Annotated in this window: 49 protein-coding genes and 3 tRNA genes (2 of these 52 cut by a window edge); 42 read left to right on the top strand and 10 right to left on the bottom strand. The window is 64.6% G+C overall.

The features are described 5' to 3' along the window. Window positions 1-553, top strand: the 3' portion of a protein-coding gene (ispD, locus tag HPF_RS10270; RefSeq protein WP_066154396.1) for a 2-C-methyl-D-erythritol 4-phosphate cytidylyltransferase. 161 nt of this gene lie to the left of the window's left edge; only the last 553 of its 714 coding nucleotides appear in the window; its start codon lies off the left edge, out of view; it ends in the stop codon at window positions 551-553. Then, window positions 550-1,062: a 2-C-methyl-D-erythritol 2,4-cyclodiphosphate synthase gene (gene ispF / locus HPF_RS10275; RefSeq protein WP_066154393.1), complete on the top strand. Its 513-nt coding sequence runs from the start codon at window positions 550-552 to the stop codon at window positions 1,060-1,062. The genes ispD and ispF overlap by 4 nt, the downstream gene beginning before the upstream one ends. Window positions 1,063-1,074: 12 nt before the next feature. Here ispF and HPF_RS10280 read toward each other — a convergent pair whose 3' ends face one another. Together HPF_RS10280 and ompR are read right to left on the bottom strand one after the other, a co-directional pair. Beyond that, a complete protein-coding gene (locus HPF_RS10280) occupies window positions 1,075-2,484 on the bottom strand; it encodes an ATP-binding protein (RefSeq protein WP_066154390.1) in 1,410 nt (469 codons plus the stop codon). Continuing rightward, on the bottom strand, window positions 2,484-3,215 hold the full coding sequence (gene ompR, locus HPF_RS10285; protein WP_066154387.1) for an osmolarity response regulator transcription factor OmpR: 732 nt from the start codon (window positions 3,213-3,215) through the stop codon (window positions 2,484-2,486). Before ompR ends, HPF_RS10280 begins: the two co-directional genes overlap by 1 nt. Window positions 3,216-3,383: 168 nt before the next feature. Here ompR and HPF_RS10290 point away from each other — a divergent pair, with 168 nt between their 5' ends. Together HPF_RS10290 and HPF_RS10295 are read left to right on the top strand one after the other, a co-directional pair. Then, entirely contained in the window at window positions 3,384-3,677 is a 294-nt protein-coding gene (locus HPF_RS10290) for a hypothetical protein (protein WP_127806285.1), read from the top strand. Between the two features lie 6 nt (window positions 3,678-3,683). After that, on the top strand, window positions 3,684-4,424 hold the full coding sequence (locus HPF_RS10295; protein WP_133156543.1) for an SIMPL domain-containing protein: 741 nt from the start codon (window positions 3,684-3,686) through the stop codon (window positions 4,422-4,424). 3 nt (window positions 4,425-4,427) lie between these two features. Here HPF_RS10295 and HPF_RS10300 read toward each other — a convergent pair whose 3' ends face one another. Continuing rightward, window positions 4,428-5,198 carry a 3-hydroxybutyrate dehydrogenase gene (locus HPF_RS10300; RefSeq protein ID WP_133156544.1) on the bottom strand — a complete coding sequence of 257 codons (771 nt, stop codon included), beginning with the start codon at window positions 5,196-5,198 and terminating at the stop codon, window positions 4,428-4,430. Between the two features lie 66 nt (window positions 5,199-5,264). On the opposite strand from HPF_RS10300, the gene HPF_RS10305 reads away from it, so the two are divergent. The 5 genes from HPF_RS10305 to rimO all read left to right on the top strand — a co-directional run bounded on the left by HPF_RS10305 (window position 5,265) and on the right by rimO (window position 10,788). Beyond that, window positions 5,265-6,197, top strand: a complete 933-nt coding sequence (locus HPF_RS10305) for an alpha/beta fold hydrolase (RefSeq protein ID WP_079366138.1) — start codon at window positions 5,265-5,267, stop codon at window positions 6,195-6,197. A gap of 13 nt (window positions 6,198-6,210) precedes the next feature. Further along, window positions 6,211-8,496: a RelA/SpoT family protein gene (locus tag HPF_RS10310; RefSeq protein WP_079366139.1), complete on the top strand. Its 2,286-nt coding sequence runs from the start codon at window positions 6,211-6,213 to the stop codon at window positions 8,494-8,496. A 61-nt stretch (window positions 8,497-8,557) separates the two neighbouring features. Continuing rightward, window positions 8,558-8,634 (top strand) — tRNA-Val (locus tag HPF_RS10315). Window positions 8,635-8,829: 195 nt separating this feature from the next. Continuing rightward, a complete protein-coding gene (gene phaR / locus HPF_RS10320; protein WP_241559573.1) occupies window positions 8,830-9,372 on the top strand; it encodes a polyhydroxyalkanoate synthesis repressor PhaR in 543 nt (180 codons plus the stop codon). Between the two features lie 30 nt (window positions 9,373-9,402). After that, on the top strand, window positions 9,403-10,788 hold the full coding sequence (gene rimO, locus HPF_RS10325; RefSeq protein WP_133156545.1) for a 30S ribosomal protein S12 methylthiotransferase RimO: 1,386 nt from the start codon (window positions 9,403-9,405) through the stop codon (window positions 10,786-10,788). A gap of 51 nt (window positions 10,789-10,839) precedes the next feature. Here the strand turns inward: rimO and HPF_RS10330 are convergent. Both HPF_RS10330 and HPF_RS10335 read right to left on the bottom strand, forming a co-directional pair. Further along, a tRNA-Leu gene (locus HPF_RS10330) sits at window positions 10,840-10,924 on the bottom strand. A gap of 115 nt (window positions 10,925-11,039) precedes the next feature. Beyond that, window positions 11,040-11,124 (bottom strand) — tRNA-Leu (locus HPF_RS10335). Between the two features lie 49 nt (window positions 11,125-11,173). On the opposite strand from HPF_RS10335, the gene rnr reads away from it, so the two are divergent. Together rnr and HPF_RS10345 are read left to right on the top strand one after the other, a co-directional pair. Next, window positions 11,174-13,450 carry a ribonuclease R gene (gene rnr / locus HPF_RS10340; RefSeq protein WP_127806287.1) on the top strand — a complete coding sequence of 759 codons (2,277 nt, stop codon included), beginning with the start codon at window positions 11,174-11,176 and terminating at the stop codon, window positions 13,448-13,450. After that, entirely contained in the window at window positions 13,450-14,004 is a 555-nt protein-coding gene (locus HPF_RS10345) for a YggT family protein (protein ID WP_243721722.1), read from the top strand. The genes rnr and HPF_RS10345 overlap by 1 nt, the downstream gene beginning before the upstream one ends. A gap of 9 nt (window positions 14,005-14,013) precedes the next feature. Here the strand turns inward: HPF_RS10345 and HPF_RS10350 are convergent, their stop codons facing one another. Beyond that, window positions 14,014-15,486: an NAD(P)H-hydrate dehydratase gene (locus tag HPF_RS10350; RefSeq protein ID WP_243721723.1), complete on the bottom strand. Its 1,473-nt coding sequence runs from the start codon at window positions 15,484-15,486 to the stop codon at window positions 14,014-14,016. 176 nt (window positions 15,487-15,662) lie between these two features. Then, complete coding sequence (locus HPF_RS10355) at window positions 15,663-16,883, bottom strand: FAD-dependent oxidoreductase (protein WP_165961680.1); 1,221 nt, start codon at window positions 16,881-16,883, stop codon at window positions 15,663-15,665. Between the two features lie 295 nt (window positions 16,884-17,178). Between HPF_RS10355 and rpsB the strand changes: the two genes are divergently transcribed. The 24 genes from rpsB (at window position 17,179) to HPF_RS10475 (ending at window position 41,790) form a co-directional block, all read left to right on the top strand. After that, a complete protein-coding gene (gene rpsB / locus HPF_RS10360; RefSeq protein ID WP_066154354.1) occupies window positions 17,179-17,934 on the top strand; it encodes a 30S ribosomal protein S2 in 756 nt (251 codons plus the stop codon). Window positions 17,935-18,044: 110 nt separating this feature from the next. Beyond that, window positions 18,045-18,938: a translation elongation factor Ts gene (gene tsf, locus HPF_RS10365; protein ID WP_066154352.1), complete on the top strand. Its 894-nt coding sequence runs from the start codon at window positions 18,045-18,047 to the stop codon at window positions 18,936-18,938. Window positions 18,939-19,105: 167 nt separating this feature from the next. Beyond that, complete coding sequence (pyrH, locus tag HPF_RS10370) at window positions 19,106-19,816, top strand: UMP kinase (RefSeq protein ID WP_066154348.1); 711 nt, start codon at window positions 19,106-19,108, stop codon at window positions 19,814-19,816. Between the two features lie 42 nt (window positions 19,817-19,858). Further along, a complete protein-coding gene (gene frr / locus HPF_RS10375; protein WP_066154345.1) occupies window positions 19,859-20,419 on the top strand; it encodes a ribosome recycling factor in 561 nt (186 codons plus the stop codon). A gap of 46 nt (window positions 20,420-20,465) precedes the next feature. Next, window positions 20,466-21,233 (top strand): polyprenyl diphosphate synthase, encoded by a 768-nt coding sequence (gene uppS, locus HPF_RS10380; RefSeq protein WP_133156548.1) that lies wholly within the window; start codon window positions 20,466-20,468, stop codon window positions 21,231-21,233. After that, window positions 21,226-22,068, top strand: coding sequence for a phosphatidate cytidylyltransferase (locus tag HPF_RS10385; protein WP_133156549.1), 843 nt, complete (start codon window positions 21,226-21,228; stop codon window positions 22,066-22,068). The genes uppS and HPF_RS10385 overlap by 8 nt, the downstream gene beginning before the upstream one ends. Then, window positions 22,065-23,252: a 1-deoxy-D-xylulose-5-phosphate reductoisomerase gene (gene ispC, locus HPF_RS10390; protein WP_133156550.1), complete on the top strand. Its 1,188-nt coding sequence runs from the start codon at window positions 22,065-22,067 to the stop codon at window positions 23,250-23,252. Before HPF_RS10385 ends, ispC begins: the two co-directional genes overlap by 4 nt. 68 nt (window positions 23,253-23,320) lie before the next feature. After that, window positions 23,321-24,685: an RIP metalloprotease RseP gene (gene rseP, locus HPF_RS10395; RefSeq protein WP_133156551.1), complete on the top strand. Its 1,365-nt coding sequence runs from the start codon at window positions 23,321-23,323 to the stop codon at window positions 24,683-24,685. A gap of 14 nt (window positions 24,686-24,699) precedes the next feature. Next, a complete protein-coding gene (gene bamA, locus HPF_RS10400; protein ID WP_066154328.1) occupies window positions 24,700-27,000 on the top strand; it encodes an outer membrane protein assembly factor BamA in 2,301 nt (766 codons plus the stop codon). Further along, on the top strand, window positions 27,000-27,518 hold the full coding sequence (locus HPF_RS10405) for an OmpH/Skp family outer membrane protein (RefSeq protein WP_133156552.1): 519 nt from the start codon (window positions 27,000-27,002) through the stop codon (window positions 27,516-27,518). Before bamA ends, HPF_RS10405 begins: the two co-directional genes overlap by 1 nt. 8 nt (window positions 27,519-27,526) lie before the next feature. After that, a complete protein-coding gene (lpxD, locus tag HPF_RS10410; protein WP_133156553.1) occupies window positions 27,527-28,570 on the top strand; it encodes a UDP-3-O-(3-hydroxymyristoyl)glucosamine N-acyltransferase in 1,044 nt (347 codons plus the stop codon). An 11-nt stretch (window positions 28,571-28,581) separates the two neighbouring features. Beyond that, window positions 28,582-29,019, top strand: coding sequence for a 3-hydroxyacyl-ACP dehydratase FabZ (gene fabZ / locus HPF_RS10415; protein WP_066154315.1), 438 nt, complete (start codon window positions 28,582-28,584; stop codon window positions 29,017-29,019). A 19-nt stretch (window positions 29,020-29,038) separates the two neighbouring features. Beyond that, window positions 29,039-29,827 (top strand): acyl-ACP--UDP-N-acetylglucosamine O-acyltransferase, encoded by a 789-nt coding sequence (gene lpxA, locus HPF_RS10420; protein WP_066154312.1) that lies wholly within the window; start codon window positions 29,039-29,041, stop codon window positions 29,825-29,827. 16 nt (window positions 29,828-29,843) lie between these two features. Next, window positions 29,844-30,983 (top strand): lipid-A-disaccharide synthase, encoded by a 1,140-nt coding sequence (gene lpxB, locus HPF_RS10425; protein WP_207959358.1) that lies wholly within the window; start codon window positions 29,844-29,846, stop codon window positions 30,981-30,983. Next, on the top strand, window positions 30,955-31,584 hold the full coding sequence (rnhB, locus tag HPF_RS10430; protein WP_066154309.1) for a ribonuclease HII: 630 nt from the start codon (window positions 30,955-30,957) through the stop codon (window positions 31,582-31,584). The genes lpxB and rnhB overlap by 29 nt, the downstream gene beginning before the upstream one ends. Continuing rightward, the gene (locus tag HPF_RS10435) at window positions 31,581-32,360 is read left to right on the top strand and encodes a TrmH family RNA methyltransferase (protein WP_127806296.1); all 780 of its coding nucleotides are present in this window, start codon (window positions 31,581-31,583) and stop codon (window positions 32,358-32,360) included. The genes rnhB and HPF_RS10435 overlap by 4 nt, the downstream gene beginning before the upstream one ends. A gap of 178 nt (window positions 32,361-32,538) precedes the next feature. Then, window positions 32,539-33,693 carry a glutamine-hydrolyzing carbamoyl-phosphate synthase small subunit gene (gene carA / locus HPF_RS10440; protein WP_241559575.1) on the top strand — a complete coding sequence of 385 codons (1,155 nt, stop codon included), beginning with the start codon at window positions 32,539-32,541 and terminating at the stop codon, window positions 33,691-33,693. A gap of 23 nt (window positions 33,694-33,716) precedes the next feature. Beyond that, window positions 33,717-34,079: a hypothetical protein gene (locus HPF_RS10445; RefSeq protein WP_127806298.1), complete on the top strand. Its 363-nt coding sequence runs from the start codon at window positions 33,717-33,719 to the stop codon at window positions 34,077-34,079. Between the two features lie 34 nt (window positions 34,080-34,113). Continuing rightward, entirely contained in the window at window positions 34,114-37,398 is a 3,285-nt protein-coding gene (gene carB / locus HPF_RS10450; protein ID WP_133156554.1) for a carbamoyl-phosphate synthase large subunit, read from the top strand. Window positions 37,399-37,448: 50 nt separating this feature from the next. Further along, window positions 37,449-38,423, top strand: a complete 975-nt coding sequence (locus HPF_RS10455) for an AraC-like ligand-binding domain-containing protein (RefSeq protein ID WP_243721724.1) — start codon at window positions 37,449-37,451, stop codon at window positions 38,421-38,423. A gap of 131 nt (window positions 38,424-38,554) precedes the next feature. Next, a complete protein-coding gene (locus tag HPF_RS10460; protein ID WP_133156556.1) occupies window positions 38,555-39,283 on the top strand; it encodes an alpha/beta fold hydrolase in 729 nt (242 codons plus the stop codon). A 116-nt stretch (window positions 39,284-39,399) separates the two neighbouring features. Then, window positions 39,400-39,873 (top strand): transcription elongation factor GreA, encoded by a 474-nt coding sequence (gene greA / locus HPF_RS10465; protein WP_127806302.1) that lies wholly within the window; start codon window positions 39,400-39,402, stop codon window positions 39,871-39,873. A 10-nt stretch (window positions 39,874-39,883) separates the two neighbouring features. Beyond that, on the top strand, window positions 39,884-40,357 hold the full coding sequence (locus HPF_RS10470; protein ID WP_133156557.1) for a DUF4149 domain-containing protein: 474 nt from the start codon (window positions 39,884-39,886) through the stop codon (window positions 40,355-40,357). Beyond that, window positions 40,354-41,790, top strand: a complete 1,437-nt coding sequence (locus HPF_RS10475) for a hypothetical protein (RefSeq protein ID WP_133156558.1) — start codon at window positions 40,354-40,356, stop codon at window positions 41,788-41,790. The genes HPF_RS10470 and HPF_RS10475 overlap by 4 nt, the downstream gene beginning before the upstream one ends. A 13-nt stretch (window positions 41,791-41,803) precedes the next feature. On the opposite strand, the gene folD is transcribed toward HPF_RS10475, so the two are convergent. The 3 genes from folD to HPF_RS10490 all read right to left on the bottom strand — a co-directional run bounded on the left by folD (window position 41,804) and on the right by HPF_RS10490 (window position 45,912). Further along, window positions 41,804-42,655, bottom strand: coding sequence for a bifunctional methylenetetrahydrofolate dehydrogenase/methenyltetrahydrofolate cyclohydrolase FolD (folD, locus tag HPF_RS10480; RefSeq protein WP_133156559.1), 852 nt, complete (start codon window positions 42,653-42,655; stop codon window positions 41,804-41,806). Between the two features lie 75 nt (window positions 42,656-42,730). Beyond that, entirely contained in the window at window positions 42,731-43,357 is a 627-nt protein-coding gene (locus tag HPF_RS10485) for a response regulator transcription factor (protein WP_066154279.1), read from the bottom strand. Next, entirely contained in the window at window positions 43,354-45,912 is a 2,559-nt protein-coding gene (locus HPF_RS10490; RefSeq protein ID WP_066154276.1) for a PAS domain S-box protein, read from the bottom strand. Before HPF_RS10490 ends, HPF_RS10485 begins: the two co-directional genes overlap by 4 nt. 203 nt (window positions 45,913-46,115) lie before the next feature. Between HPF_RS10490 and aceE the strand changes: the two genes are divergently transcribed. The 7 genes from aceE to HPF_RS10525 form a co-directional block, all read left to right on the top strand. Beyond that, window positions 46,116-48,818, top strand: coding sequence for a pyruvate dehydrogenase (acetyl-transferring), homodimeric type (aceE, locus tag HPF_RS10495; RefSeq protein WP_066154273.1), 2,703 nt, complete (start codon window positions 46,116-46,118; stop codon window positions 48,816-48,818). An 18-nt stretch (window positions 48,819-48,836) separates the two neighbouring features. Continuing rightward, window positions 48,837-50,492, top strand: coding sequence for a dihydrolipoyllysine-residue acetyltransferase (gene aceF, locus HPF_RS10500; RefSeq protein WP_133156560.1), 1,656 nt, complete (start codon window positions 48,837-48,839; stop codon window positions 50,490-50,492). A 12-nt stretch (window positions 50,493-50,504) separates the two neighbouring features. After that, entirely contained in the window at window positions 50,505-52,328 is a 1,824-nt protein-coding gene (lpdA, locus tag HPF_RS10505; protein ID WP_133156561.1) for a dihydrolipoyl dehydrogenase, read from the top strand. Between the two features lie 317 nt (window positions 52,329-52,645). Beyond that, window positions 52,646-54,091, top strand: a complete 1,446-nt coding sequence (locus HPF_RS10510) for an oligosaccharide flippase family protein (protein WP_133156562.1) — start codon at window positions 52,646-52,648, stop codon at window positions 54,089-54,091. A gap of 15 nt (window positions 54,092-54,106) precedes the next feature. Continuing rightward, window positions 54,107-55,270: a rhamnan synthesis F family protein gene (locus HPF_RS10515; protein WP_133156563.1), complete on the top strand. Its 1,164-nt coding sequence runs from the start codon at window positions 54,107-54,109 to the stop codon at window positions 55,268-55,270. After that, the gene (locus HPF_RS10520; RefSeq protein WP_133156564.1) at window positions 55,267-56,943 is read left to right on the top strand and encodes a glycoside hydrolase family 140 protein; all 1,677 of its coding nucleotides are present in this window, start codon (window positions 55,267-55,269) and stop codon (window positions 56,941-56,943) included. The genes HPF_RS10515 and HPF_RS10520 overlap by 4 nt, the downstream gene beginning before the upstream one ends. A 138-nt stretch (window positions 56,944-57,081) precedes the next feature. After that, window positions 57,082-57,671: the 5' end (the start) of a PAS domain S-box protein gene (locus tag HPF_RS10525; RefSeq protein ID WP_165961681.1), read on the top strand. It continues 1,579 nt past the right edge of the window; only the first 590 of its 2,169 coding nucleotides appear in the window; it begins with the start codon at window positions 57,082-57,084; its stop codon lies off the right edge, out of view.

Raw genomic sequence — 57,671 nt, forward strand, 5'->3', positions numbered from 1 at the left:
CCGCATCGAGCAGACGGTGTTGGTGGTGGCGCCGGACGACCGCTTCCTGAGCGTCGATCAGCCCGATCTGCGGCTCGCGCGCTGTGGCGGCGCGACCCGTGCGCACAGCGTGTACAACGGACTGGATGCCTTGAGCGCCAGAGGCGCGGCCGACGACGACTGGGTGCTGGTGCACGACGCGGCGCGATGCCTGATCACACCGCAGCAGATCGAGGCGCTGATCAGCGCCTGCGAGGGCGACCCGGTGGGCGGGCTGCTCGCACTCAAGCTGCCCGACACGTTGAAGACCGAACGCGAGGGACGCGTGGCCACCACCGTGGACCGCTCGGACAAATGGCTGGCGCAGACCCCGCAGATGTTCAGGCTCGGCATGCTCCGAAGCGCGCTCGCCGCCCAGGCCGACAGTGGCTTCGCCGGTGTGACCGACGAGGCCAGCGCCATGGAGATGGCCGGACACCGGCCGCTGCTGGTGCCGGGCAGTGCGCAGAATTTCAAGGTCACCTACCCCGAAGACTTCGCCCTCGCCGAAGCCATTCTTTCAAGCCGAACATGAGCGCAGCCACCATCCCCCCGTCCATTCCATTTCGCATCGGTGAAGGCTGGGACGTGCACGCCCTGGTGCCCGGACGGCCGCTGATCATCGGCGGCGTGACCATCCCCCACACGGCCGGCCTGCTGGGCCATTCGGACGCCGACGTGCTGCTGCACGCCATCACCGACGCCCTGCTGGGCGCGGCGGCGCTGGGCGACATCGGGCGTCACTTCCCCGACACAGACCCGCGTTTCAAGGGTTCCGATTCCATCGTGCTGCTGACCGAAGTCGCTCGGCGCGTGCGCGAGGCGGGTTTCGAGATCGGCAACATCGACAGCACGGTGGTGGCCCAGGCGCCCAAACTCGGCCCGCACATTCCGGCCATGTGCGCGCGCATAGCCCAGGCGCTGGGCCTGCCCGTGGAGTCGGTCAATGTGAAGGCCAAGACCGCCGAGAAGCTGGGCCCGGTCGGGCAGGGCCTGTCGATCGAGGCCCGGGCGGTTGCCTTGCTGGTGCGCCGGCCGGGCTGAGCCCGGTTTGTATCAGGCGGTTTTGCCGACCGGCAGCTTGATGTGGGCGGCCAGCCCGCCGGAGCTGCTGTTGGCCAGCGCGAAGCGACCGCCCATGCGGGCAATGGCGCGCTCGACGATGGCCAGGCCCAGGCCTGTGCCGGTGGCGGCGCTGCGAGAGGCGTCGCCACGGAAGAATGGCTGTGTGAGCTGGCTCAGCATCTCGGGATTGACACCTGGGCCGTGGTCGCGCAGCTTGACCAGCACCCATTGGTCCTTGGTCTTGGCGCCAATGTCGATCTCGGCCACACCGGTCGTCTGGTTGCGGCCATAGCGCACGGCGTTCTGCAGCAGGTTGGAGAACACGCGGTTGAGTTCAACCGCATCGCCCATGACCCAGGTGTCGTCAGGAATGCTGGTCTTCACCGCCACGTCGGGCTGGTTGCCCAGCGCAAACACGGCGGCCTCGATGACCTCGTTGAGACTTACGCGCTGAGGCTCCATGTGGTCCGGCCGTGCGTAGTCGAGGAACTTGTCGATGATGGCATTGACCTGTTCGATGTCGGCCGACATGTGCTCTCGCGCTTCCGCGTCGGCCACACTCATCTCGGTCTCCAGACGCAGCCGCGCCAGCGGCGTGCGCAGGTCGTGCGAGATGCCGGCCAGCATCAGGGCGCGGTCCTGTTCGATCTTGGACAGCCGCTGCGCCATCTGGTTGAACCCGATGTTCACCTGCCGGATTTCACTCGTGGCCACGGCCTCGTTGAGTCGGCTGGAGTTGAAGTCGCCGTCTCGCACACGGCTCGCGGCAAACGACAGCTTCTGCAGCGGCCGGTTGATCAGGCGTGCAATGAGCGCAGCACCCATCAGCGAAAGCACGGCGGCGGTGGCGAGCCAGATCAGCCAGGTCTTGCCGGTCACCAGTTCCACCCGAGACGGGTCGGCCTGCAGCCAGTACGGGTCACCGTCGATGGAAAAACCGATCCAGAGACCCGGCGTGCCGTTGACCTCGCGAGCGACCACGGTGTCAGGGCCCAGCCTGGCGCTGAGCTGGGCGCTGACCGTCCTGCTGAGTGAGTCCGCGTCGTAGAGCCGGAACTTGTCACCCGGCTCACGAGGGGCGATCCTCACCTTCTCCTCGTCGGCCATGGTCTTGACCAGCGACACACGGGCAATCGAGTCGGAGTGCACGAGTGCCGCACGGCTGAGGTTCACCAGGGAAGCCAGCTGTTGCGCACTTTGCAGCGTGCGCGGCTCGTATTCCAGCGCCCGGAATGTCTGGAGCCATGCCACGATGCAGCCCACCAGCAGCAGCGACAGCAAGAAAAAGGTGCGCCAGAACAGGCTCACCTCGCGCGCGGGTTTGCTCTCCAGCGGAGCGGACGCCGTCTCCAGCGCCGCCGGCTCGGTTTCGAAGGTGGGGACCCGCGATTCGTCGATCATCAGGCGTTGCCGTCCGGCACGAACACATAGCCCACGCCCCACACCGTCTGCAGGTAGCGGGGCGACGCAGCGTCCTCCTCAATCAGCTTGCGCAGGCGGGACACCTGCACGTCCAGGCTGCGGTCGAACGGTTCGAACTCCCGGCCGCGGGCCAGTTGCGCGAGCTTCTCTCGGGACAGCGGCTGGCGCGGATGGCGCACCAGGGCCTTGAGCATGGCGAACTCGCCCGTGGTCAGCGGCAGGTCGGCGCCGTCCTTGCGCAGGGTGCGCAGGCTCAGGTCGAACTCGAACGGGCCAAAATTGACCACCTCCGCATCCTGCGAGGGGGCACCAGGCACCTCGGCCGGAGGGCGGCGGCGCAGCACCGCATGGACGCGGGCAAGCAACTCGCGCGGGTTGAACGGCTTGCCCAGGTAATCGTCGGCGCCCACCTCCAGGCCGACGATGCGGTCCACGTCCTCGCTTTTGGCGGTCAGCATGATGATCGGTGTGCGGTCACCGTTGGCGCGCAGGCGCCGGCAGATCGACAGGCCGTCCTCACCCGGCATCATCAGGTCCAGCACGATCAGGTCCACCGCCTCGCGCTGCAATACTCGGTTCAGTGCCTTGCCGTCCTCGGCCAGCATGACCTCGAAACCTTCCTGCATCAGGTAACGGCGCAGCAGGTCGCGGATGCGGACGTCGTCATCGACCACCAGGATCTTGTTCGGGCGGGTGGTGTTTTGTGGCATGGAAGCAACTCCCGGTAAATGTAACAAAGGCGATTGTGGCAGCGCCAAGTGCTTGTCAGGGCTTGTTTTTTGGTTTTTTGACAGGCTGTTACATCTGTTGCCCGACCCCCGCACACCGTTACCAGAGGCCCGCTCAGAATGCCTTCATCGTTCAGTTCAGCCAGAACCATGATCAACCATAAATACTCTGTGTCCGCGATGCTGCTGGGGGCGCCATTGCTCTCTGCCGCGTTGGAGTTGCGGGAGCAGCCTGCCCAGCCCCTGGCCTCTGAGCCTGTGGCGGTGTCGCCCGCCGAGATCCAGGAAGGACGCCCGGTGACCACACGGTTGCGCGATTCCCTGCGACAGCCGCTCAGCGATGGCTATGCCGCCAGCAAACCATTTCGGCTGTCTCCTGAAGAGCGGCAGCGCATGCGCGAACAGCTTCGCGGTCTGCCAGAGCAGTCCGCTCAATCAAAATAGCCGGCTATGAACAAATATCTGCGGGTGGCATCGTCGTGTCACCAGGCGGGCGTGCTCGCCTTGGTTTTTTCAGGGTTTCTGGGTGCTGGCGCTGCTTTTGCCCAACCTTTGCCTGCAGCCGCTCCGGTCAATGTGGTGGTGGTGTCTGCCAGCGCACAGCTTGAAGTGCCTCAGGACTGGGTCACGATGACCCTGAGCACCTCGCGCGATGGCAGTGATGCTGCTGCAGTGCAGAGCCAGTTGCGACAAGCGGTTGATGCCGCTCTGGCGGTTGCCAAGCCACAGGCCTCTGCTCAGCAACTGGAGGTGAGAACTGGATCGTTTGGTGTGTATCCGCGCCATGGCAGCAACGGACGTATCGTGGGCTGGCAGGGATCGGCGGAGCTGGTGCTGGAGGGGCGGGACTTTGTCCGCATCAGCACCACCGCGGGGAAGATCACTTCCATGGGCGTCGGCAACGTGGCCTTCTCGCTGTCCCGCGAAGCGCAACAAAAGCTCGAGTCCGAGGTTCAGGCATCGGCCATTGAGCGTTTCAAGGCCAAGGCAGTCGAGGTGGCCAAGGCCTTCGGCTTCGAGGGTTACACCCTGCGGGAGGTGTCGGTCAGCCCCGCCGACCAGGGCGAGCGACCGATGTACCGGATGCGAGCCGCGTCGGTGGCCCAGGCGCCTGCCGACGCCTCCATTCCTGTCGAGGCGGGCAAGAGCCTGGTCACGGTCTCGGTGTCGGGCTCGGTCCAGCTGCGCTGAGGTTCATTGCGCCACCCAGCCACCGTCCATGTTCCAGGCCACGCCACGCACGTTGGCGCCGGCTGGTGAGCAGAAAAACACCGCCAGTTCGCCCAACTCCTCGGGGGTGGTGAACTGCATCGATGGCTCCTTCTCGCCCAGCAACTGCTTCTTGGCGTCCTCGTCGGAAAGGCCCAGTGCCGCCGCCTTGGCATCCACCTGTTTCTGTACCAGTGGTGTCAGCACCCAGCCAGGACAGATTGCGTTGCAGGTCACGCCGGTGGTCGCGTTTTCAAGGGCGGTCACTTTGGTCAGGCCGACCACCCCATGCTTGGCCGCAACGTAGGCCGACTTCTCCGCAGACGCGACCAGACCGTGGACCGAGGCCACATTGATGATGCGTCCCCAGTTCGCTGCGCGCATGGCGGGCAGCGCCAGGCGGGTGGCGTGGAACGCACTGGAGAGATTGATGGCGATCACCGCATCCCAGCGCTCGACCGGGAAGTCCTCCACGCGCGCCACATGCTGGATGCCGGCGTTGTTCACCAGGATGTCGACCTGGCCAAAGCGGCTGGCCGCGAACTTCATCATGTCTTCAATCTCGGCCGGCTTGCTCATGTCCGCGCCGTGGTAGGCCACCTGCACACCCAGGGCTGCGATCTCTGCCTGCGGGCCTTCAGAGTCACCGAAACCATTGAGAACAATGTTCGCACCCTGTCGAGCCAGCGCCTTGGCGATGCCCAGTCCAATGCCGCTGGTCGAGCCGGTGACAAGGGCGGTTTTGTTGGCAAGCATGAGGGATCTCCAGTTCCATTACGATCGGTTGAACAACATGCAAACCATTATCACGGAGTCCGAGGAATGAGCGGTTCCAGCCAGATGCCAGAGCTGCGGTTCGTCGATGTTCCCGGGCCTGTCGCCAACAGCGGCCAGCAGCGCCGGCTGGCGTACTGGGACTGGATGCCGCAACAAGGTGCCGATGCCCACCGCGTCGTGGTGTGTGTGCATGGGCTGTCCCGCCAGGGTCGTGACTTCGATGTGCTGGCGTCCGCCCTGACCGCGCAGGCGCGCGTCATCGCCGTGGACGTTGCCGGTCGCGGATTCAGCGACTGGCTTGCCGACCCGATGACCTATCAGGTGGGAACCTACGCAGCGGATGTGGGCAGCCTCATTGCCAGGCTGCGTTCCGAAAACCCCATGCTTCAGATCGACTGGATCGGCACCAGCATGGGGGGGCTGATCGGCATGGCCCTGGCGGCCCAGCCTGCCATGGGCTTCCGCAGGCTGGTGCTCAACGATGTCGGTCCGGTGCTCCAATGGGAAGCCTTGCGGCGCATCGGAACCTATCTGGGACTCAACCCCTCCTTTGCCAGCGAGCAGGAGGCTGCGGACTATCTGTGGTCGATCTCCACCGGATTTGGACCTCACTGCCAGCAGCAGTGGATGGCACTGTCCCGTCCCATGCTGCGCGAGCGGGAGGGGCGCTGGTGGCTGCACTACGACCCTGCGCTGGCCGTTCCGATCCGGGCGCTGACAGACATGGATGAATCTGTCGGTCGCCAAGTGGTGGCCGACGGGGAGGCTGCCCTGTGGGCGCTGTATGACGCCATTTCGGCCCCCACCCTGCTGCTGCGGGGCGCCGATTCCGACCTCCTGACGCGCGAGACGGCGAAGGCCATGTCTGAAAGAGGACCCCGCGCGCGTTGCGTCGAGTTTCAGGGTGTTGGACATGCGCCGACCCTGGTGGTGCCAGACCAGGTGGCGGCGGTGGTCGGCTTCCTGGAACAGGCCTGAGCGAACCTTTTCCATGCAGTATTCGACTTCTGTCCCTCCACCGCCGACGTCGGCCATCGTGGCCGCCACCTCGGACAGCTTCTTGCCACGGCAGGCACAGGCTTTGGCACGTGCACGTGCCTTTGCAGAGCCCTTGCTGGCCAGCGAACAACTGGACACTGGCGAGAACATCCTCTCGCACGCCGACGCGGTCGCCACGGTGCTGCGCGACATCGGTGGGTCGGAGGCGATGCAGGCTGCGGCCTATCTGGTGTACGCCTGTCAGTACCTCAACAGGCCACAGGAGGTGATTGCCAAAGCGTTCGGCGAGAACTTCGCGGCACTCGCTCTTGAGACGACCAAGCTGGTGCAACTGCAGCGGCAGGCGCGCATCAAGTCGGCCGAGGTGCAGAACCGGAAGACAGGAGAGCGTCTGGCCGCGCAAGAGGCGGCCCTGCCAGTGGCGTCACCGGGCAAGGTGCCCGTGTCCGAACTGGCGGCCAGCCAGACCGAGAACGTCCGCAAGATGCTGCTGGCGTTTTCCCGTGACCTGCGGGTGGTGATGCTGCGGCTGGCATCGCGCCTGCAGACGCTGCGCTATTTCGCGGCATGCAAGGGCGACCCTGGTCTGGCCTTGGCCAGCGAGTCGCTTCATGTGTTCGCTCCACTGGCCAACCGGCTGGGCATCTGGCAGATCAAGTGGGAGATGGAAGATCTGGCCTTCCGTTTTCTTGAGCCACAGACGTACAAAGATGTCGCCCGTCTGTTGGATGAAAAGCGGGCAGAGCGCGAGGTTCACATCGAGCAGGTGCGGTTGCAGCTTGAGACGGACCTGCAAGGGCAGGGCATCCAGGCGTCGGTCCAGGGACGGCCCAAGCACATCTACAGCATCGTCAAGAAGATGCGTGGCAAGTCGCTGGACTTTGACCAGGTGTTCGACATCCGGGCGCTGCGGGTCGTGGTGCCTTCAACCGATGACTGCTACGCGGTGTTGGCGCTTGTGCACTCGCAGTTCACGCCTGTTGCGGAAGAGTTCGACGACTACATCGCCAAGCCCAAGGCCAATGGTTACCAGTCCTTGCACACGGTGGTGCGCGACGCGCAGGGCAGGGCATTCGAGATCCAGATCCGGTCCCAGGCCATGCACGACCACGCGGAACACGGGGTGGCCGCTCACTGGGCCTACAAGGAGGCGGGCACCAAAGGCTATGCGGGCGTGTCGGCCAGTTCCGAGTACGACGCCAAGATTGCGGTGCTTCGACAACTGCTGGCCTGGGAGCGTGACCTCAGCGGGGCGTCACCGGGCCTGTTCGACGACCGCATCTATGTCCTGACGCCGGATGCCGCCATCGTGGAGCTGTCGCAGGGCGCCACGCCCGTTGACTTCGCCTATTCGGTGCACACGAACCTGGGGCATCGCTGCAGAGGGGCCCGGGTGGACGGCGTCATGGTTCCGCTGAACACGGCGCTGCAGAATGGCCAGACCGTCGAGATCATCGCCGCCAAGGAAGGCGGCCCTTCGCGCGACTGGCTCAACCCTGAGCTGGGCTACCTGGTTGGCCACCGTGCCAAGAGCAAGGTCCGGGCATGGTTCAATCAACTGGCGATGGAAGAGACCGTTGCCCGGGGGCGTGAGGCGGTGGAGCGTCTCCTGCAGCGAGAGGGGCGCACGGCGCTGAGGTTCGAGGATCTGGCCAGCTCGGCGGGTCTTCCCTCGGCACAGGCGCTGTTCGAACAGGTGGGTAAGGACGAACTGTCGCTTCGCACGCTGGAAGTGCTTCTGCGGCAGGGAGATCAGCCTGTTGTTGAGGACATTCCCCCGTGGTTGAAAAAGCCGCGTCCCGTGCGCTCGGCCCCCAGCGGGGGCGTGCTGGTGGTCGGTGTCGACTCGCTGATGACGCAGTTGGCCAAATGCTGCAAGCCGGCGCCGCCCGACGATATCCGGGGGTTCGTGACCCGTGGCAAGGGGGTGAGCATCCATCGCAGCGATTGCAGCGACTTTGCCCATCTGCAGCGCACCAGTCCTGATCGGGTGATCGACGTGCAATGGGGTGGCGCTGTCTCTGGCGGGCGGGAAGGGGCTTCCGCCGTGTACCCGGTGGACGTTGCCGTGGAGGCGATTGACCGGCAGGGGTTGCTGAGGGACATTTCCGATGTGTTTGCACGCGAGAAGATGAACGTCATCGGGGTGCAGACGCAATCGGTCAAGGGCATTGCGTGGATGACCTTCACCATCGAGGTCACCGATGCGAGGCAGGTGTCCCGTGCGATGTCGGTGGTCGGGGACGTGGCAGGTGTGCGCATGGTCCGGCGCAAATGATTTGCGGGTTTGGACAAAACGTAGAATTCGCTGCTATACTGCGAGGCTTCGGACAGTTTGCAGGCGCGTAGCTCAGCTGGTTAGAGCACCACCTTGACATGGTGGGGGTCGTTGGTTCGAGTCCAATCGCGCCTACCAAACATCTCCGAAACGACAAGGGCCCGACATTGCGTCAGGCCCTTTTTCTTTGTGCGGCAGCCTGGCGCCATGGCATCATCTGCGATGCGCACAGGGAAAACCCATTTGGCAGCCTTGGGGAGACTTCCTAGAATCCGGCGCAACAGCAGCCTCCACAACGCGGGGGGCTCTCCGTCTTCACGTGAAGGTCCTGTAGTGCAAAAAAGCAAGGCCGATGCCCAAGGCTCCTCCCCGGATGCCGTGCGGGTCATCAAGAAATATCCCAACCGGCGCCTTTACGACACCGATACGTCGTCGTACATCACACTGGCCGAGGTCAAATCTCTTGTGATGGACAACGAGCGTTTCGTGGTGCGGGACGCCAAGACCAACGAGGACCTGACCCGCAGCATCCTGCTGCAGATCATTCTGGAAGAGGAGACGGCAGGCGCGCCGATCTTCACCGAGCAGGTGCTGGCCAACATCATCCGTTTTTACGGTCACGCGATGCAGGACTTCATGGGGGCTTATCTGGAAAAGAACGTCCAGATATTCATGGATTTGCAGGCCAAGATGGCAGAACAGTCCAAGGGGCTGAATCCAGAGGTCTGGAAGCAGTTTATGAATGTCCAGTCTCCCATGATGCAGGGCATGATGGGAACGTATCTGGAGCAGTCTCGCAGCGCGTTCACGCAGATGCAGGAGCAGATGCAGAAGAACAGCGAGCAGATGCTGGCCGCTTTTGGCCTCAAGCGCTGACCCGGTCGGCCGGTCTGAGACAATCTGGGGATGAGTGAATCCCCTGTTTCCACCAGCGCCACGGCGCCCAAAGTAGGGTTTGTGAGTCTGGGTTGCCCCAAGGCCCTCACGGACTCCGAACTGATCCTCACGCAACTGAGCGCCGAGGGTTACCAGACATCCAAGACCTTTGCAGGTGCCGACATCGTCATCGTCAACACCTGTGGCTTCATTGATGACGCTGTCAAGGAGAGCCTGGACACCATCGGGGAGGCTTTGGCCGAGAACGGCAAGGTGATCGTCACCGGCTGCCTTGGCGCGCGCGAGGGCGATGGCGGTGGCAACCTGGTGCAGCAGATGCACCCGAGCGTGCTGGCGGTGACCGGCCCTCACGCCACCCATGAGGTGATGGAGGCAGTGCACAGGCACCTTCCCAAGCCGCACGATCCTTTTGTTGACTTGGTGCCACCCCAGGGCATCAAGCTCACTCCGCGCCATTACGCCTACCTGAAGATCAGCGAGGGCTGCAACCACCGCTGCACCTTCTGCATCATTCCGTCGATGCGAGGTGATCTGGTCAGTCGTCCTGTGGGTGATGTGCTGACAGAAGCGCGCAAGTTGTTTGAGGCCGGAGTCAAGGAGTTGTTGGTGGTCAGCCAGGACACATCGGCCTATGGTGTCGATGTGCAATACCGGACTGGTTTCTGGGATGGCAAGCCAGTGAAAACCAAGATGCTCGATCTGGTTCGCACGCTTGGTGAGTTGGCAAGAGGATTTGGCGCATGGGTGCGTCTGCACTACGTGTACCCATATCCCCACGTGGACGACGTGATTCCGCTGATGGCCGAGGGTCTGATCCTGCCGTATCTGGATGTGCCACTGCAGCACAGCCATCCCGATGTGCTCAAGCGGATGAAGCGCCCCGCCAGTGGGGAAAGAAATCTGGAACGCATTGCCCGCTGGCGCGAGATCTGCCCTGAGATCGTGGTGCGCAGCACCTTCATCGTAGGATTTCCCGGAGAGACGGAGGCTGAGTTTCAGAATCTGCTCGATTTCTTGGCCGAAGCGCGCATTGATCGTGCGGGTTGCTTTGCGTACTCGCCGGTGGAGGGGGCCGCAGCCAACGCACTGACTGATCCTGTCGCGGATGCGGTGCGGGAAGAGCGCCGCGCGCGCTTCATGGAGGTCGCGGAGGCGGTGTCCGCTGACAAACTGCGCTCCCGCGTGGGCTCGACCATGCAGGTGCTGGTGGATTCGGCGCCCGGCCTGGGTAAGAAGGGGGGTGTTGGCCGCAGTTACGCGGATGCGCCGGAGATCGATGGCGTGGTGCGACTGCTGCCACCAGAGAAGATCAGCAAGACGCTCAAGGTGGGGGAGTTCACTCGCGCGCGCATCGTTGCAGCGGACGGTCACGACCTCGTGGCTCAGCCGATTTGATGCAGCAAACAGAAAGGGCTTGCAAACGAATTGTATGCAAGCCCTTGTGTTTGGTGCCCAAGAGAGGACTCGAACCTCCACGCCTCTCAGCGCTAGTACCTGAAACTAGTGCGTCTACCAATTCCGCCACCTGGGCATCTCAAGATGCTCGCATTATAGCCTGCGGCTCAGCGCGTTTTGGCTGCGCTGTTTGCGGTCCAGATAAAAAAAGAAAAGGGCTTGCAAACTCTTCGTTTGCAAGCCCTTATGATTGGTGCCCAAGAGAGGACTCGAACCTCCACGCCTCTCGGCGCTAGTACCTGAAACTAGTGCGTCTACCAATTCCGCCACCTGGGCATCTCAGGAAGACGACTAGTATAGCAGTAAAAAAACAGAACTCATAATCTTGAACGAAAAAAACAATCTTCTGGCCGAATTCGAAGGTGTCGTCTCCGGTCATCGCGACGGACACGGCTTTGTGATCCGTGATGACGGACAGCCAGACATCTATCTTCCTTCCAACGAAATGAGAGCGGTGCTGCACAAGGACCGGGTGAAGGCCCGCATCGTGCGGCTGGATCGCAAGGGCAGGCCCGAAGGGCGGGTGACCGAGATCATTGAGCGCCCTGCTGCCCCCATCATCGGTCGACTGCTGCAAGAGAGTGGCGTGTGGCTCGTCGCCCCTGAGGACAAGCGCTATGGCCAGGACGTCCTGATTCCCAAGGGGGCCACTGGATCGGCCAAGACCGGCCAGGTGGTGGTGGTCGAACTGACCGAACCTCCGGCTCTGTATGGGCAGCCTGTCGGCCGTGTCAAGGAGGTGCTTGGCGAGATCGATGACCCCGGGATGGAGATCGAGATTGCGGTGCGTAAGTACGGTGTGCCGCACGAGTTTTCGGACTCGGCACTTGCAGAGGCCCGGGCACTGCCCGACAAAGTCCGGCCGGCGGACCTGAAGCATCGGGTCGATCTGCGCGACGTGGCCCTGGTGACCATCGACGGCGAAGATGCGCGGGACTTTGACGACGCGGTGTACTGCGAGCCAGCCAAGGTGGGGCGGGGCAAGGGTTGGCGTCTGCTGGTGGCCATTGCCGATGTGAGTCACTATGTGAAGACCGGCGCGCCGATCGACGTGGACGCTTACGACCGGGCCACTTCGGTTTATTTCCCTCGTCGCGTGATCCCGATGCTGCCAGAGAAGCTTTCCAACGGACTGTGCTCTCTGAACCCGGATGTGGATCGCCTGTGCATGGTCTGTGACATGCTGGTCAATGCCAAGGGTGAGGTGCATGCCTACCAGTTCTATCCGGCAGTGATGCACAGCCATGCGCGCTTCACCTACACCGAGGTGGCTGCGATCCTGCAGAACACGCGGGGTCCTGAGGCTCAGAACCGCAAGGCACTGGTTCCGCACCTGCTGAATTTGCACGACGTGTACCGGGCGCTGGTCGCGGCCCGCAACAAGCGGGGGGCGGTCGACTTCGAGACGGTGGAAACGCAGATCGTGTGCGATGAATCCGGCCGCATCGAGAAGATCGTGCCGCGCACCCGCAACGACGCCCACAAGCTGATTGAAGAAGCCATGCTGGCGGCCAACGTGTGCTCTGCCGATTTCATTGGTCAGAGCAAACACGCAGGCCTGTTCCGTGTGCACGAAGGGCCGACGCCGGAGAAGCAGGAGACCTTGCGCAACTACCTCAAAGCCATGGGTGTTCCGCAGTCCATCAGCGACAACCCCCACCCGTCCGAGTTCCAGCAGATCGCCGAGGCGACCAAGGATCGGCCGGAGGCCCAGCAGATCCACAGCATGCTGCTGCGCTCCATGTCGCAGGCGATCTATACGCCGATGAATCAGGGGCATTTTGGTCTCGCGTTCGATGCCTACACCCACTTCACCAGTCCGATCCGGCGCTACCCCGATCTGCTGGTTCACAGGGTCATCAAGGCCATCCTGACCAAGCAGAAGTACCAGTTGCCCGCCTTGCCAACGCCTGGGGAAGCGCACGCCAAACTGAGCAAGCGCCTGGCCAGCCGGGCCCGCCCGCCCGTGGCTGGAGAGGCGGTGAAGAAGCCTTCGGCCGATCTGCTGGCTTGGCAGGCGGCCGGCTTGCACTGCAGTGCCAACGAGCGACGTGCCGATGAAGCCAGTCGTGATGTGGAGGCGTGGCTCAAGTGCAAGTACATGCGCGAGCACCTGGGCGAGGAGTTCAGTGGCGTCGTGACCTCAGTCACCAGCTTCGGACTGTTCGTGACGCTCGATGCGATGTATGTGGAAGGGCTGGTGCACATCACCGAGCTGGGCGGAGAGTACTTCCGGTTCGACGAGGCGCGGCAGGAGCTCCGCGGGGAGCGAACAGGCATCCGGTACGCGTTGGGATCCAGGGTGCAGGTTCAGGTGAGCCGGGTCGACTTGGACGGGCGTCGCATTGACTTCCGGCTTGTGTCGGGCAACGACGATGCCATGCTGCGGGCCATGCGCGACAAGACTGGCGGAGAGGGGGCGCCGGATCAAGGCGGGGGACGGCGTCTGCGTGAGCGTGAGGAGCGGGCGCAGGGCAAGGCAACTCCCCGGGAATCCACGGGGCCCGGCAAGGGCGCAACCGCCAAAGGAGGCGGGCGCAACAAGGAGGCCAGAGGTTCTGCGCGCGGTGGGGCGGGCAAGACGCGGAAGGGGCGTCGCTGATGGCCGCCGCGCTTTTTTTCGTTTTGGAGACGGTGTTTTTTCTGCTCATAGGAGCGGCGCTCCTGCGAGCCTGGATGAATCACCTTCGCATCAACATGTCGGCTCAGCCCGGCCGGTTCGCCATGGCGCTCACACACTGGCTGGTGGGACCAGTGCGCAAAATCCTGCCGCGCTCCATGTCCCAGAGCCCGATCGACTGGGGCAGCCTGCTGGCTGCGGTGCTGCTGGCCATTGGCTATGGCGGTTTGCGCCTGATGCTCGGTGCGGCACTGGCGCCGTCGTCCGTTGGTGTGGTCGCGCCCTTGGTGGCCATTCCGGGTTTGGCTTTTTATCTACTGATCCGGGTGTTGCTTCAGGGGCTTATCTTCCTGTTGCTGGTGTTTGCGGTGCTCTCGTGGGTGCAGTCAGGTGCACCGGTGATGGGCACGCTGGACCGGCTTTGCTCGCCCCTGCTGCGCCCCATCCGAAGGGTGGTGCCACAGATCGGCGGTGTGGATTTGTCCGTGCTTGTGCTCATCGTCCTGCTGCAGATCGGGCTGATTTTGCTGGGGTGACGCGCCGGCTCAGCAGCGCGCTCCACGAATGCACTCCACTAGGCGGTTGGCCGTGAGGGTCTGTTCATGGTGCACCACCCATTGGTCTGCCAATCTGCCATGACCTGACACGGCCTCAAGGACCGCCTCATAGGAGGGCGCTGATCGACTAGTGGAGTTCGCCAGTGAGGCTCCGATCCATCCGGCCAGGACGTCTCCTGTGCCCGCAGTGGCCAGCGCCGGATTGCCGCTGGCGTTGATCCGGGGTGTTTCGCCAGGCGCGTGAATCACCGTTCCAGATCCCTTGAGCACAGCGATCACGTTCAACTGCTCGCTGAGCAGACGCGCTGCGCCGAGGCGGTCCTTCATTACTGAAGGCGTGCTGGTCGACAGCAGGCGCGCTGCTTCAAGCGGGTGAGGGGTGACGACGGTGACCCAGTTTCGCGCGCTGCGCTCCACCACCAGGCGGCGGAGCGCGTCATCGCCAGCAACGGCGTTCAGCGCGTCTGCATCCAGGACCAGGGATGGGCAAGTCGACAGGATGCTGGGGAGATACTTGGCAATTGCCTGGCCGCCGCCGCAGCCGCACACCACAGTGGCTTGCCGTAACAAGGTCTCATCGGCGAGCAGCGTGTCTGTTTGCCTGAACATGAGCTCAGGACATTGGGGATCCCAGGAGGGCTGTTGTGCATCGGGAGAAAGAAGCCCGACATAGACCCGACCGGCGCCTGCGTGAAGTGCGGCCCGTGCGGCGAGGATGGCTGCCCCGGTCATGCCGGCACCGGAGGGCGCGAGACCCTGACCGCCGACCACGAGCACATCTCCTTGGCTTCCCTTGTGGGCCGCATGCGCCCGGCGCGTACGTGCATCGGTTGCGCCTTGAAGAATGGCGGCATATGCCGGGCAGTTGGTGGCTGTGGCTCCCAGTGTGTCCAGCCACACGGATCCCGCCTGATCTCGACCTGCGGCAGTGAACAGTCCTGGTTTGAGTGTCAGCAGAGACAGTGTGTGCCGGGGGCCGTTCGGTATCGGTGCAGCAGGCCCCAGGTACTCTCCGGTGTCGGCCAGGAGGCCGCTGGGCACATCTACGCACAGCACTGTGGCGCTGGTTCGGTGCAGGCGGCGCAGATACTCGGCCATTTCACCAGCAGGGGGGCGAGTTGTTCCGATGCCCAGCAGGGCATCAATGGCCACGTCAAAATCATGCGGCGGCGAGGACGCTAACGTCACTCCACTTTCCAGGGCCAGGGTCAGGGCGTGCGCGGCATCTGGAGGCAACCGGCCGGGGTCACCGGTGAGCGTGGTGACGATCTCCGGCCGGCCCTGGCGGCTTTGGGCGTGCAGAGACAAGTGGCGAGCGGCCACCAGCCCATCGCCCCCGTTGTTGCCCGGACCGCAGGCGATCCAGATGCGGCGGGCGTGGGGGGCAAGGGCCATGGTCAGGTCGGCCACACTTCGTCCTGCACGGGCCATCAGCTCATGCGCTGGCAGGGACGCCGTCATCGCGCGCTCCAGCGCGCGCGTGGCTGCGCTGTCGTGCAGTGGTTCGCTGCAGAGGGGCCCGATGCGCCGCACTCGAGTCATCGTTGTTCGTTGATGAAGCGGAGCGTTTGCATGGAATGCCTCCTGGGTGCGTTGATCGTGTGCTTGACCCATGGTGGGGCGGCAGGACCAGTCCGTCAAGCGGCCGCGGGCAGGCTTCTTTGCGCCTGGAAGGGGGTGATGTCGATCTCGGGTGGCCGGCCAGACAACTGATTCGCTAGCACTTTGGCGCAGCCGCAGGCCAAAAGCCAGCCGTGCATGCCATGCCCCGCATTTATCCAGACGTCTGGCACGCCGGAGGGGCCAAGCATAGGCAGTGCGTCAGGCGTTGTTGTCACTGTGCCGCTCCACTCTTGTACAGCGCCCGAGACTCCCGTCCTAAGCGCTCCCGGAAACCAGTCGCTTAGAGACTCGTACAGCGGTTTGAATGCGGCCCCGGCCCGGGGCAGTCGCGAAGCTCGGAGGGCAGGGCCGACTGCACGAACCCATTGTCCAGTGCGGGCGATCGTGATGCCCTGCTGGAGGTCGTGAATGGTCGCCGATGGCGCATCCAGGGGTTCGCGGATGAGCCCCGAGACCGCATGGGCAACCCGGGTTTCCATCGAAAGGTCCAGTCCGTATGGTTTCAAGAGCCCGCGTGTTGCTTCGCCTGCGCACAAGACGACGCCATCGAACAGTTCAATGGAGGCATCCTGCTGGTTGCTCAGCACACGGATGCCGCGCTGGCCGGGCATGTGCTGAATGCCCAGAACCTCGGTTGCGAACCGAAAGCGGCAGCCGGCGTGCTGGGCATGGGCCTTGAGTTGCAGCACGAACTGACGGCAGTTCGCAGACCACGTCTCAGGAACGACAAGCGAGCCTGCGAGCGTGGTGTCGGGGTTCAGCGCCGCCTCAAGATTTCTGGCATGTTCTGCGTCGGTCAGAAGGGACTTGCAGCCATAGTCCGCAAGGATGCTTTGCAGTCGGGCTGCAACCGGGTGCCCTGACGGGTCCCTCCATACGGTCATCAGGCCTTGCTGCTCACCGAAGGATGGCATCAGATGTTCGGACAGCTGTGAGAGCCGTTCGAGCGAGTGGCAGGCCATGGCCAGAAGGGCTGGTCCCGGATTTGGGTTGACGGGTGACCGGTGGCCCAGCAGCTTCGACCACCAAGATTGTTGGCGCTCGTTCGCCCGTTCCCATTCCAGGGCAGCACACGCGGCCATCCATTCTGGTGCGAGCAAGCCCCCAGGGGAAAAGCTGGCTTCTTCTGCCGCTGTCTGGCGTCGCTCGAATACGGTGACCGAGTGCTCATCCTGGGCCAGTTCATAGGCGGTGGTGACGCCGACCACGCCTGCACCAAGCACGGCGAGCTTCAATCGCAGCTCCCGCTGATGTGGCGGGCAGAAGGAGGGCAGAAGCGATCGGCACAATGCATGGATGGTCGGGGGCGAGGAGTACGGTATGGCGGTACGGCCAAGAATCGCCGTGCGCCAGGAGCGGTGCTGCTATAATTGACAGGCTTTGCTGCTGGTAGTCCATTGCTGGAGTACTGGTGTCAGGCAAATCCCAAACCAGCCTAACCAGGTGTTGCATCGCGGAATAAAGGCCTTTATGAAGGTCGAACACGAAGCAATCGGGGCTGGATTTTAGACCCAACCTCTGGAATACATCATGTCGATCTCCATGCGCGAAATGCTGGAAGCCGGTGTCCACTTTGGCCACCAAACCCGCTTCTGGAACCCCAAGATGGCCCCGTTCATTTTCGGCCATCGCAACAAGATTCACATCGTCAACCTCGAAAAGACGTTGCCGATGTTCGAAGAGGCTGCCAAGTTCGTGAAGCAGCTCTCCGCCAACCGCGGCACCATCCTCATGGTGGGCACCAAGCGCACCTCGCGTGACATCGTGGCCCAGGAAGCCCGTCGTGCTGGCGTTCCCTTTGTCGATCAGCGCTGGCTGGGTGGCATGCTGACCAACTTCAAGACGGTCAAGACCTCGATCAAGCGTCTGAAGGACATGCAGGCTCAAAAAGAAGCCGGCCTCGACAGCATGAGCAAGAAGGAGCAGCTCATGTTCGCTCGTGAAATGGAAAAGCTGGAGAAGGACATCGGCGGTATCCAGGACATGACCGCGCTGCCCGATGCCATCTTCATCATCGACGTGGGCTTCCACAAGATCGCCGTGTCCGAGGCTCAGAAGCTGGGCATTCCGCTGGTCGGCGTGGTGGACACCAACCACTCGCCCGTGGGTATTGACTATGTGATCCCCGGCAACGACGACTCGGCCCGTGCTGTGGCTCTGTACGCCCGTGGCATCGCTGATGCCATCCTCGAAGGTCGTGCCAACGCGGTGAACGATGTTGTCAAGGCCGTCGCTGCCGAAGGCGGCGACGAGTTCGTGGAAGTCAAGGAAGACGCGGCTGCCTGAGCCTCGCAGCCTGTGCGAAAGAGGGGCTCCAGTAGCCCCTTTTTCACAAGCAAAACCGATTAATGAACAGTGTGAGTCCGCGCTGCGGACCCGGACAACGGAGAACTGAAATGGCAATTACCGCAAGCATGGTCGCTGAACTGCGTGCCAAGACCGACGCACCCATGATGGAGTGCAAGAAGGCGCTGACTGAGGCCGATGGCGATATGGCCAAGGCTGAAGAGCTGTTGCGTGTCAAGCTGGGTACCAAGGCCGGCAAGGCCGCCAGTCGTGTGACCGCCGAAGGCGTGGTCGCTGCTGCCATCAGCGGCAATACGGGCGCCCTGATCGAAGTCAACTGTGAAACCGACTTCGTGACCAAGAACGACAGCTTCCTGGCGCTGGCCAGTGCTGCGGCCAAGCTGGTGGCCGATCACAACCCGGCTGACATCGAAGCCCTGGGTGCCTTGGCCTACGAGCAGGACGGCTTTGGCCCCACGCTGGAAGAAGTGCGCAAGGGCCTGATCGGCAAGATCGGCGAGAACATGTCTTTCCGCCGTTTCAAGCGCTGGGCCAACGGTGGTCAGCTGGCCTCCTACCTGCATGGCACCCGCATTGGCGTTGTGGTCGAGTTCGACGGTGATGCAACGGCTGCCAAGGACGTCGCCATGCATGTGGCAGCCATGAAGCCTGTGTCTTTGACTTCGGCTGATGTTCCTGCAGAACTGATCGAGCGCGAGCGTTCTGTGGCAGCGGCCAAGGCCGCCGAGTCGGGCAAGCCGGCCGACATCGCCGCCAAGATGGTGGAAGGTTCGGTTCAGAAGTACCTGAAGGAAGTTTCGCTCTTCGACCAGGTCTTCGTGAAGGCGGCCGATGGCAAGCAGACCGTTGGTGCGTACCTCAAGACTGCGAACACTGCGGTCAAGAGCTTCACCCTGTATGTGGTGGGTGAAGGCATCGAGAAGAAGGTCGACGATTTCGCCGCCGAGGTTGCAGCCCAGGTTGCAGCGGCCAAAGGTGCCTGAACCCGTCGCCGTATCTAGCTGATCATGACAACGGGCCGCAAGGCCCGTTGTCATATTCGGTCGCTGAATTTTCCGGTGTCTGGCGACGCTGGGCCTCGAATCACACGCGGCTCCTCGCTACACTTGCCGGTTGCACATACAACAAGAGTCGTCACACAGGAATTCTCATGCCGTCCTACCAGCGCATTCTTCTGAAACTCTCCGGTGAAGCCCTGATGGGCGACGATGCCTTCGGCATCAACCGCGCGACCATTGTCCGCATGGTCGAGGAGATTGCCGAAGTGACCCGTCTGGGCGTCCAGGTGGCCATCGTGATCGGGGGCGGCAACATTTTCCGCGGGGTGGCTGGTGGCTCCGTCGGCATGGATCGCGCCACGGCCGATTACATGGGCATGCTTGCCACCGTGATGAACTCGCTGGCGCTGGCCGACACCATGGACAAGGCCGGATTGGTGGCCCGCGTGATGTCGGCGATCGCCATTGAGCAGGTGGTGGAGCCGTACGTGCGTCCCAAAGCCCTGCAGTATCTCGAAGAGGGCAAGGTGGTGGTTTTTGCCGCGGGCACAGGCAACCCGTTTTTCACAACCGACACGGCCGCCGCGCTGCGTGGCGCAGAGATCGGAGCCGAGATCGTGCTCAAGGCCACCAAGGTTGATGGTGTGTACACCGCCGACCCCAACAAGGACCCCAAGGCCACCCGCTACACAGCGTTGACGTTTGACGAGGCCATGGCCAAAAACCTTCAGGTGATGGATGCGACGGCCTTTGCCCTTTGCCGAGACCAGAAGTTGCCCGTCAAGGTGTTTTCGATTTTCAAGCCCGGGGCGCTGCGCAATGTGGTGCTGGGCGGGGACGAGGGAACACTCGTCCACGTCTGACCGACGCTTGGTACAGAGAACCTGTCTTCCATAGGAGCATTCATGAGCATCGCCGAGATCCGTCAGAACGCCGAACACAAGATGAACCAGTCGCTGGAGGCGCTGAAAACCAGCCTTTCCAAGGTGCGCACTGGCCGCCCCAACCCGCAGATCCTGGATACCGTGCATGTCGAGTACTACGGTTCCATGTTGCCGTTGTCACAGGTGGCCAACCTGTCCCTGCTGGATGCCCGAACCATCGGGGTCGCTCCCTGGGAGAAGGGCATGGGCGCCAAGATCGAGAAGGCCATCCGGGAGTCGGATCTGGGCTTGAACCCGGCCAGTCAGGGGGACCTGATCCGTGTGCCGATGCCTCCCATGACGGAAGAGCGCCGCAAGGAACTGACCAAGGTCGTCAAAGGCGAAGGCGAGGCCGCGAAAGTGGCTGTCCGCAACCTGCGTCGCGATGCCAACGAGCACGTCAAGAAATTGCTGAAGGACAAGCTGGTGTCGGAAGACGACGAGCGCCGTGCCCAGGACGACATCCAGAAGCTGACCGACCGGATGATCGGGGAGATCGACCGGATTGTCGCCTCCAAGGAACAGGACATCCTGGCGGTCTGATTCGCACCCGCCTTCGTTCCCATTCCAACACCAGGTTCGCTTGCCGATGTCTTCCAATCCCCTGACCGGCGCGCCGAATGCCGTTGGCGTGCCGCGGCATGTGGCCATCGTCATGGATGGCAACGGCCGCTGGGCGAAGAAGCGCCTTTTGCCCAGGGTGGCGGGGCACAAGCAAGGGGTGGATGCGCTTCGCCGGACTGTCAGGGCTTGCCTTGAGCGCCACGTCCAAGTGCTCACGGTGTTCGCGTTCTCGTCCGAGAACTGGAACCGCCCTCCAGAAGAGGTTTCAGGGCTGATGGATCTTCTGGTGTTGGCCCTTTCACGGGAAGTGCCCAAGCTCGACAAGAGTGGAGTGAGACTGCACTTCCCAGGCGACTCCTCCGGACTGTCTCCGCGCCTGCTGCAAGGCCTTCGCAAGGCCGAGCAGACGACCGCACACAACGATCGCATGGTACTCAATGTGTGTTTCAACTATGGCGGTCGTTGGGACATCGTGAACGCCGCGAAGCAGCTGTTGGCCCAGGGCAGAGACATCACGGAAGCTGGGTTGTGTCAAACAACGGCGCTGGCCCACGTGGGCGATCCCGACCTGCTGATCCGTACGGGCGGCGAGATGCGCATCAGCAACTTTCTGCTCTGGCAGTGCGCGTATTCCGAGCTGTTTTTCACACCCTGTCTGTGGCCGGATTTCGACGCCGCCGAACTGGATCGGGCTTTCCAAGACTACGCAGGGCGCGAGCGCCGTTTCGGATTGACCTCCGAACAGGTGCGCCCGTCCAGCCCGGTGGCAGCGGCCAGCGGCTCGCATGCTTAAGCAACGCATCATCACCGCGCTGGTGCTCCTGGCTGTGGTGCTGCCAGCCATGTTTCATGCCTCTGTTGTTCCGTTTGCTGCGTTGGCGGTGGTGATGGTTTCCGCTGCTGGCTGGGAGTGGGCTCGCATGAATGGCCAGTCAGGGGGGGCGGCGTTGCTGATCGGCGCAGGATTTGGCGGACTGCTGCTGCTCTTCTGGTTGTGGGGTGGGCTGGACCGCTCGTGGGCAGCCGTCTGGTGGGTCGCTGCTGGGGGATGGCTGTTGCTGTCGGTCTTGATGCTCAGGCGCGGAGTGGCTGGTTGGCAGCAGTGGCCGATGATTTGGCGATTGTCGGGTGGTCTATTGGTTCTCGCATGTGCCTGGCTGGCGCTCGTGCAGGCCCGGCAAACAGGCTTGGTGTTTCTGCTTTCGGTCTTGACCCTTGTGTGGGCTGCGGACATTGCCGCTTATGCCGGCGGAAGGACGTTTGGTCGCCGCAAGCTCGCGCCGACCCTGAGTCCGGGCAAGAGCTGGGAAGGAGTGTTCAGCGGGCTTCTCGGGGTGTTCCTGCTGGCGCTGTTCTGGCTGTGGTTCGATCAGCGCTATCCGTCGGATGGGCCCAGTCTTTTCAGTCGTCTGTGGCAGGCAGGGCCGGGCTGGGTGGTCCCGGCACTCCTTCTACTGACTGCTGCCAGTGTGGTGGGAGACCTTCTGGAGTCACTTGTCAAGCGCAGTGCGGGCATGAAGGATTCGAGCCAGTTGCTGCCCGGGCATGGTGGGGTGCTTGACCGGGTGGACGCCTTGTTGCCCGTGTTGCCTGTCGCCATGCTGTTTGCCCATCTGCTGGAGAGATGATCGTGCCCGTGCAGAACATCACCATCCTCGGATCGACCGGATCAATCGGTACCAACACCCTGGACGTCATCGCCCGCCACCCTGAACGGTTCCGGGTGTTTGCCCTCACGGCAGCGACCCAGGTCGGGTCCATGCTCGAGCAATGCAAGGTGCACCGTCCCGAATACGCTGTGATGGCCAGCCCGGAGCATGCCCGGCTGCTGGCGGACAGGGTGAAAGCAGAAGGTCTGAAGGTTCAGGTGTTGTCGGGCCCCCGTGCCCTCTGCGAGGTCAGTGCCGACCCGCAGGTTCACGCCGTGATGGCGGCCATCGTCGGTGCGGCCGGCCTGGAGCCAAGTGTCGCTGCGGCGCGGGCTGGCAAGAAGCTTCTGCTGGCCAACAAGGAATCGTTGGTCGTGGGCGGTGAGTGGTTCATGCAGGCCGTGGCGGAGGGGGGCGGCCGGTTGCTGCCTATCGATAGTGAGCACTCGGCGGTTTTTCAGTCCTTGCCTGAAGACCCTTCGACATGGCCCAGGCGCGTGGAGAAGATCCTGCTGACCGCATCGGGCGGCCCTTTCCGACAGCGCGATCCATCCACCATGCATTCGGTCACGCCGGAAGAAGCCTGTGCCCACCCGAACTGGGTGATGGGGCGCAAGATATCGGTGGACTCCGCGACGATGATGAACAAGGCGCTGGAGGTCATCGAGGCCAGGTACCTGTTTGGTGTAAGCCCGTCTCAGATCGAGGTGGTGATCCATCCCCAGAGCGTGGTGCATTCGATGGTCCAGTTCCATGACCGTTCGGTGGTGGCCCAACTGGGGACACCCGACATGCGGGTTCCGATTGCCTACGGCCTGTCATGGCCCGAGCGCATGGAGTCTGGTGCAAATGCGCTGGATTTTTCGGCGTTGACTGCCCTGACTTTTGAGAAGCCCGACGACCTTCGGTTTCCCGGTCTGCGCCTGGCCTGGGAGGCCCTGGGCGGACCTCCTGGAACCACCGCTGTGCTCAATGCCGCGAACGAGGTGGCGGTGGCGGCCTTTCTGGATCGGCGGCTGCGCTTCGATCACATTCATATGGTCAATCGTGCAACTTTGGAGGCCTTGTCGCCCTCCAAGGCCGAGGGTCTGGAAGCGCTGCTGGCGCTGGACGAGCAAGCGCGAGCGATGGCCTCGGCTTGCGTGGATCGCTGCCGCGGTTGAGCCACGCCCTGCGTGGTCCTTCAGGCCAGGGTTGTGGTGCGCTGCCGATTTGATACTTCGAGGGACCTATGACCACATTGATTGCCTTTGTCGTGGCCCTGGGCCTGCTGATCGCCGTACATGAGTACGGCCACTACCGGGTGGCCGTGGCCTGCGGGGTCAAGGTGCTTCGTTTTGCCGTCGGATTTGGAAAGCCGCTGCTGCGTTGGCAACGGGCTGGCAGTCCGACCGAGTTTGTGTTGTGTGCCCTGCCGCTGGGCGGATATGTGCGGATGCTGGACGAGCGCGAAGCACCGGTGGATCCAGCGGAACGCCATCTGGCGTTCAACACACAGCCGCTGCGTTCGCGGGCGGCCATCGTCGCGGCCGGGCCGGCAGCGAATCTGCTGCTCGCCGTGGTGTTGTATGCAGTGGTGAACTGGAGCGGTGTGGAGGAGCCCAAGCCGGTGCTTGCTTCACCCGTTGCAGGTTCAGTGGCGGAAAAGGCGGGACTCATCGGCGGGGAGTGGGTGCAAAGCGCTTACGTGAACGGTGACGAAGCGTCGCCCGTGAGGTCGTTCGAGGACCTCCGTTGGCGCCTGACGCAGGCGGCTTTGTCTGGTCAGGACATGCAGTTGCTGGTATCCCGTGAGGAGGGCGGCGCTGCGCGCGAGCTGACGCTGCCGCTCAGCCAGATCGACGTCAAGGAGGCCGACGCTACGCTGTTCAGGCGCATTGGTATCCTGTCCCCATGGACCGATCCTGTGATGGGGGACGTCATGCCTGGCGGTGCTGCGGAGGCCGCCGGTTTGCAGGCGGGAGACCGTGTGTTGCGCGTCGACGGCAAGGCTGTGTCCGACGGCGGTGCACTGCGACAGAGGATCCGCGATAGCGTCAATGCTGAGGGGCAGACAGTACGCCAGGTGTGGGACGTATCCCGTGACGGCAGCACGCTAAGCCTTACCGTGGAACCAAAGCCCGAGAAATCGGGTGAGGCCTGGATCGGTCGCATCGGCGCGTACGTCGGCTCTGCGCCAGCGATGACGACGGTGCGCCACGGCGTGCTGGAGGGGCTTTGGCTGGGTGTTCAGCGTACCTGGGAGGTGTCCTGGTTGACGCTGAAAATGATGGGCAAGATGCTGATCGGAGAGGCTTCCCTCAAGAACATCAGCGGTCCGCTGACCATCGCAGACTACGCAGGCAAATCGGCGAGCATGGGATTCACGTCCTACATCGTGTTTCTGGCGCTGATCAGCGTCAGCCTCGGGGTCCTGAACCTGCTGCCGTTGCCGGTCCTCGATGGGGGGCACCTGATGTATTATCTTTGGGAGGGTGTGACCGGCCGCGGGGTGTCCGACGTCTGGCTGGAACGGCTGCAGCGAGGGGGAGTGGCTGTGTTGCTGGCCCTCATGTGCGTTGCCCTCTTCAACGATATCACCCGTCTCGTGGGCTGAACGATCTCTCTCACATGAAACCATTTGCCTCCAGCCTGCGCGGGCTCAAACTGTCCGCCATTGCCACTTCCTTGTTGATGGCCTTGCCCGCCTGGGCCGTGGACCCATTCACACTCAAGGACATCCGGGTCGAGGGCCTGCAGCGCGTCGAGCCGGGCACCGTGTTTGCGTCCTTGCCTTTCCGTATTGGTGACCAGTACACCGACGACAAAGGGTCTTCCGCCATTCGGGCTCTGTTTGGCCTGGGGCTTTTCTCCGATGTGCGGCTGCAAATCAACGGGGACGTTCTCGTTGTGATCGTGGAAGAGCGTCCGTCGGTGGCCGATGTGAGCTTTACTGGCATCAAGGAGTTTGATGCCGAGGTGCTCAAGAAGGCGCTTAGAGAGGTTGGGCTCGCTGAAGGCAGGCCGTTTGACAAGGCGCTGGCCGACCGCGCCGAGCAGGAGCTCAAGCGTCAGTACATCAACCGCAGCATGTACGCCGCTCAAGTGGTGACCACCGTGACCCCGGGTGAGCGCAACCGGGTCAACCTCAACTTCAATGTGGTGGAAGGTGAGGTGGCGAAGATCAAGGACATCCGCATCGTCGGCAACCAGGCGTTCTCCGAGTCGACCTTGCGCGACCTGTTCGATCTGGACACGGGTGGCTGGATGAGCTGGTACACCAAGGCTGATCGCTACTCACGGGCCAAGCTCAACGCCGATCTGGAAACCCTGCGCTCATACTATCTCGCGCGTGGATACCTTGAGTTCAAGGTCGAGTCCACCCAGGTAGCCATCTCTCCTGACAAGCAGGACATGTCGGTCACCATCAACATCAGCGAAGGCAATCGCTTCGTGGTGTCTTCTGTCGCGCTCGAGGGCGAGTACCTCGGCAAAGAGCAGGAGTTCAAGTCGCTTGTGAGCATTCGCGCGGGTGAAGCCTACAACGCTGAAGATGTGGCGCGCACCGTCAAGGCATTCACGGACTACTTCGGGGCATTCGGGTACGCGTTCGCGCAAGTGGAGGCGGCCCCCCTGATTGATCGTGTCAACAACCGTGTGGCGTTCGCGCTGAGGGCCCAGCCGTCGCGCCGGGTGTACGTTCGCCGGATCAATGTGGAAGGCAACAATCGGACCCGTGACGAAATCATCCGCCGCGAGTTCCGCCAATTTGAGTCGGCCTGGTATGACAGCGATCGCATCCGGCTATCGCGCGACCGCATTGACCGGCTGGGGTTCTTCACGGAGGTCGGGATCGACACCGAGCCAGTGCCGGGCACCAATGACCAGGTGGATCTCACGGTGACGGTGGCCGAAAAGCCCACGGGCAACCTGTCGATTGGTGCTGGTTATTCGCAGGCCGACAAGCTGTCGCTGATTGCCAGCATCAAACAGGAAAACGTCTTCGGCTCCGGCAACTATCTGGGGCTGGATCTCAACACCAGTTCCTACAACCGCCAGTTTGTCCTGAGTACCACCAACCCCTACTTTACCCAGGATGGTGTTTCCCGGACCTTTGACCTGTACTACAAAACCACCCGCCCCTACGACGCGCAGGGCGGGGACTACGAAATCGCCACGCCTGGGGTCGGAGTGCGGTTTGGCGTGCCTTTCACCGAGACCGACACCGTTTTCTTCGGGGTCGGGGCGGAGCGGGTCAAGGTGAAGGAGGGGGACCAGCTTCCCGAGGCCTATCGAGACCAGGGGGGAACCTATCTGCCTGCGACCATTGGCTGGGCGCGTGACAACAGAGACAGCGCTCTCGTCCCGACGGAGGGTCGACTGCAGCGGCTCAACTCCGAATTTGGCCTCGGGGGAGACCGGCGGTATGCCAAGCTCACCTATCAGTTCCAGCAGTATCTGCCCATCACCCGCCAATACACCTTTGCATTCAACACCGAACTCGGTGTCGGCAAGGGGCTGGGAGGCAAGACGTTCCCGGTGTTGCGCAACTTTTACGGCGGTGGCCTCGGGTCGGTTCGCGGCTTCGAGCAGGGAACCCTTGGCCCAACCTCGGCAGTCATCGGATCGACGACCGGCGAAACCGTCAACATCGGCGGGGCCCGCAATATCGTCTTCAATGCAGAGTTCATCGCACCCTTCCCGGGGGCAGGCAACGACCGCACATTGCGCTGGTTTGCGTTTGTTGACGCAGGCAACGTCTATGGTGAATCGGAAAGTGTCGACTTCAGCAAGATGCGCTCTTCGGTGGGCGTAGGCCTGAGCTGGATCTCACCGGTCGGCCCCTTGCGCTTTGCGCTCGCCAACCCGGTGCGCAAGTTCTCCGGCGATAGAATCCAGAAATTCCAGTTTCAGATCGGAACATCCTTTTGATGAAGACCTTGCAGCGTCGCTTTGCCCGTCACCTGGCCGTTTTTCTCGCAGCCACCTGCGTGACCTTGACCGCGGCGGCCCAGGACTTTCGCGTGGGTTTTGTTAGTACTGAGCGTATCTTCCGCGAGTCCAACATGGCGAAGGTGTCACAGACCAAGCTGGAGCAGGAATTCTCCGTCCGCGAGAAGGATCTGCAGACGCTGGCGGCGCAGCTCAAGGCTGCGTCCGAGAAGCTTGAACGCGACGCCCCCACACTGCCCGAAGCACAGCGAGTGACCCGCCAGCGGCAACTGGTGGACCAGGACCGGGACTTCCAGCGCAAGCAGCGGGAGTTTCAGGAGGATGTCACCATGCGGAAGAATGAGGTGTATCAGCAAATCCTCGACAAAGCCAACCGCGTGATCAAGCAGGTGGCCGAAACTGAAAAGTACGACCTGATCCTTCAGGAGGCGGTCTATATCAATCCCAAGCACGACATCACCGACAAGGTGCTCAGTGGCTTGAACAACACCAAGTAAGGCCCGTCATGTCCCGGTCGCTCGGCGACATCGTCGGCGCCCTGGGTGGAGAGCTCGTCGGGAACGCCAGTCTGCAGATTCACCGTCTGGCGCCGCTCGCAACGGCCCGGGCGGACGAGCTTTCATTCGTTGCCCAGGCGCGCTACGCGGCCCAGATCCAGACAACAGCGGCGGGTGCTTTGATCATTCCCGCCGGCCTGAGAGATGCGGCCATGTCGCGCGGGGCATGTATTGTCTGCGACGATCCGTATCTGTACTTTGCCCGCCTGACCCAATGGTGGAAGGCTCAGCACGAGCCTGCAGAGGCGCCTCGGGTCGACCCTTCCGCGAGCATCCACCCATCCGCACTCATCGGGGATCGCGTTTCGATCGGTCCGTTTGCCGTCGTCGGCCCTGGGGCGAGGATTGGTGACGGGGCGCGAATCGGACCCCATTCCATCGTGGGCAGAGATGCCGCGGTAGGAGAGGAAACACTGCTCCACGCCAGGGTCAACATCGGCGACCGTTGTGTGGTTGGTCAACGCTGCATTCTTCATCCCGGCGTGGTCATTGGTGCCGACGGCTTCGGGTTCGCACCTCATCAGGGAGAGTGGGTCAAGATAGAACAGTTGGGTGCCGTCCGCATCGGGAACGATGTCGAAATCGGCGCCAACACCTGCATCGACCGCGGCGCGCTGGACGATACGGTCATCGGCAATGGTGTCAAGCTCGACAACCTGATACAGATCGGTCACAACGTGCGCATCGGCGATCACACGGCGATGGCGGGTTGTGTCGGCGTGGCGGGCACGGCCACGATTGGTGCGCATTGTTCGGTCGGCGGTGGCGCCATTGTGCTGGGCCATCTGATGCTTGCAGACCGGGTGAACATTTCCGCAGCGACGGTGGTGACCCGTTCGATCCATCAGCCTGGGCTGTACACCGGCATGTTCCCCATCGACGACAATGCGGCCTGGGAAAAGAACGCCGCATCGCTCAAGCAACTGGGTCGCTTGCGCGAACGCGTGCGTGCCCTCGAACAACGAGTTGAAAACAATCTTCCGAAAAGCTGAGCATCAACACAATGGACATCCACCAGATCCGAAAACAACTGCCTCACCGTTACCCGTTCCTGCTGGTGGACCGTGTGCTGGAGATCGAAAAGGGCAAGCGCATCAAGGCGCTGAAGAATGTCACCATCAATGAGCCGTTCTTCGGTGGTCACTTTCCGAACCGTCCGGTGATGCCTGGCGTGCTCATGCTGGAGGCCATGGCCCAGGCGGCAGCGCTGCTGGCCTTCGACACCGCCGGGGTAACAATGGACGACAACACCGTCTATTACTTTGCCGGCATTGACGGCGCCCGCTTCAAGCGACCGGTTGAACCAGGGGATCAGTTGGTCATGGACATTGAGCTGGACCGTGTGCGCGCGGGTATCTACAAGTTCAAGGGCGTGACCCGGGTGGGCGACGACGTGGTCTGCGAGGCCGAGTTGATGTGCACCATGCGCACGGTGTCCTGAGTGGTGGGGGGCTGCTGACGTGACGCAGATTCATCCCACTGCGCTGGTGGACCCTTCTGCGGAGCTCGACGATTCGGTTTCGGTCGGCCCGTACACCATCGTCGGGCCCCATGTGAAGATCGGTGCAGGTACGTCGATTGGCGCGCACTGCGTGATCGAAGGCCGCACCACCATTGGTGCGCACAACCGCATCTTCCAGTTCAACTCGATTGGTGCGGTGCCGCAGGACAAGAAGTACGCGGGTGAACCCACCGAGCTGATCATCGGCAACCACAACACGATCCGCGAGTTCTGCACCTTCAACCTCGGGGTGCCAGGTGCAGGTGGCCGTACCACGGTGGGAGACCACAACTGGATCATGGCCTACACCCACATTGCGCACGACTGCCACGTGGCCAACCACACCACGCTGGCGAACAACACCACCCTGGCAGGGCACGTGTTGCTGGCCGACTGGGTGACCGTGGGCGGACTGACTGGCATTCACCAGTTTGTCTCGGTGGGCGCACACGCGATGATCGGCTTTGCCAGTGCGGTCACGCAGGATGTGCCCCCGTACATGCTGGTGGACGGCAACCCGCTGGCGGTGCGTGGGCTGAACACTGTCGGGCTCAGGCGACGCGACTTTTCCGCCGCGCGGATCGCGGCGATCAAGCAGATGCACAGACTGCTCTACCGGCAGGGCCTCACACTCGATGCTGCACGCGCCGGCATTGATGCGTTGGCAACCGAGACGCCCGAGGCGGCAGAGGACGTGGCCTTGATGAGCCGCTTCCTGTCTGCGGCAACGCGCGGCATTGCGCGCTGATTTCTCATCACCGGTCATGAATGCGTCCCGCCGTGTCGCGCTGGTCGCCGGCGAAACGTCGGGCGATCTGCTCGCAGGTCTGCTTCTGAAGGGGCTCAAGGGCCGCTGGCCCGATCTGTCGGCTGTCGGCATCGGTGGCGCGGCCATGGCAAAGCAGGGCTTCGAGGCTTGGTGGTCCAGCGACAAGCTGGCCGTGCGAGGCTATGTCGAGGTGTTGCGCCACTACCGGGAGATTGCGGGCATTCGCACACAACTCCGGGAGCGCCTGCTGCAGGAGCGGCCCGACGCCTTCATCGGCGTGGATGCGCCTGATTTCAACCTCGATCTCGAGAGCAGCCTCCGCTCGGCGGGCGTGAAGACGGTGCATTTCATCTGCCCGTCGATCTGGGCCTGGCGTCCGGAGCGGGTGGAAAAGATCCGTCGTAGTGCCGACCACGTGTTGTGCATCTTCCCGTTCGAGCCCGAACTGCTCGCTCGCCACGAAATTGCTGCCACCTATGTGGGTCACCCGATTGCCAGCGTGATTCCGCTTGTCCCGGATCGTCTGGCCGCACGACGTGCGTTGGGCATCGAAGGCGAGGGGCCGGTCGTGGCCATTCTTCCTGGCAGCCGGCGCTCGGAGGTTCAGTACCTGGCCCGCCGATTCTTCGATGCGGCGGTGCTGATGCGGTCGCGCCGTCCAGGGCTGCGCTTCGTGGTGCCTGCGGTCCCCGCATTGCGTGAAGTCATCGAGGCCCACTCCCGGGACGCAGGTCTTCAGGATGTGCTGATCGTCCAGGGGCGTTCGCACGAGGTGCTGGCTGCGTGCGACGTGACGCTGATCGCGTCGGGCACGGCCACGCTGGAGGCGGCGCTGTTCAAGCGCCCCATGGTGATCGCCTACAACATGCACTGGCTGTCCTGGATCATCATGCGTCGCAAGCAGTTGCAGCCGTGGGTCGGACTGCCCAACATCCTGAGCAGCGATTTTGTGGTCCCCGAACTGTTGCAGGACGCTGCGACGCCGGCGGCGCTGGCCGAAGCCACGCTCGCCTGGCTGGATTCTCCCCAGCGTGTGGCGGCTCTGGAGGAGCGCTTCACCCAACTGCACCATCTGCTGCAGCGTGACACGGCACGCCTGGCCACCGATGCGATCGAAAAAGTTCTTGCGGGCTGAGCAGGTCAGCCTCGCCTGGGACGTTCCCGGGCTGGTTGCGGGTGTGGACGAGGCCGGCCGCGGGCCCCTGGCTGGGCCGGTGGTGGCGGCGGCCGTGATTCTGGATGACCACAAGCCGATCAAGGGACTGGCCGACTCCAAGAAGCTGACCGCGTTGCGCCGCGAAAAACTGTTCGACGAAATCCGGGCCAAAGCCCTGTGCTGCAGTGTGGCGCTCGCGACCGTGGAGGAGATCGACCGGCTCAACATCCTGCAGGCCACCATGCTGGCCATGCAGCGCGCGGTCAAGGGCTTGCGCCTGAAACCGGCGAAGGTGCTGGTGGATGGCAACCGCTTGCCGGTGCTGGACGTGGTGGCCGAGGCCATCGTGTCCGGTGACGCGCTGGTGCAGGCCATCTCAGCCGCCTCCATCCTGGCCAAGGTCACGCGCGACCGCATGCTCGACGAACTTCACGCGCAGCACCCGCTCTACGGGTTTGATCGCCACAAGGGCTACGGTACGGCGCAGCACCTGGCGGCGCTGCGCGAATTCGGTCCGTTGCCGGAACACCGGCGCTCGTTTGCACCAGTGGCCCAGGCGATGCAGGAGCATGGCGCATGAACGAACCCATTCTGATCACCTCGCGGGACAACCCCTTGCTCAAGCGCCTGCGCCTGCTCTCCCAGGACAGCATGGCTTATCGAAAACAGGGACAGGTCTGGCTGGAGGGCGATCACCTGTGCCGGGCCATGCTGGCCCGGGGCCAGCGTCCGACCACGGCGGTGTTCACGGAGCGCGGCTGGTCGGATGCCGCCGACGCCATGCGGGTGGCCTGTGAGCACCGGGTGTTGGTTTCTGAGTCATTGATGGCGGGCGTGAGCGGACTGGAGTCACCTGCCGGCATGGGCTTCCTCTGGGATCTACCGACCCGCCCGGCACCGGACCCGGCGGCTTCGACGGTGGTGCTGGACCGCCTGCAGGACGCCGGCAACGTCGGCTCCATCCTGCGCAGCGCCGCTGCGATGGGGTTTGGCCAGGTGCTGGCGCTCAAGGGCACCGCCGGCCTGTGGTCGCCCAAAGTGCTGCGGGCAGGCATGGGAGCGCATTTCGCGCTCCGGCTGGTCGAGGGGCTGACACTGGATGATCTGAGGCCGCTCGCTGTGCCCATGCTGGTCACCAGTTCCCACAGAGGCGAGTTCCTGCACCGCTCCGAACTGCCCTGGCCTTGCGCCTGGGTCATGGGACATGAGGGGCAGGGCGTGCGTCCCGAACTGGAGGCCATGGCCAGCCGCTCGGTCCGCATCACCCAGCCCGGGGGCGAGGAGTCGCTGAACGTGGCCGCTGCAGCGGCGATCTGCCTGCACGCGAGCGCGGCGGCCAGGGCCCTGCCGCTATAATTCCGGGGTTTACCCGCAATCGACGCATCTCGCTGCGTCCGCCCCGGCTTCCTGCCCAGGTTCCCCGTCCCAAGCCCGCTGTCGCGATCCCCTGCGACGATGCGGGAGCGGGCGCGAATCTCCCCGGTTGTGCCCCATGGCGGGCGCGGGTGCGTCCGAAAAACCTCTGGAGAAAACCGTGCTTCCCGTCCATCCGAAAGCCCTTCTTGCGCTCGCCGACGGCACGGTCTTTACGGGGGTTTCCATCGGAGCCACCGGTCAGACGACCGGCGAGGTGGTGTTCAACACCTCGATCACCGGCTACCAGGAAATCCTCACCGATCCGAGCTATTGCCAGCAAATCGTCACCCTCACATACCCCCACATCGGCAACACCGGCGTGAACCGTGAGGACGTGGAAGCCGACCGCATCCACGCTGCTGGCCTGATCATCAAAGACCTGCCCCTTCTGGCGTCCAACTTCCGTTCCGAAGAGACGCTGTCCCAGTACCTGCAGCGCGAAGGCACCGTGGCCATCGCCGACCTCGACACCCGGGCGCTGACGCGTCTGCTGCGCACCAAGGGCGCGCAGAACGGCTGCATCCTGGCCCTGCCGGCCGGTGAGGTGATCACCGACGCACACCGTGCGCAGGCGGTTGCCGCGGCCCAGGCCGCGCCGAACATGGCAGGTCAGGATCTGGCCAAGGTGGTGTCCGCGACAGCGTCCTACGACTGGACCCAGTCCGAGTGGAAGCTGGGCAGCGGCTACGGCGAGCAGACGGCACCGAAGTTCCACGTGGTCGCCTACGACTTCGGCGTCAAGAAGAACATCCTGCGCATGCTGGCCGAGCGCGGCTGCAAGGTCACGGTGGTGCCGGCGCAGACGCCGGCCGCCGAGGTGCTCAAGCACCAGCCCGATGGCATCTTCCTGTCCAACGGTCCTGGCGACCCGGAGCCGTGCGACTACGCCATCGCCGCCGCCAAGGAACTGATCGAGACTGGCACGCCGACCTTCGGCATCTGCCTGGGCCACCAGATCATGGCGCTGGCGTCAGGCGCCAGGACTTTCAAGATGAAGTTCGGCCACCATGGTGCCAATCACCCGGTCAAGGACCTGGACAGCGGCCGCGTCTCCATCACCAGCCAGAACCACGGTTTTGCGGTGGATGAGAAGAGCCTGCCCGGCAATCTGCGCCCGACGCACGTGAGCCTGTTCGACGGCACGCTGCAGGGTCTGGCGCGCACCGACAAGCCGGCGTTCTGCTTCCAGGGCCACCCGGAAGCCTCGCCTGGCCCGCACGACATCGGCTACCTGTTCGACCGCTTCATCGACCTGATGCAGGCCAAGGCCTGAGCCAGCACCCCAAGGAACCACCCATGAAGCTCTTCAGTTTCCCGGTTTTTGCGATCGAGAAGGCCATCGCCAAGCGCATGCTGGGTCTGGAGTCGCCCCACAAGGAGTGGTTCGGCCAGCGCTGGGCGCAGAAGCCCTACCGCAAGGCTTTCATCGAGAACAAGGCGATGCCGCTGGTCACCCTGATCGCCAAGGGCAAGACCTGGGACGACGAGACCTTCAACACCGAAATGGCTGCGTGGGATGCCTTGTTCTATCCCGCCGAGGTCGAAGTGCTGCGCCCGATCATCGAAGGCGACGGCCTGCTGCAGCTGATGCAGAAGAACGTGCCTGCCGAACGCGTGCAGGCCTTGCTGAAAAAACTGGAAACCCAGCGCCAGGCCTGAGCCCGACCTGCCGCCTAGATACACAAGCGAACCCATGCCGAAAAGAACAGACATCCAGACCGTCCTCATCATCGGAGCTGGCCCGATCATCATCGGCCAGGCCTGCGAGTTCGATTACTCGGGCGTGCAGGCCTGCAAGGCCCTGCGCGAAGAGGGCTACCGGGTGGTGCTGATCAACAGCAACCCGGCCACCATCATGACCGACCCGGCCACGGCCGACGTCACCTACATCGAGCCCATCACCTGGCAGACGGTCGAGAAGATCATCGCCAAGGAACGGCCCCAGACCCCGGGCGGTTTTGCCATCCTGCCGACCATGGGCGGCCAGACCGCGCTGAACTGCGCGCTGGACCTGTGGCGCAACGGCGTGCTGGCGCGCTACGGCGTGGAACTGATCGGCGCCACACCGGAGGCCATCGACAAGGCCGAAGACCGCCTGAAGTTCAAGGACGCCATGACCAAGATCGGTCTGGGCTCCGCGCGCTCGGGCATCGCCCACAGCATGGAAGAGGCCTGGGCGGTTCAGAAGATGACCGGTTTCCCGACCGTGATCCGTCCCAGCTTCACGCTGGGTGGCACCGGCGGCGGCATCGCCTACAACCCGGAAGAGTTCGAGACCATTTGCAAGCGCGGCCTGGAAGCCTCGCCGACAAACGAGCTGCTGATCGAAGAATCGCTGCTCGGCTGGAAAGAGTACGAGATGGAAGTCGTGCGCGACAAGGCGGACAACTGCATCATCGTCTGCTCCATTGAGAACCTGGACCCGATGGGCGTGCACACCGGCGACTCCATTACCGTTGCGCCCGCCCAGACGCTGACCGACAAGGAATACCAGATCCTGCGCAACGCCTCGCTGGCGGTGCTGCGCGAAATTGGCGTCGACACCGGTGGCTCCAACGTGCAGTTCTCCATCAACCCGGCCGACGGTCGCATGGTGGTGATCGAGATGAACCCGCGCGTCTCGCGTTCGTCGGCCCTGGCCTCCAAGGCCACCGGCTTCCCGATCGCCAAGGTCGCGGCCAAGCTGGCCGTGGGCTACACGCTGGACGAGTTGCGCAACGAGATCACCGGTGGCGCCACGCCCGCGTCGTTCGAGCCCACGATCGACTACGTGGTCACCAAGATTCCTCGTTTCGCCTTCGAGAAGTTCCCGACGGCCGACAGCCGCCTGACCACCCAGATGAAGTCGGTGGGCGAGGTGATGGCCATGGGCCGCACCTTCCAGGAGTCGTTCCAGAAAGCCCTGCGCGGTCTGGAAGTCGGCGTCGACGGCATGAATGAGAAGACCCAGGACCGCGAGACGCTGGAGCGCGAGCTGGGCGAACCCGGCCCAGAGCGCATCTGGTACGTGGGCGATGCCTTCGCCGCCGGCTGGTCGCTTGACGAGGTGCACCAGTTCACCAAGATCGACAAGTGGTTCCTGATCCAGATCGAGGAAATCATCAAGCTCGAGATGGCCATGGACCAGCTGGTGGCCGAGAAAGGCGAGGGCGCGCTGACCAGCCTGGACGCCGACACGCTGCGCGGCCTGAAGAAGAAGGGCTTCTCCGACCGCCGCCTCGCCAAGCTGCTGGCCACCACCGACACCGCCGTGCGCGAACGCCGCAAGGCGCTGAACGTGCGCCCGGTCTACAAGCGGGTGGACACCTGCGCGGCCGAGTTCGCCACCGACACCGCCTACCTGTACTCCACCTACGAAGGCCATGGCGACGGCGAGTGCGAAGCCGAGCCGACCGACAAGAAGAAGATCATGGTGCTGGGCGGCGGTCCGAACCGCATTGGCCAGGGCATCGAGTTCGACTACTGCTGCGTGCACGCCGCGCTGGCCATGCGCGAAGACGGGTACGAGACCATCATGGTCAACTGCAACCCGGAAACCGTGTCCACCGACTACGACACCAGCGACCGCCTGTACTTCGAGCCGCTGACGTTGGAAGATGTGCTGGAAATCGTCGACAAGGAAAAACCGGTCGGCGTGATCGTGCAGTACGGCGGCCAGACGCCGCTGAAGCTCGCGCTCGGCCTGGAAGCCAATGGCGTGCCCATCATCGGCACCACGCCCGACATGATCGACGCGGCCGAAGACCGTGAGCGCTTCCAGAAGCTGCTGCACGACCTGGGCCTGCGCCAGCCGCCCAACGCCACAGCCCGCACCGAAGCCGATGCGCTGGAGAAGGCCGCAGCCCTGGGCTACCCGCTGGTGGTGCGCCCCAGCTATGTGCTGGGCGGTCGCGCGATGGAAATCGTGCACGAGCAGCGCGACCTGGAGCGCTACATGCGCGAAGCGGTGAAGGTGAGCAACGACTCGCCGGTGTTGCTGGACCGATTCCTGAACGATGCCATCGAGTGTGACGTGGACGCCGTGCGCGACAGCGCCGGCCGCGTGTTCATCGGTGGCGTGATGGAGCACATCGAACAGGCCGGTGTGCACTCGGGCGACTCGGCTTGTTCGCTGCCGCCGTATTACCTGTCCAAGGACACCATCGACGAACTCAAGCGCCAGACCGCTGCGATGGCCGAAGGCCTGAACGTGGTGGGTCTGATGAACGTGCAGTTCGCGATCCAGGAGAAGGAGGAAAACGGCGTCAAGACCGACGTGATCTTCGTGCTCGAAGTGAACCCGCGCGCCTCGCGCACGGTGCCCTTCGTCTCCAAGGCCACCGGCATCCAGCTGGCCAAGGTGGCGGCGCGCTGCATGGCCGGCCAGACGCTGGACCAGCAGGGCATCGGCGCCGAGGTCACGCCGCCGTACTTCAGCGTCAAGGAAGCCGTGTTCCCGTTCGTGAAGTTCCCGGGCGTGGACACCATCCTTGGCCCGGAGATGAAGTCCACCGGTGAGGTCATGGGCGTCGGCAAGACCTTCGGCGAGGCCTTCGTCAAGAGCCAGCTGGGCGCTGGCACCAAGCTGCCGCGTTCTGGCAAGGTCTTCCTGACCGTGAAGAACGGCGACAAGCCGCGCGCTGTGGAAGTGGCGCGCCAGCTGGTGGCACTGGGCTTCGAGCTGGTGGCCACGCGGGGCACGGCGGCGGCCATCGGTGCCGCCGGCATTCCGGTGCAGACGGTCAACAAGGTCACCGAGGGCCGCCCGCACATCGTGGACATGATCAAGAACGGCGAGATCGCCCTGGTGATCAATACCGTTGAGGAGCGTCGCAACGCGATCGCCGATTCGCGAGCCATCCGCACGTCGGCGCTGCTGGCCCGCGTGACCACCTTCACCACCATCTCCGGCGCGGAAGCCGCAGTGGAGGGCATGCGACACATGGACAGCCTGGGCGTGATTTCGGTGCAGGACATGCACGCGCAACTGACGGCCTGATCCGCGTAAGTCCCCTTGCTCCCCGCGGGCATGGTCACTAGATTGTGGCCATGCCCGCTGTGCTTTCAGCCCCCGACACCCGCCTGCGCGAATGGACCACCGCGCAGGCCCGCCCGCGCGAGCGGCTGGACTACTGGGTGGGCGCGATCTGCGAAGCGTTCCTCGAAATGGATTGCAGCTCCTCGGCCGCGGACCACTTCAACGGACAGCTCGTGCACCTGCCGCTGCAGCGACTCGCGGTCAACCGGGTGCAGGCTTCTACTCAGGACGTGTACCGCACCCCTGCAGCCATCGCAAAAAGCAAGGACCAGCCGTTCTACCTCATCACGCAGATCGAACAGCCCTGGCTGGTGAAGCAGGGTGGGCGCGTGCTGCAACTGCGCCCTGGTGACACGGTGCTGGTGGACGCGGCACAGGCCTACGAACTGCACTTCCCGCACTCGGTCACCTGCCTGTCGGTGCAGATGCCGCGCGCCTGGGTCGGCCAGTGGCTGCAGACCGTGGACCTGTCCCATGCGCGGGTGGCGCACCGCGAGCAGGGCTGGGGCGCCATGCTGTCGGCGCTGAGCCTGCAACTGGGGCGCCAGCCCGAACTGGCGCTTCAGATGGCGCCCGACTGGCTTGAGGCCCAGTTCGGCGCCTTGCTCGCGGCCTCGATGGAGCCGGTGGCGCATCGCAACACGTCCGGCTCCGGCGACCTGCGCGCGCGCGCCGTGGCCCTCATGCAGGAGCGCCGTGGAGAGACTGGCTGGCGGGCCGACGAGCTCGCGGTGCAGCTGCAGGTGTCGGTGCGCAGCCTGCACCGGGCGTTCACCGCGGCGGGCGAGACGGTGATGGGGCGCTGGCGCGAGGAGCGCATCGCCCATGCCTGTGAACTGCTCGCGCAGCCCCGGCTCGCCGGACTGCACATGGCCGAGGTGGGGCGGCGCTGCGGTTACGCCGATGCCTCCCATTTCGGCCGCGATTTCCAGCGGGTGATGGGGGTGACGCCCCAGCGCTGGGTGCGGGATCGGCGCGGCCACTGACACCGTGGGGTTGGCGCAACCCGGCGGCCCGGCTGGCGCAACCCGGCCAGCGCGAGCCGGCATGGGTTTCTAGAGTGTCGGTGGTGTGGCCGCTGGCCACCATTCCCCGCCACCCATTCGAGGAGACCTTCATGGCCGATACCTATGTTCTTGTCCACGGCGCCTGGCACACCGGCGAGCTGATGGAGCCCGTGGCCCAGCACCTGCGCGCCAAGGGGCACACCGTGTTCTGTCCAACCCTGGCGGGCAACCGCCCCGGCGACGACCGCAGCACCACCGGCCTGGCCGAGGCCGCGGCGTCCCTGGTGGATTACCTGCACCAGCACGACCTGAAGGACGTGCGCCTGATGGGCCACAGCTACGGCGGCATGGTGATCAGCCATGCCGCCGACCAGGCGGCGCAGCGCATCCGCCGTCTGGTCTACTGGAACGCCTTCGTGCCGCTGGACGGCGAGAGCCTCAACGACCTGGTGCCACCGCACTACGTGGCTCTGTTCGACGGCATCGCGGCCGCGAACAACGGTTCGGTGATGCTGCCGTACCCGATCTGGCGCGAGGCCTTCATCAACGACGCCGACGCGGCGCTGGCCGAGAAGGCCTACGGACTGCTCAACCCCCATCCCTACAAGACCTTCACCGACCCGGCGAAGCTGTCGACACCGCTGGCGGCCATGACCCTGGGCAAGAGCTACATCAATTGCCAGCAGGACACGGCGCTGCCCCACAGCCTGCCCTGGCACCCCCGGCTGTCCGAACGGCTGGGCCTGTTCCGGCTGGTGGAGTGCAGCGGCAGCCACGAGCTGTGTTTCACAGATCCGAAACGGCTGGCCGACGCCATCGAGCAGGCCGGCCGCGACTGAGCGCAACCGCGGTTTCCCCGGGCATGAGGGCCCGGGTTTCGATGCATAATCCGGGCCATTGGCCGCCGACCGGAAACGATCGGCGGTTTGCTTTTTGCCGATCCCGGAGTTTGAAAATGACCTATCCCATCACCAAGCGCGGCGCCGAAATGCTCAAGGCCGAGCTGCACAAGCTCAAGACCGTGGAACGCCCGGGCGTGATCCAGGCCATTGCCGAAGCACGCGCGCAGGGTGATTTGAGCGAGAACGCCGACTACGACGCGGCCAAGGAGCGCCAGGGCTTCATCGAAGGCCGGATCGCCGAGATCGAGGGCAAGCTCTCGGCGGCGCAGGTCATTGATCCCTCGACGCTGGACGCCGGCGGCCGCGTGGTGTTCGGCTCGACGGTCGAGCTGTCGGACGAGGACAGCGGCAACGAGATGACCTACCAGATCGTGGGTGAAGACGAGGCCGACCTCAAGCAGGGGCTGGTCAACATCAGCAGCCCGATCGCGCGGGCGCTGATCGGCAAGGAAGAGGGCGACACCGCCGAGGTGCAGACCCCCGGCGGCACGCGCCGCTTCGAGATCGTGGCGGTGCGCTACGTCTGAACCGGCCCGCATGCCGCTGCAGCGCCTGTCCATCCTCCTGGCCGCCCTCTGGTGGGGTGGCATCACGGGGCTGAGCTTCGTCGCGGTTCCCACCCTGTTCGCCAAGCTGGGCAGTCCGGCGGTGGCCGGTCCGGTGGCGGCGCAGCTGTTTTCTTTCCAGTGCTGGATCGGGCTCGTGCTGGGAACGCCGCTGATGTTGGTGCTGCGGCGTCAGCGCGCATGGCTCACCGCCGACACCTCATCGCAAGCGCTGCCGGATCTCAGGGCCGCGCTGATCAGCATGGCCCTGGTGGCGCTGGCCGTGCTGCTGGCCATGACACAAGAATTCGGTGTGGTCCGGAAGATCGTGACCGCGCGCGCGACCGGCGGTGACCTGCGCCTGTGGCACAGCCTGGGCTCGGTGCTGGTGCTGGGCCAGTGGCTGTGCTCAGGGGCGGTGTTGTGGCGCCTGGCCGCACCCAGGCGGTCGGCGTCCCCGGCATGAATGCCCTGCGGCGCCTGGCCCAGTGGCTGACGGCGCTGCCTCCGCCGATGGTCGCCGGGCTGCTGGCCGTGGTCGCGGCACTGCTGGCCGCGCGGCTGCTGGGGCTCACCTGGCTGCTGGCGGTCAATGTGCCCTTCTCCGACCAGTGGGCCCTGCTCACCCGGCTGTACAACGGCTTTCAGTGGAGCGATGCCGCCATCGCTTTCATCTGGCAGCACGGGCCCCACCGTCAGGGGCTGAACTTCTCCCTGGTGCTGCCGGCCTACCATTTCAGCGACTGGAACGTGCGCTGGGACAGCCTCTGGACCGCGTGCGTGCAACTGGTGGCCGGCCTGCTGGCGCTGCGCTTGCGGCGGCGCCTGCTGCCGGCGCCGTGGTCGCTCTGGGACGCCGTGCTGCTGCTGGCGTTCTGGGGCGTGTGCACCTTCGAGACCCTGGTCGTTGCGCCCAACGCGTCGCACAGCATCTTCCCGCTGCTGCTCCTGATGCTGCTGCTCAACGTGTGGCTGGCGGAGCCCGGCCTCCTGAACCACCTGGCGTTGATCGCACTGGTGGTGTGCCTGGGCTTCACCGGGTTTGGTCTCACGGCCTTGCCTGCGCTGATGCTGGTGGCCTTGGTCGACGTCTGGCGCGGCAACGTGATGCAGCGCCGACGAGCGATGGTCGTGCTGGCGGCTGGTGTGCTCACGCTGCTGGCGTTTCTGCACCGGTATCAGTTCGTGGTGTCGGCCGACGGCTTTCAGGTGCTGCGGCCGGACCCGACCGACTACCTGCGCTTCATGGCCGCCATGCTGAGCCATTTCCTGCTCATGCTGCAGCGCCCCTCGCCCTGGGTCCTCTATCCCGCAGGCGCCTTGCTGCTGGCGGCCTGGGTGGTCGCGTGGCTGTGGGGCGTGCGGCATCTCAGCCGCCCAGCCGCTGAGCGGGATGGCGAGCGGACCCTGTGGCAGGTGTGCGTGGTGCTGATCGGTTGCAGTCTGGTCTTCGCCTTGCTCACCGCCTACGGGCGCGCGCAGCTGGGTGTCGGCGCCGCGATGGCGTCCCGCTATACGGCCTTGCTGCTGCCGGGACTGCTGGCGGTCTACCTGTTGCTGTTCCAGCACCGCGACCGGCTGGGGCCGCTGTTGCTGGTGCTGTTGCTCTTGTTCGCCGCGCGCGTGCTGCCGGAGACGCGCGAGGCGTACCTGCTCGGTCGCTACTACGCGGGCATGAAGCTGTGCTGGCTGGAACAGTACCGCGCCGGCGGTGACGTTGCGGCGGCGGATGTCCGGTTGCAGGCGCTGGATGCACGGGCGCAGTTCCAGCCCGGCTGGCTGGGGCGGCAGGCGCAATGGGAGCTGATGGAGCAGCAGCGCCTGGGGCCGCTCGCCCCGGGGGGCCCGTCGGAGCCGCTGTTGCGGCTCTACCCGCAGCCCTGCTCGCTGCTGCGCTGAAACCGGGTGGTGTTCAGGCGGCGCGCCGCTCCGCCGATTCCAGGGTGTTGACCATGAGCATGGTGATGGTCATGGGGCCGACACCGCCAGGCACCGGGGTGATCCAGCCCGCCACTTCTTTCACGCCCGCAAAGTCCACGTCACCGCAGAGCTTGCCTTCGTCGTTGCGGTTCATGCCCACGTCCAGCACCACGGCACCGGGTTTGACCATGTCGGCGGTCAGCACATTGCGCTTGCCCACAGCGGCGACGATCACGTCGGCCTGCAGCGTCATGGCCTTGAGATCTTTGGTGGCGCTGTGGCAGATGGTGACGGTGGCGTTCTGCTGCAGCAGCAGCATGGCCATGGGCTTGCCCACGATGTTGCTGCGCCCGATGACGACCGCGTGTTTGCCCTTGAGCTCGTAGCCGATGCTTTCCAGCATCTTCATGCAGCCGTAGGGCGTGCAGGGCCAGAAGCCGGGCAGGCCGGTCATGAGCGCGCCGGCGCTGGCGATGTGGAAGCCGTCCACGTCCTTCTCGGGCGAGATCGCCTCAATCACGCGCTGTGCGTTCATGTGGGCCGGCAGCGGCAGCTGCACCAGGATGCCGTGGATGCTGGCGTCGTTGTTCATCGCGTCCACGCGGGCCAGCAGCTCGGCCTCGGTCATGGTGGCCGGCCAGGTCTCCAGCACCGAGTGCATGCCGGTGTCCTCGCAGGCCTTGACCTTGTTGCGCACATAGACCTGGCTGGCGGGGTTGTCGCCGACCAGGATGACGGCCAGACCAGGCGTCACCCCTTTGGCCTTGAGTGCGGTCACGCGCGCTGCCACATCGGTGCGAAGCTGTTTGGAGAGGGCATTGCCGTCGATGAGTTGGGCGGTCATGGTCGTTGGGGGAAAGAGGGGAGAAATGGAAACGCCCGCCGGGAGGGGGCGGGCGTTGGCGCAGGGTGTGGAGGGTCAGACTTTGGCGGGTGTCTGGCCCAGGGCGATCTTGAGCAGATCGGCCACGGTGTTGGCACCCAGCTTTTCCATGATGTTGGCGCGATGCGCTTCCACGGTCTTGATGCTGATGCCCAGGTCGTCGGCGATCTGCTTGTTCAGGCGACCGGCGACGATGCGTTCGAGCACCTGGGCTTCGCGGCCGGTGAGCTTGGAGAGCAGGGCGTCGCGACTGGCGGCCTGCTGGTGGGTGGCAAAAGCTTCCTTCGCGGTTTCGAGCATGCGCTCGACGAGCAGCACCAGCTGGTCTTCCTTGAAGGGCTTCTGGATGAAGTCCAGCGCGCCCCGCTTCATGGATTCCACAGCCATCGGCACATCGCCATGGCCGGTGATGAAGACGATGGGCAGGGGAGACTGGCGTTCGATCAGCTTTTCCTGCAGCTCCATGCCGGTCATGCCACCCATGCGGATGTCGGCGATCAGGCAGGCGACCTCTCGCGCGTCGTAGCGGCTGAGGAAGGCTTCGGCAGATTCAAAGCAGCGGACCCGGTAGTCCTTGCCTTCGAGCAGCCATTGAAGGGAGTCACGAACAGCCTCGTCGTCATCGACGACATAGACGGTGCCTTTTTTGGGAATCAAACTCATCTCGCTCTTTCGGTGTCCGTCAACGACGTCGCGGCGGATGGCCCCGGTTCCGGTTCCTGTGTCAGTCGGGACTGAACGGGAATCCAGAAACTGAAGCAGCAACCCACCACTTCATCTCCATTGTAGATGTTCTGCACCTGCATCCTGCCGTGGTGCGACTCGACGATGCTGCGGCACAGCTTGAGGCCGATGCCCATGCCTTCGCTCTTGGTGCTGTAGAAAGCCTCGTAGATGCGCTCGATCATTTCGGCCGGTACTCCGTTGCCCGAATCGCGCACGGAGAACTCCACCACCTCCTGGTCATCGAGCCGGCGCGGACCGACACGCAGTTCGATGTAGCGCTCGCCGGGTGGTCGGCCCGCCTGCGCAATCGCCTCGCCCGCGTTCTTGAGCAGGTTGATCAGCACCTGTTCGATCAGGATCGGATCGACCATCAGACTTGGCAGACGCGCCGCGACGTATGGCGAGAGGCGGACCTGGTGGCGGCGCAGTTCGATGTCGGCCAGTTCGATCGCGTTGCTCACCATCTGTGCCACGTCCGAGGGCATGGGATTGGGTTCGCTGCGCTTCACGAAGGCGCGGATGCGCTGGATGATCTGGCCGGCGCGCTGGGCCTGGCGCGCGGTTTTCTCCAGCGCGGCGAGCATGTCCTCTTCGCTGATGCGCTGCTCCTTCAGCCGCGAGATCATGCCGTTGCAGTAGTTGCTGATGGCCGTGAGCGGCTGGTTGAGTTCGTGCGCCACGCTCGACGCCATCTCGCCCATGGTGATCAGGCGGCTGGCGGTCTGCGCGCGTTCGGCCTGGCGCGCGGCCTGTTCTTCCGCGTTGCGGCGCGGCGTGATGTCGCTGGCGATCACCATCTGGGCCAGCCGGCCGTCGACCCAGGTCAGGTAGCGCGTGCGCACCTCCAGCCAGCGGTCGAGCTCCTCGACGAACACCTCGGCGTTCTCGGCGCCCGCGTCGGTCAGCGTGTCGGTCGGCATGCCGGCAAAGGCGTCCACCGCGTCCCCGTTGTCCGGGCTGGGGGTGGGCTGGTTGCCGGCCAGGTCGACCAGCTGGCGGTGGCCATGGCCGCGGGTGCCGAACCAGAGTCGGTACATCTTGTTGGCGAACAGCATCTCGTCGCTGCCCAGTGGCGCCACCGACACCGCGGAGTCCAGTGATTCCAGCACGGTCGTGAACCGTTCGTAGGATGCGGAGAGTTCTTCGCGGATGCGCTTGGGCTCGGTGATGTCGGTCATCGAGGTCATCCACCCGGTCTGGTGTCCTCTCGGGTCGATCAGGGGCGAGACGTACATGCGGGCGTCGAAGATGCTGCCGTCGCGGCGCTGCACACGCACCTCGAACCCGCCGGGGGTGGACCGGCCGTTGAGCTCGTCCTCCAGCCGCGCCGCCAGTTGCTCGTGGTCGTCCTCTGGCCAGTAGGGGAAGGGGGCGGTGCGGCCGACCAGCTCGCTTTCGGTCCAGCCCGTCATCGAGCAGAACGCGGGGTTGACATAGGTGATGCGACCCTGCATGTCCAGCGCCCTCATGCCGGTGAGCATGGAGTTTTCCATTGCACGGCGGAAGTTGGTCTCCGACATCAGGGCCTGCTGCGCCTGCACGCGGCGGCGCGTGTGGCGCCAGGTGCCCAGCAGCATCCACACCGTGAGCGCCGACAGCGCGCCGATGACCCAGAAGAAGCCGCTGCCCACGATGTCCTGCGAGGTGCGGTAGCCCTGGGCCTTGAGGATCAGGCCGTTGCCCACCGGCGAGACCGGCACCTCGTGCTCCAGTGGCTGCGGCGACCAGGGCAGCAGCCGCAGCACCGCGCTCGGTGACTGCAGGTTGCCCGCGAGCACACGGCCGCGATCATCGAGAAGGGCCACCGCGTAGCGCGCCATGATCTCCGGCGGCATGCCGAAGCGCATCAGTCCGTCGATGGAGTACTCGCCCATGACCGTGCCCGAGAAGCGACCCTGCTCGGTGAGAGGCACCTGCAGCATCAGGGTGGATTGGCGGGCGTCCTCGCCGAGGGGCCTCGAATAGATCGGTTGGCGCAGGTCGCGCGCCAACTCGAAGGAGCCATCGCCTTCGGCTGCCGCCATCGTGCTGCCCTTGGGGCGCAACAGTGACAGCGGAGCACTGGGCGAGGCGTGGCTGGCCTGGACGGTGCGGCGCGCATCGACCCAGCTGATCGCCTGCAGTTCGGGGAACTGGCTGATGAGCGTTTCGGCCTGGAACTCGAATTCATCGGCGCTGATCTCCTTGTTGTCGACCTCACGCGCCAGACGCATGAGCTGTTCCTGGCGTTCCAGCAGTCGCAGCCGGATGCGCTGCTGCGCGTACTCGACGTCTCGCGTCACGGCTTCCTGCTCGCGCTCAAGTTCCTCGTAGCGCAGATAGGTGATGGCCACCGCGATGGCCGACAGAAACAGCAGGACGGACAGCAGTGGCGCCAGCGTGGCGAAGCGGTCCTGGCGCGAGGGAGGAAGGCGGCGCCACCAGCGGCGCCACCAGTCCAGCGGAGTGCCTCCGGGCGGGCTCGCTGGTGGTTGTTCAGGGGCGGGAATCATTCGTTCGAGTGTACGGGTGTGCCCGCGGAATCCACAGGCCAGAGTCGGCGGAGCGCGCAGCAGACGCCACAACATGTGCGCGGTAATATTTCATATAAAGAAATCATAGAGCACATATTGAAATTGAAAATGATCTGTGGAAAAATCCGTGACACTGCGGAATCACCGCCGTAAGCTTTATTTCAAACCCACAGGAGACAGCCATGTCAGCGTCCGACGCTCAGAACAACCGTGGTGCCGGGGACATCGATGCCCAGGAAACCCGCGAATGGATGGAGGCGCTGGCCGCCGTCATTGAAAAAGAGGGCCCTGAGCGCGCCCACTTCCTGCTGGAGCAACTGCTCGAGGAAGCCCGCCAGAACAGCATCGACATGCCGTTCTCGGCCAACACCGGCTATGTGAACACCATCGAGCCAACCGAAGAGGCCCGCTGCCCCGGCAACATCGAGATCGAAGAACGCCTGCGTGCCTACATGCGCTGGAACGCCATGGCGATGGTGGTCAAGGCCAACCGCCACAACCCGGATGATGGCGGTGACCTGGGTGGTCACATCGGTTCGTTCGCTTCGCTGGCCCACATGTTCGGCGCCGGCTTCAACCACTTCTGGCACGCCGAGTCCGAGAACCACGGCGGTGACTGCCTGTACATCCAGGGCCACGTGTCGCCCGGCGTCTACGCCCGCGCCTACCTCGAAGGCCGCCTGACCGAAGAGCAGCTGCTGCATTTCCGCCAGGAAGTGGACGGCAAGGGTTTGTCGAGCTATCCGCACCCCAAGCTGATGCCCGAGTTCTGGCAGTTCCCGACCGTCTCGATGGGCCTGGGCCCGCTGATGGCGATTTACCAGGCGCGCTTCCTGAAGTACCTGCACGCCCGTGGCATCGCCAACACCGAGAACCGCAAGGTCTGGGTGTTCTGCGGCGACGGTGAAATGGACGAGGTCGAGTCGCTGGGCGCCATCAGCCTGGCCGCGCGCGAAAATCTCGACAACCTGATCTTCGTGGTGAACTGCAACCTGCAGCGCCTGGACGGTCCGGTGCGTGGCAACGGCAAGATCATCCAGGAACTCGAAGGCGAGTTCCGCGGCTCCGGCTGGAACGTGATCAAGCTGCTGTGGGGCTCCAACTGGGACCCGCTGCTGGCGCGTGACAAGGACGGCGCGCTGCGCAAGATCATGATGGAGACGCTGGACGGCGACTACCAGGCCTTCAAGGCCAACGATGGAGCCTACGTGCGCAAGCACTTCTTCGGCCGCGACCCCAAGGCACTGGAACTGGTGTCGCACATGAGCGACGACGACATCTGGAACCTGCGCCGCGGCGGCCACGACCCGCAGAAGGTGTACGCCGCCTACCACCAGGCCGTGAACCACAAGGGCCAGCCGACCGTGCTGCTGATCAAGACGGTCAAGGGCTTCGGCATGGGCAAGGCCGGCGAAGGCAAGAACACCGTCCACCAGACCAAGAAGCTGACCGACGAGGACATCAAATACTTCCGCGACCGCTTCAACATCCCGATTCCGGACAGCGAGCTGCCCAAGATCCCGTTCTACAAGCCCGCCGACGACACGCCGGAGATGCAGTACCTGCACGAGCGCCGCAAGGCCCTGGGTGGCTACCTGCCCAAGCGCCGCACCAAGGCCGACGAGAGCTTCACCGTGCCCTCGCTGGAAACCTTCAAGGCCGTGCTGGAGCCGACCGCCGAAGGTCGCGAGATTTCGACCACGCAGGCCTATGTGCGCTTCCTGACGCAGCTGCTGCGCGACCAGGCACTGGGTCCGCGCGTGGTGCCCATCCTGGTGGACGAGGCCCGCACCTTCGGCATGGAAGGCCTGTTCCGCCAGGTCGGCATCTACAACCCGGCTGGCCAGCAGTACACCCCGGTGGACAAAGACCAGGTCATGTACTACAAGGAAGACAAGGCCGGCCAGATCCTGCAGGAAGGCATCAACGAAGCCGGCGGCATGAGCAGCTGGATCGCGGCCGCCACGTCGTACAGCACCAGCAACCGCATCATGGTGCCGTTCTACGTGTACTACTCGATGTTCGGTTTCCAGCGCATTGGCGACCTTGCCTGGGCCGCCGGCGACATGCAGGCGCGCGGCTTCCTGCTCGGCGGCACGTCCGGCCGGACCACGCTGAACGGCGAAGGCCTGCAGCACGAAGACGGCCACAGCCACATCCTGGCCGGCACGATCCCGAACTGCGTCAGCTACGACCCGACCTTCGCGCACGAAGTCGGCGTGATCCTGCACCACGGCTTGAAGCGCATGGTGGAGAAGCAGGACAACGTCTTCTATTACCTGACGCTGTTGAACGAGAACTACGCCATGCCCGGCCTGACCGCCGGCACGGAAGAGCAGATCATCAAGGGCATGTACCTGTGCAAGCCGGGCGCCGAAGGCGACAAGCGCGTGCAGCTGCTGGGCTCCGGCACCATCCTGCGTGAGTCCATCGCTGCCCAGGCACTGCTGGCCACCGACTGGGGCGTGCAGGCCGACGTGTGGAGCTGCCCGAGCTTCAACGAACTGACCCGCGACGGCCAGGACTGCGAGCGCTTCAACCTGCTGCACCCGACCGAGAAGCAACGCGTGCCGTTTGTGGCGCAGCAGCTCGAAAAGCACGCCGGTCCGGTGGTCGCCTCGACCGACTACATGAAGAACTACGCCGAGCAGATCCGCCCCTTCATCCCCAAGGGCCGCGAGTACAAGGTGCTGGGCACCGACGGTTTCGGCCGCAGCGACTTCCGCAGCAAGCTGCGCGAGCACTTCGAGATCAACCGCCACTACATCGTGGTCGCCGCCCTGCGCGCGCTGGCCGACGAGGGCAAGCTGCCGCTGGCCAAGGTGGCCGAGGCGATCAAGAAGTACGGCATCAAGACGGACAAGGTCAACCCGCTCTACGCGTAAACATCCGGAGACAAGAACATGGCACTGGTAGAAGTGAAGGTCCCGGACATCGGCGACTTCGACGAAGTGGCGGTCATCGAACTGCTGGTCAAGGTGGGCGACACGGTCAAGGCCGAGCAGTCGCTGATCACGGTCGAGAGCGACAAGGCCTCGATGGAGATCCCGTCCAGCACCGCTGGCGTGGTCAAAGAAATGCGCGTGGCGCTGGGTGACAAGGTGAAAGAGGGCTCGGTGGTGCTGGTGGTGGAAGCCGCTGGTGAGGCCGCTGCGCCGGCACCTGCCGCCGCTGCACCGGCTCCGGCCCCGGCCCCTGCGGCAGCCCCGGTGGCTGCGCCGGTTGCAGCGCCTGCTGCTGCGGGACCGGTGGAAGTGCGCGTGCCCGACATCGGCGACTTCAAGGACGTCGCGGTCATTGAAGTGTTTGTCAAGCCTGGCGACAGCATCAAGGTCGAGCAGAGCCTGATCACGGTCGAGTCCGACAAGGCGTCGATGGAGATTCCGTCTTCGCACGCCGGCGTGCTCAAGGAACTCAAGGTCAAGGTCGGCGACAAGGTCAACATCGGGGACCTGCTGGCGATTCTGGAAGGTGCCGCGGGTGCCGCTGCACCGGCACCGGCCGCTGCGGCTCCGGTGGCTGCTGCACCTGCTGCCGCTGCTGTGGCCGCTCCGGTCGCCGCTGCCGTCGCCTCGGCTCCTGCCACTACTCCGGCGCACAACCCCACCGCCACCCCGGCTCTGGGTCTGCCGCACGCCTCGCCGTCGGTGCGCAAGTTCGCCCGCGAACTGGGCGTGCCGCTGGACGAGGTCAAGGGCTCGGGCCTGAAGGGCCGCATCACGGCCGAAGACATCCAGTCGTTCACCAAGTCGGTCATGGCCGGCGCGGTGCAGACCAAGGCGCAAGCGGCCAAGGCCCCGGCATCGTCCGGCGGTGGCGGCTCAGAGCTGGGCCTGATCCCCTGGCCCAAGGTGGACTTCGCCAAGTTCGGCCCGATCGAGCGCAAGGAACTGGGCCGCATCAAGAAGATCAGCGGCGCCAACCTGTTGCGCAATGCGATCATGATCCCGGCCGTCACCAACCATGACGACGCCGACATCACCGACCTCGAAGCCTTCCGCGTCTCGACCAACAAGGAGAACGAGAAGAGCGGCGTCAAGGTCACGATGCTGGCCTTCCTGATCAAGGCGTGCGTCGCCGCGCTCAAGAAGTTCCCCGAGTTCAACAGCTCGCTGGACGGCGATGCGCTGGTCTACAAGCAGTACTGGCACATCGGTTTTGCGGCCGACACACCCAACGGTCTGGTCGTGCCCGTCATCAAGGACGCCGACAAGAAGGGCGTGCTGCAGATCAGCCAGGAAATGGGTGAACTGGCCAAGAAGGCGCGCGACGGCAAGCTCGGCCCCGCCGACATGTCCGGCGCCACCTTCACCATCTCCAGCCTGGGTGGCATCGGTGGCCGTTACTTCACGCCCATCATCAACGCACCCGAAGTCGCCATCCTGGGCGTCTGCAAGAGCCAGATGGAACCGGTGTGGGACGGCAAGCAGTTCGTGCCGCGCCTGATGCTGCCGCTGTCGCTGACCTGGGACCACCGCGTGATCGACGGCGCCGCAGCGGCCCGCTTCAACGCGTACCTCGGCCAGATCCTCGGCGACTTCCGTCGCGTGCTGCTGTAAAGGAACCCGAACATGGCACTCATGGACATCAAGGTTCCCGACATCGGTGACTTCGACGAGGTCGCGGTCATCGAACTGCTGGTCAAGGCGGGTGACACCATCAAGGCCGAACAGAGCCTCATCACGGTCGAGTCTGACAAGGCCTCGATGGAGATCCCCTCGTCGCACGCTGGCGTGGTCAAAGAGCTCAAGGTCAAGCTGGGCGACAAGGTCAGCGAAGGTTCGGTCGTGCTGGTGCTGGACGCGGAGGGCGCTGCGGCTGCTCCCGCACCGGCCGCAGCACTTGCGCCTGCCGCCGCACCCGCTGCGGCCCCGGCCACTGCGCCGGTCGTGGCCCCCACGGCCGCCAGCTTCGGCGGCTCGGCCGACATTGAATGCGACGTGCTGGTGCTGGGCGCCGGCCCCGGCGGCTATTCGGCCGCCTTCCGCGCCGCCGACCTGGGTCTGAAGGTCGTGATCGTCGAGCGTTACGCTCAGCTGGGCGGCGTCTGCCTGAACGTGGGTTGCATCCCGTCCAAGGCGCTGCTGCACGTCGCGGCGGTGATGGACGAGGTCTCGCACCTGGGCGATCTGGGCGTCGAGTTCGGTAAGCCCACGGTGAGCGTGGACAAGCTGCGCGCCCACAAGGAAAAGGTCATCGGCAAGCTGACCGGTGGTCTGGCCGCCATGGCCAAGATGCGCAAGGTCACCACCGTGCGCGGCTACGGCGCCTTCGTCGGCCCCAACCACGTGGAAGTGGAAGAGACGACGGGCACGGGCCAGGACAAGACCGGCACCAAGAAGGTCGTGGCCTTCAAGCGCGCGATCATCGCCGCCGGCTCGCAAGCGGTGCGTTTGCCGTTCTTCCCGCAGGACGAGCGCATCGTGGATTCGACCGGCGCGCTGGCGCTCAAGGGTGTGCCCAAGAAGATGCTGATCGTCGGCGGCGGCATCATCGGCCTGGAGATGGGCACGGTGTACAGCACGCTGGGCGCCCGCCTGGACGTGGTCGAGATGCTCGACGGCCTGATGCAGGGCGCCGACCGCGACCTGGTCAAGGTTTGGGAGAAGATGAACAAGGGCCGCTTCGACAGCATCATGTTGAAGACCAAGACCGTGGGCGCCACGGCCACGCCCGAAGGCATCAAGGTGCAGTTCGAGGGCCTGGACGGCACGAAGAGCGAAGGCACCTACGACCTGGTGCTGCAGGCGGTGGGCCGCACGCCCAACGGCAAGAAGATCGCCGCCGACAAGGCCGGCGTGGCCGTGACCGACCGCGGCTTCATCAACGTCGACATCCAGATGCGCACCAACGTGCCGCACATCTTCGCCATCGGCGACATCGTGGGCCAGCCCATGCTGGCGCACAAGGCGGTGCACGAGGCGCACGTGGCGGCGGAAGTCATTGCCGGTGAACTGCAGGGCAACAAGGACCTGGCCTCGGCCGCCTTCAACGCCCGCGTGATCCCCAGCGTGGCCTACACCGACCCCGAAGTGGCCTGGGTGGGCCTGACCGAGGACCAGGCCAAGGCGCAGGGCATCAAGGTCAAGAAGGGCCTGTTCCCCTGGACGGCTTCCGGCCGCGCCATTGCCAACGGCCGCGACGAGGGCTTCACCAAGCTGCTGTTCGACGACAGCCCCGAGGCCCATGGCCACGGCAAGATCCTGGGCGGCGGCATCGTGGGCACCCACGCCGGCGACATGATCGGCGAGATCGCGCTGGCCATCGAGATGGGTGCCGACGCGGTGGACATCGGCAAGACCATCCACCCGCACCCCACGCTGGGCGAGAGCATCGGCATGGCGGCGGAGGTGGCGCACGGGTCCTGCACCGACCTGCCGCCCTCGAAGAAGTAAGCCTGGTCCGCCGCCGTCAGCAGCCTGGCGGTTGGCCGAGAAGCCCAATCGATTCGCCCTCCGGGACCCTGTGTTCCGGAGGGCGTTTTGTTGCGTGCGCCTCGCGCGGGCCGAGACGGAGAGGAAATCTTCGCGATAATTTGCCCCCGCGCGTTTGAACTTTTTCATTCGCCTGCGCGCAACAGGGTGCCTGCCCGAGCACCAGAACCAACCGTGATGTATCCAATGGTGCGATTGCATGCTGCCCAAGATGTGGCGCCGGGGAGTGCTGCTTGACCGACTCAGTGACACCCGCCGCGGAGGTCGGCCAGTCCTCAATGGCCCACATCTCCGCCCGCGCCAAGACCGGGACGATCTGGATCGTTGTCGCGTTCGGTGGCGGGCAGATCATCCGTCTCGCATCGAACATCGCACTGGCGGCGTTGTTGTTCCAGGAGGCCTTTGCCCTGATGGCCCTGGTGGCGGCGGTGATGCAGGGCCTGGCGATGTTCTCCGACCTCGGGCTCAAGCCCAGCGTGGTGCAGAACCCCAGAGGCGACGAACCGGTCTTCCTGCAGACGGCCTGGACCCTGCAGACGATTCGGGGAGGGATCCTGTTCATCGGTGCGGCGGCGTTGGCCTGGCCCATGGCGCACATCTATGGCGCCAACGACCCGATGGCCCGCGAACTGCTCTGGCTGATCCCGCTGGTGGCGCTTGGTGCCATCGCCGACGGCTTCCAGTCCTCGCGCATGCTCACCGCGGCTCGGAGGATGGACCTTGCCAGCGTGACCAAGATCGAGCTCCTGGTGCAGGTGCTGAACGCGGTGCTGATGGTGGGACTGGCCTGGTACCTGCGCTCGGTATATGCGCTGGCGATCGCAGGTGTGGTCAGCAGCGGCCTGCGGGTCTGGCTCTCGTATGCGATGTTGTCGGGCATGACCGACCGGTTCCGGCTCGACCGGGACTCGGTGAAGGCTATCTTCGGCTTCGGCAAGTGGGTGTTCCTGAGCACCATGATCTCTTTCCTGGCGCTGCAGATCGATCGCGTGCTGCTGGCGGCCATCTTCCCCCTGGCCGAGGTGGGCGTCTATTCCATCGCCACCAGCCTGTCGCTGATGGTGGCGATGCTGGTGGGGACGCTGCAGTCCTCCATCGTGTTCCCCTGGTACTCGCGCATGCTGGACCACGGGGTGCCGCTGAAAGAGGCCTTCCGGCGCACCCGCGTGCCGCTGATGCTGGTGGTGAGCTTTCTGGTGGTGCTGCTGGTGACCGGGGCCAGCAGCTTCTTCGATCTGGCCTACGACGACCGCTACGTCAAAGGGGGCGACTTCCTGCCGCTGCTGGCCATGGGGGTCTGGTTCAGCAGCCTCAGCGGCATCTACGGCGCTGCGTTCATGGCCATGGGCAAGCCGCAGTGGATCGCCATCGTGAGCGCGGTCAAGGTGCTCTCGTTCCTGCTGTTCCTCGGGGTCTACCTCCAGTTCGATTACTCCATCGAGACGGCGGTGCTGGCCGTGCTGTGTGCCGAGGTGGTCACCGGGGCCACGAGCCAGTACCTGGGCTGGAAGCTGGGCCTGCGCAACCTGCGGATGGAAGGCCTGCTGCTGTTCCTGATGCTCGGCGCCTCGGCCCTCGGATGGTGGTTCGTGCACCACCTGCCCTGGGTGGCGGGCCAGCATCCTTTCGTACGCCTGCTGCTGCTGGGGCTGGTGGAGGTGGCGGTGTTCGCTCCGCTGGGCCACCGGTTGGTGCTGCCCATGCTCCGGCGATCGGTGTCCTGAGCCGTCCGACGCAGCATGGGGACCGATTCATTTGCGCAGACCGCTGGCCGCTGGCTCACCCGGCTGCGAAACCATCTGGCCTGGCGCTGGGGCCGTGTGCGGCGGATGCCGGGTCTGTTCGTCAACCTCTGGTTCGGCAACCTGTGGCACGACCACTGGCTCAGGCGCCAGGTGCGCATCACCGAAGGCGCACTGGCGGCCACCCGGCGCTGTGCGGTGTATGTCGTGTACCCACGCCTCGGGCTGCAGGACTCCCACCTGACGTCGCTGGCCTACCTGGCGCGCAAGGGCTGTGCGCCGCTGGTGGTCAGCAACCTGCCGCTGACGCCCCAGGAGCGCGAACGCCTGCAACCCCTGTGCTGGCGGCTGGTGGAGCGGCCCAACTACGGTTACGACTTTGGCGCCTACCGCGAGGGCGTGCTGATGGCCCTGGACCAACTGCCGGGCCTCGATCAGCTGTTGCTGGTCAACGATTCCGCCTGGTTCCCGGTGCCGGCCTCGGCAGACTGGCTGGCGCAGGCCGAGCGGCTGGAGGTGGATCTGGTGGGCGCGGTATCCAACGACGGCTGGCTGGACTTTCTGGCAGACCCCGGCCGTGGCCGGCCCTGGGTGCCGGATGAGGGCGTGCCGCACCTGCACTACTGCTCGTTCGCGCTGATGTTTGGCGCGCGCATCCTGAGGGACCCGGGCTTCCGCAAGTACTGGCAGGACCTGACGCTCACCGCCGACAAGCTGGAAACCATTCGCCGTGGCGAGGTCGGTCTGAGCCGCTGGGTCATTGATCGCGGCTATCGCCATGCCCAGACACTGGACATCACCCGGTTCGATCAGCACCTCGAACGCATGGACGCCGACCAGTTGCGCGAACTGGCTGCGAACCTGGTGATCCCCGAGGACACGGCGCTGCGCGAAGAACAGCGGGCCCTGACCGACCCGTCGGCAGCACCGGTCGATGCAGCGACGCTGCGCCGCTTCATTCTCTGGGCCACCATCGCCACAGGGCCGGCCTATGCGCTGCCGCACTGGTCATTGCCCGAACAGGGCTTCGGCTTTCTGAAGAAGTCGCCGATGTGGTTGAGCAGGCCCACGGCGCAGATCACGATGTCTCTGATCGAGCGCTATGGCGATGCGTCCATGCTTGAAGAAGCCCGGCGGCTGGCGGGCGGGGGCAAGGCATGACGCTCCGCACACATCAGAACAGGGCGGTCGAGATCCGCTTCCGGTCGAGCGTCGCCTATGACGAGCCGTTCAAAGATCTGCTGCTGGACGTGGTGTTCGTATCGCCCAGCCAGCGTGTGGTCGAGGTGCCGGCGTTCTGGGGCGGCGGGGTCACCTGGTGTGTCCGCTACGCCAGTGCCGAGACGGGCATCCACACCTTCACCACCCGCTGCAGCGACGCGGGCAATGCGGGTCTGCATGGCCAGGCGGGCACGGTCGAGGTCACGGCCTACCAGGGTGACAACCCGCTCTACCGGCACGGTGGCATCCGGGTGGCCGAGGACCGGCGGCACTTCTGCCACGCCGACGGCACGCCGTTCTTCTGGCTGGGCGACACCTGGTGGATGGGGCTGTGCGGCCGCCTCTCGTGGCCGGATGATTTCCAGGCGCTGGTACGCAACCGCAAGGAACGCGGGTTCAACCTGATCCAGCTCGTCGCAGGCCTGTATCCGGACATGCCGCTGTTCGACGAGCGGGGCCGCAGCGCCAGTGGCTTCAGCTGGGAAACCGACCTGAGCCGGATCAACCCGGCCTTTTTCGACGAGGCGGACCAGCGGGTGTTTCACCTGGTCGAGCAAGGTCTGGTGCCGTGCATTCTGGGCGCCTGGGGCTACTACCTGCCCATGATCGGCCTGGAGAACATGCAGCGGCACTGGCGGCATCTGATCGCGCGCTGGGGGGCGCTGCCCGTGGTGTGGGTGGCCGCCGGCGAGCAGACCATGCCGTGGTATCTGGAAGGCCACCTGCAGAAGGACGCCTCGCGGGCCCGGCTGCGCACCGAATGGACCGAGGTGATCCGCGAGATGCGCCGACTCAATGCCTTCGGCCGCCTGATTTCCACGCACCCGGTCACCAGCGCCCGCGAGTCGGTCACGGACCCGGGATTGCTCGACTTCGAGATGCAGCAGACCGGTCACGGGCAGCCCACGCTGCACCACGCGCGGCGCGCGCAGGAGGGCTGGAGCGCGGGGCCGGTCATGCCGGTGATCAGCGGGGAGTCCCGGTACGAAGCGCTGGACATCAACCCCACCGTCACGGCCCGCGACGCGCGCGAGGCGTTCTGGGCGCATGCGCTCAACAGCGGCCTGGCGGGGCACACCTACGGGGCCAACGGGATCTGGCAGGTCAACACGGAGCAGCGGCCGTTTGGCCCGTCGCCCTCCGGGTCCTGCTGGGGGAACCTGCCGTGGGCGCAGGCGATGCAACTCCCCGGCGCCCGGCAGATCGGCCTGGCCCGGTCGTTCCTGCTGGCCACCTTGCCGTGGCACGAGTTCGTGCCGCTGCTCCCGGCCGAGGGGCGCAAGCACTTCCTGCCTCGCAGCAGGCGCCTGCAGCGGCTGCTTCTCAAGCTCGGGTGGCGGCCCACTTCGCCCGCACCCATCGCCGTGGGCATGGCCGAAGCCAGGTCCACCGTTCTCGCCTACACGATCGAGAGCAAGGGCTTTTCGCTCGATGTTCGTCGGCTGAAAGGGCCGCTGAAGGGCTGCTGGGTCGATCCGACCAGCTTCGAAACGCACCCCTTGCACCTCGACTTGCGCGTGGGGCAGCTGCATGTGACGCCGCCGGCCAGGAACGCTGCCGGCGACAGCGACTGGCTGCTGCTGGTGCAGCCTGCTGGCGGCGCGTCGGCCTGACGACAGCATAGGGTCTGCGGATCACATCGCGCGAACGGTCATTTTTCGCAGTTTTTGCGTCGCAGGGTTTGTATGCCGGGGCCGGGACGGGTAAGGTCGCCCAAGCTTGTTGCAGCGGCTTCATCGGCCCGGATTCCAGTGAACACATCCAACAAACGAATCAATCTGGCGCATGGTGCCCTGCGTGTGGCGCTGGTGTATGCCGCGTTTGCCGGTCTCTGGATCCTGCTGTCGGACCGCGCGATGGGCCTGCTGTGGCACGACCCCGAGGCGCTCGTGCAGGCCAGCATGCTCAAGGGCTGGTTCTTCGTCGTCGTCACCACCCTGCTGCTGTATGTGCTGGTCCGCCGGCTGGTCGGACGGCTGAACGCCTCCCATCGGCGCGAACAGGCCCAGGCGGAAGAAAAGACCCGGGCCCTGGAGCTGCTCACCGCCATCGCCCAGAGTTCCAGCGACGCCATCTTCGCCAAGGACGAGCAGGGACGCTACCTGCTGGTCAACGACGCCGCGGCCCGCTATGTGGGGCGTCCCGCCAGCGCCTTGCTCGGCCAGGACGACGGGGCTGCTTTCCCGGCCGAACAGGCGACGCTGATCCGGGGCATCGACCGGCGGGTGCTGGCGTCTGGCCGTGTGGAGACCAACGAGGAACACCTGGACACGGCGCAGGGGCGAAGGGTATTTCTGGCCACCAAGGGGCCGCTGCGCGATGCCCAGGGACACATCCGAGG

Source organism: Hydrogenophaga pseudoflava (assembly GCF_004353865.1).
GTDB classification, from domain to species: Bacteria; Pseudomonadota; Gammaproteobacteria; order Burkholderiales; family Burkholderiaceae_C; genus Hydrogenophaga; species Hydrogenophaga pseudoflava.

Coding starts and splice junctions, on each gene's coding strand:
- HPF_RS10295 (WP_133156543.1), top strand. CDS start 3,684: ATGAACAAATATCTGCGGGTGGCATCGTCGTGTCACCAGGCGGGCGTG.
- HPF_RS10290 (WP_127806285.1), top strand. CDS start 3,384: ATGATCAACCATAAATACTCTGTGTCCGCGATGCTGCTGGGGGCGCCA.
- HPF_RS10345 (WP_243721722.1), top strand. CDS start 13,450: ATGGCCGCCGCGCTTTTTTTCGTTTTGGAGACGGTGTTTTTTCTGCTC.
- HPF_RS10520 (WP_133156564.1), top strand. CDS start 55,267: ATGACGCTCCGCACACATCAGAACAGGGCGGTCGAGATCCGCTTCCGG.
- fabZ (WP_066154315.1), top strand. CDS start 28,582: ATGGACATCCACCAGATCCGAAAACAACTGCCTCACCGTTACCCGTTC.
- rimO (WP_133156545.1), top strand. CDS start 9,403: ATGAGTGAATCCCCTGTTTCCACCAGCGCCACGGCGCCCAAAGTAGGG.
- pyrH (WP_066154348.1), top strand. CDS start 19,106: ATGCCGTCCTACCAGCGCATTCTTCTGAAACTCTCCGGTGAAGCCCTG.
- HPF_RS10470 (WP_133156557.1), top strand. CDS start 39,884: ATGCCGCTGCAGCGCCTGTCCATCCTCCTGGCCGCCCTCTGGTGGGGT.
- lpdA (WP_133156561.1), top strand. CDS start 50,505: ATGGCACTCATGGACATCAAGGTTCCCGACATCGGTGACTTCGACGAG.
- lpxB (WP_207959358.1), top strand. CDS start 29,844: ATGAATGCGTCCCGCCGTGTCGCGCTGGTCGCCGGCGAAACGTCGGGC.
- tsf (WP_066154352.1), top strand. CDS start 18,045: ATGGCAATTACCGCAAGCATGGTCGCTGAACTGCGTGCCAAGACCGAC.
- greA (WP_127806302.1), top strand. CDS start 39,400: ATGACCTATCCCATCACCAAGCGCGGCGCCGAAATGCTCAAGGCCGAG.
- ompR (WP_066154387.1), bottom strand. CDS start 3,215: ATGCCACAAAACACCACCCGCCCGAACAAGATCCTGGTGGTCGATGAC.
- HPF_RS10300 (WP_133156544.1), bottom strand. CDS start 5,198: ATGCTTGCCAACAAAACCGCCCTTGTCACCGGCTCGACCAGCGGCATT.
- HPF_RS10385 (WP_133156549.1), top strand. CDS start 21,226: ATGCTTAAGCAACGCATCATCACCGCGCTGGTGCTCCTGGCTGTGGTG.
- carB (WP_133156554.1), top strand. CDS start 34,114: ATGCCGAAAAGAACAGACATCCAGACCGTCCTCATCATCGGAGCTGGC.
- aceF (WP_133156560.1), top strand. CDS start 48,837: ATGGCACTGGTAGAAGTGAAGGTCCCGGACATCGGCGACTTCGACGAA.
- rseP (WP_133156551.1), top strand. CDS start 23,321: ATGACCACATTGATTGCCTTTGTCGTGGCCCTGGGCCTGCTGATCGCC.
- HPF_RS10405 (WP_133156552.1), top strand. CDS start 27,000: ATGAAGACCTTGCAGCGTCGCTTTGCCCGTCACCTGGCCGTTTTTCTC.
- HPF_RS10445 (WP_127806298.1), top strand. CDS start 33,717: ATGAAGCTCTTCAGTTTCCCGGTTTTTGCGATCGAGAAGGCCATCGCC.
- bamA (WP_066154328.1), top strand. CDS start 24,700: ATGAAACCATTTGCCTCCAGCCTGCGCGGGCTCAAACTGTCCGCCATT.
- aceE (WP_066154273.1), top strand. CDS start 46,116: ATGTCAGCGTCCGACGCTCAGAACAACCGTGGTGCCGGGGACATCGAT.
- HPF_RS10310 (WP_079366139.1), top strand. CDS start 6,211: ATGCAGTATTCGACTTCTGTCCCTCCACCGCCGACGTCGGCCATCGTG.
- HPF_RS10280 (WP_066154390.1), bottom strand. CDS start 2,484: ATGATCGACGAATCGCGGGTCCCCACCTTCGAAACCGAGCCGGCGGCG.
- HPF_RS10490 (WP_066154276.1), bottom strand. CDS start 45,912: ATGATTCCCGCCCCTGAACAACCACCAGCGAGCCCGCCCGGAGGCACT.
- folD (WP_133156559.1), bottom strand. CDS start 42,655: ATGACCGCCCAACTCATCGACGGCAATGCCCTCTCCAAACAGCTTCGC.
- ispF (WP_066154393.1), top strand. CDS start 550: ATGAGCGCAGCCACCATCCCCCCGTCCATTCCATTTCGCATCGGTGAA.
- rnhB (WP_066154309.1), top strand. CDS start 30,955: ATGCGATCGAAAAAGTTCTTGCGGGCTGAGCAGGTCAGCCTCGCCTGG.
- HPF_RS10350 (WP_243721723.1), bottom strand. CDS start 15,486: ATGACGGCGTCCCTGCCAGCGCATGAGCTGATGGCCCGTGCAGGACGA.
- HPF_RS10435 (WP_127806296.1), top strand. CDS start 31,581: ATGAACGAACCCATTCTGATCACCTCGCGGGACAACCCCTTGCTCAAG.
- uppS (WP_133156548.1), top strand. CDS start 20,466: ATGTCTTCCAATCCCCTGACCGGCGCGCCGAATGCCGTTGGCGTGCCG.
- frr (WP_066154345.1), top strand. CDS start 19,859: ATGAGCATCGCCGAGATCCGTCAGAACGCCGAACACAAGATGAACCAG.
- HPF_RS10515 (WP_133156563.1), top strand. CDS start 54,107: ATGGGGACCGATTCATTTGCGCAGACCGCTGGCCGCTGGCTCACCCGG.
- HPF_RS10455 (WP_243721724.1), top strand. CDS start 37,449: ATGCCCGCTGTGCTTTCAGCCCCCGACACCCGCCTGCGCGAATGGACC.
- HPF_RS10305 (WP_079366138.1), top strand. CDS start 5,265: ATGAGCGGTTCCAGCCAGATGCCAGAGCTGCGGTTCGTCGATGTTCCC.
- HPF_RS10510 (WP_133156562.1), top strand. CDS start 52,646: ATGGCCCACATCTCCGCCCGCGCCAAGACCGGGACGATCTGGATCGTT.
- HPF_RS10485 (WP_066154279.1), bottom strand. CDS start 43,357: ATGAGTTTGATTCCCAAAAAAGGCACCGTCTATGTCGTCGATGACGAC.
- rpsB (WP_066154354.1), top strand. CDS start 17,179: ATGTCGATCTCCATGCGCGAAATGCTGGAAGCCGGTGTCCACTTTGGC.
- HPF_RS10460 (WP_133156556.1), top strand. CDS start 38,555: ATGGCCGATACCTATGTTCTTGTCCACGGCGCCTGGCACACCGGCGAG.
- HPF_RS10475 (WP_133156558.1), top strand. CDS start 40,354: ATGAATGCCCTGCGGCGCCTGGCCCAGTGGCTGACGGCGCTGCCTCCG.
- lpxD (WP_133156553.1), top strand. CDS start 27,527: ATGTCCCGGTCGCTCGGCGACATCGTCGGCGCCCTGGGTGGAGAGCTC.
- ispC (WP_133156550.1), top strand. CDS start 22,065: ATGATCGTGCCCGTGCAGAACATCACCATCCTCGGATCGACCGGATCA.